This is a genomic window from Virgisporangium aliadipatigenens (assembly GCF_016863615.1).
In the GTDB taxonomy this organism is placed as follows: domain Bacteria; phylum Actinomycetota; class Actinomycetes; order Mycobacteriales; family Micromonosporaceae; genus Virgisporangium; species Virgisporangium aliadipatigenens.
The window spans coordinates 112046-169032 of record NZ_BOPF01000004.1 but is presented as its reverse complement, the minus strand read 5'-3'; the positions used below and the strand labels follow the sequence as shown (position 1 = coordinate 169032).

The window sequence follows — 56987 nt, the reverse complement described above, 5'->3', positions numbered from 1 at the left end:
CGCCGCTTCGGGTGCGGTTCGTAGGACTCGGGGTGCACCCGCGCGGCGTGCACGGCGTCCGGCCCCACGAGCAGGCCGCCGGTGTCGTTGAGGCAGACGGCCGAGGGCAGCGTCGGCGAACCGTCGAACACCAGCGGGTGCACCTGTCCGCCCGGTCCGGTGTAGACCGCGACGGTGTTGGAGGTGCCGAAGTCGATGCCGATCCGATACGCGTCATCGTTCACGGGAGACAACATACGAGTCGGGGGCTTGTTAGCTCGCATGCGCGTTTGGTAACGGGAAAGATAGGGCACACTGGTCCTATCCGGCAAAAGGGGTCAGCGTGTGCGGCGCGGACAACGAGTTACCAGCGGTAGGGACGGAGACCATCGTGCTGCGTCGTCCCGGGCGACTTGCTGCGGTGGAACGCGCGCGCCTGCTCTTCACCGCGACCGGCCTGCCGCTTGAGCGGATGGCCCGCCTCACCGCGACCGCCGCCGGTGTCCCGTACGCCGCGATCTCCCTGCTCGACGCCGACAGTGAGCGGTTCCTGGCCGTGCACGGGGCCGAGGCGCCGGCCGAGGTGCCCGTCGACGAGTCCATGTGCCAGTTCGTCATCGCGAAGGACGCGCTCGTCGTCGTCGACGCCCCGCAGCTCAGCGCCCGGGCGCGGGCCGCCGGGCTGCACGCCTACGCGGGCTACCCGATCCGGCTCGACGGCGCGGCCGTGGGGGCGTTCTGCGTGGCCGACGTGGCGTCCCGGGAGTGGAGCGCCGAGCAGTTGGACGTGGTGCGCGACGCCGCCGACCTGTTCACCAACCTGCTGGCGAACGACCAGTCGGCCAGCCGGAGCACCCTCGCGGCCGCGCAGGTGGACACCGTTCTCGCGGCCATGCGGGAGGCCTACGTCGCCGTCGACCACGGCGGGCGGATCCTGCAGTGGAGCGGCGGCGCCGAGTCGATGTTCGGGTGGGAGCCGGCGGAGGCGGTCGGCCGGCCGTTCGACGACCTGGTCGCCGCCGAGCAGTCCCGCGCCGCGGCGCGCACCGCCCGCGCCCTCGCCGGCCACCGGACGGATCAGCCCGCCCGGCCGCTGATCTGGGCGCGGCACCGCGACGGGCACGAGTTCGCGGTGGAGATGGCGCTGAGCACGACGCCGGGACCGGACGGCCCGGTGGTGCACGCGTTCCTGCACGACGCCACCGAACGCATGGACGGCCAGCGGGAGGCGGCCCGGCACCGGGCGTTCCTGGAGGCGCTGCTGGAGTCGATCGACACGGCCGTCGCGGCGTGCGACGCCCAGGGCCGGCCGGTGCTGCTCAACCACGCGATGCGCCGCATCTTCGAGGTTCCCGAGGAACTCGGCGAGAGCTGGGACGGCCGGTACGAACTGCGCGAGGCGGACGGGACCCCGATCCCGAAGGAGCGGATCCCGCTGTTGCGCGCCCTCGCCGGTGAGGAGGTGCGCGACCTGCCGTACAGCGTGCACCTGCCGGGATGTTCCCCCCGGTACTTCCGGGCGAACGGCCACCGCATGTACGGCGCGGACGGCGAGACGCTCGGCGCCGTGCTGGCCGTCATGGAGACCACCGACCAGGTGCGCACGGATCGCTTCAAGGACTGCGAGGTGGCGGTCGCCCGGATCCTCGAGCGCAACGACGACCCGGCCGGCATCGGCGAGGAACTCCTCAGCGCCGTCACCGACGCCCTCGAATGGGCCGGTGGCGCGCTCTGGCTGGTCGACGAGGAGGCGGGGCTGCTGCGGCTCACCGCGACGTGCGACCGCGACGGTGCCGCGCACCTGGCGATCACCCCGCAGAGCCTCGCCCGCGGGGAGGGCTTCGCCGGCGTCGCCTGGGAACGCGCGCGCACGGTCTGGGTGCGCGACTTCACCACCGTCGACATGATCTCGGCCGAGACGATGGCCCGCACGGGGCTGCGCGCCGGGGTGGCCCTGCCGATCCGCAGCGCGGAGCACACGCTCGGCGTGCTGTCGTTCTTCTCCACGCACGTCGAGGAGCCGCAGCGGGTGCTCGCCGCGCTGCTGGCCGGCGTCGCCGCGCACGTCGGCCAGCACCTCGAACGCCGTCGCGCCGCCGGCCTCGCCGCCGAACTGGCCCGCAGCAAGGACGAGTACATCGGCCTCGTCGGCCACGAACTGCGCACCCCGTTGACGTCGATCTCCTCCTACACCGACCTGGTGCTCGACGACCCGGAGCTGACCGAGGAGCAGCGCGAACTGCTGACGGTCGTGGCGCGCAACGCGGAGACGCTGCGCGGCATCATCGCGAGCCTGCTCGATCTCGCCGCGCTGGACTCCGGCGACGCGACGGTCCGCCCGCAACGGGCCGACCTGGCGAGCCTGCTGCGCGAGGCGCTCGCCGAGGCGGAGCCGGAGATCGCGCAGCGCGGGCACAGCACGATCGTCGACGTGCCGCCGTCGTTGATGGCGCAGGCCGACGTGCCGCGGATCCGCCAGGTGATCGACACGTTGCTGCGCAACGCCGCCCGGTACACGCCGCGCGGCGGCCGGATCACCGTGCGGCTGGCGGACGACGGGCCGGAGTTCGTGGCGTTGACCGTCTCCGACACCGGCATGGGCATCCCGGAGGCGGACCGGTCGAAGCTGTTCAACCGGTTCTTCCGGGGCGCGGGCGCCAAGGAGGCGGGCATCCCGGGCAGCGGGCTGGGGTTGGCGATCTCCCGCGTCGTGGTCGAGCGGCACGGCGGATCCCTGTCGCTCGGCGAGCACTCCGGCCCGGGATGTACGTTCGTCGTCCGGCTCCCCAAGGCGTAGGCGGTCGCACTCACACGGGTGTGAGTTGAGTGCGGACGTGTGTGAGTTCAGGGAGATCATCCGGCTAGTTGATATCCGTGAGCTCACACACGTTCGGCGGCGGCTTGCTCGTGCAGGGCCCGCAGGGTGCGCGCGTTGTCCACGGCCGCGCCGCCGGGGTCGTTGTTGAAGTAGACGTAGGTCGGGATGTCCCGCGGGATTCTGTGCAGCCAGGTTCGCAGGGCGGCTCTGCCGTAGTTGGGCCAGGGTTTGGCGCGGCCCTCGTGCAGGCGGAGGTAGGCCCAGTCGGCGGTCGTCCACAGTGGAGTGATCGGGCGGCTGTGGCGGTCGGCCCAGCACAGCGCCGCGTTGTGTCGCGTCAGGAGTGCGCGCGTCTCGTCGTTCCACCAAGTCTTGTGTCTCGGCTCGACGGCGACCCGCACCTCGCGCGGGAAGAGCGTGAGGACGGCGTCGAGGAGCTCGGGGGCGGCCTGGAGGGTCGGCGGCAGCTGGAGCAGGACGGGGCCGAGCTTGTCGCCGAGCGCGGTGGCGCGGGAGAGGAAGCGCTCGACCGGCTCGGCCGGCTCCCGCAGCCGCTTGATGTGGGTCAGGTAGCGGCTCATCTTGACGGCGAAGCAGAAACCGTCCGGGGTGCGTTCCCGCCAGCCGGCGAAGGTGTCCCGCTCGGGCAGCCGGTAGAACGCGTTGTTGACCTCGACGGTGTCGAACTGCGTGGCGTAGTGCTCCAGCCACCGGGACTGCGGCAGCCGCTGCGGGTACAGCCGGCCGCGCCAGTCCTTGTACTGCCATCCGGAGGTGCCGAGCAGGATCACGGCTGGTAGATACCCTACGGTTGCCGCATGGAACAGCGCATTCTCGGCCGCACCGGTACGCCGGTCGGCGTGATCGGACTCGGCGCCTGGCAGCTCGGCGCCGACTGGGGCGAGGTGGACGAGGATTCGGCGTTCGCCACGCTGCAGGCGGCCGTCGACTCCGGGGTCACCTTCTTCGACACCGCCGACGTGTACGGCGACGGCCGCAGCGAGAAGTTCATCGGCCGCTTCCTGCGGCAGACGGGAGCCAACGTCTTCGTCGCCACGAAGATGGGCCGCCGCGTGCCCCAGGAGCCGGCCAACTACACCCTGGCGGCGTTCCGCGAGTGGAACGACCGCTCCCGGGAGAACCTCCAGGTCGACACGCTCGACCTCGTGCAGCTGCACTGCCCGCCGGACGCGGTGTTCGCCAGCGACGAGGTGTTCGACGCCCTCGACACCCTGGTCCAGGAGAAGCGCATCGCGGCCTACGGCGTGAGCGTCGAGACCTGTGCGCAGGCCCTGACGGCGATCGCCCGCCCGGGTGTGGCGACGGTGCAGATCATCCTGAACGTCCTGCGCCTCAAGCCGGTCACCGAGGTGCTGCCGGTCGCGGCGGAGGCGGGGGTCGGCGTCATCGCCCGGGTGCCGCTGGCCAGTGGACTGCTGTCCGGCCGGTACGACGAGCAGACCACGTTCGCCGAGAACGACCACCGCAACTTCAACCGGCACGGTGCCGCGTTCGACGTCGGCGAGACGTTCTCCGGGGTGGACTACGAGACCGGGCTGCAGGCGGTGCGCGCCCTGCGGGAGTACGTCCCGTCGGGCGTGTCGACGGCGCAGTGGGCGTTGCGGTGGGTCATCGACCAGCCGGGCGTCTCGGTGGTGATCCCCGGTGCGCGCAATCCCGAGCAGGCGCGGTCGAACGCCGCCGTCGCCGGCCAGGAGCCGCTGACGGATCGGGCCCGCCGCGCGGTCGGCCGGGTGTACGACGAGCTCATCCGCCCGCAGATCCACCATCGTTGGTAGCGGCGGTTCGAAAGCACCCCCGCACCGGGGCAGCCCGATGCGGGGGTGCTTTCACCACCACCCCCAAGAAAGCCTTGATGCACCCAGGGTAGTGGTCGGCGATCACGCAGTCGTCGGCGGGGATGCCTCAGGTGCCTCGAACACGCAGAAGTCGTTGCCATCCGGGTCTTTGAACACCGACCAGTGCAAATCTCCGCCGCGTGGGCGGATCAGCCGCGCCCCCGCGGCCTGCACGGCGGCCACGGTCGCCCCGCCGGTGAGCGTGACGTCCCAGTGCCACCGGTTGGGTGCGACCCGCGGGTCGGCCACCCGGTCGAAACACCAGGTGCGCCACGGGAACCCGGCCGCGCCCGTGAGGTCGGCGCCGTAGGGCTGCTCCCGCACGGTGCCGCCGAGGATCCCGGCCCACCAGTGCGCGAGCGGCACCGGGTCGGCGGAGGCGGTCACCAGCTCGTCGACGCCACTCGCGTAGCCCTCGCGCGGTGGGAACGCGCAGAACTCGCTGCCCTCCGGGTCGGCCAGCACCCACCAGCCGATGTCGCCGCCAGGCTCGCGCCGCACCTGCGCGCCCGCGGCGACCAACGCGGCCGGGTCGGCGGTCGGCAGCCGCAGGTCGAGATGCACGCGGGTCTGCCCCGGATGCGGCTCCGGCACGGGATCGACCCACACCCGGAAGCCGTCGGCGTCGAGCCGGGCCGACGCATCGCCGAGATCGGTCGACTCGGCGCCGAGAATCCTTCCCCAGAACGCCGCCAGGGCGAGCGCGTCCCCGGCCTTCACGATCAGATCCTTGAACGAGGCGAGTGTCACGCGCGAACGCTAGCGCCGGGGTCCGACACTTTGTCCCCACGTCCGACCCCCACCTGCCGTAAAGTCCGAAATCACGAGAAAACCGGAAAAATAACTCAGGGTTGCGGTTAGCTATGCCTGACGCACCGCTGTGGCCTCCGCGCCCGGCGGACACACACGGGGAAAGGCATCATCGTGAAGAAGAAGGTCCTCCGGCTCGCCGCCATTTCCGCCCTGACCGTCGGTGGCGCACTGATGTTCAGCGCCCCGGCCTCGGCCGGCTGGCACAGCAGCCACAACTACGGCTTCGGCAACGGCAACCAGTCGAGCTTCGTGTTCCAGGCGCCGATCAACGTCTGCGGCAACGCGATCTCGGTCATCGGCTTCTCGTCGGCCAGCTGCCGCGGCGGCGCGTACGCCTACAACTGGAACTGAGCAGCACCACCCTCTCTCGCCCGGGGGCCGTCGACCGCGAGGTCGCCGGCCCCCGGCGCGTTCACCCGCTACACCGCCCGCTGGTAGGCCCGGAACGTCCGGGTCGACAGCCACACCGCCAGCCCGGCGAGGAGCAGGAGCGCCCCGCCGTTGGCGCACACCCGCCCCCAATCGGGACTGTCGGTGAGCGCGCCACGGCCGGCCGCCAGCGCCCAGTCGACCGGATTGGCGCCGGTGAGCGCCCGCATCCACCCCGGCATCAGCTCCTTCGCCATGAACGCCGTCGACAGGAACGTCAACGGCAGCAACAGCAGCGTGTTGAGCCCGATGATGGTTTCCCGCTGGCGCACGAGCATGCCGACGGCGTTCGACATGGCGCTGAACACCGTGCCGAGCAACACCGCCGCGACGAGCAGCACGAGCACGCCGACGATGCCGCCGGGGTAGTGCGCGCCGGGGTAGTGCGCGCCGGCCGCCCACCCGAGCAGCACGATCGCCACCGACTGGAACGTCGTCGTGAGCGCCTGCTCGATGACGTTCGCGTTGATGATGGCGCCGCGCCGGACGGGCGTGACGAGGAAGCGGTTGAGCGTGCCGCGTTCGATCTCCTCGAGGGTGCCCATGCCGGCCCACATGTTCGAGGACATGGCGCTCATGACGACGACGCCCGGCACCAGGTAGGTCAGGTACGAGCCGCCGCCGAAGCCCGGCAGTTCGACGATCCGCCGGAACAGGTTCCCGAAGAGGAACAGCCAGATGATCGGCTGGACCAGCGCGAAGAAGAGGAACCACGGCTGTTTGGCCAGCGCCTTGAGCCGCCGCTGGGTCATGAAGAGCGTGTCGCTCATGCCCTGGCCTCCGCTTCCGCGCCCGCTCCGACTTCCGCCTGGGCGAAGGTGCGGCCGGTGTGCCGCAGGTACACGTCGTCCAGCGACGGCCGGGCGACGGTGACGGTGGCGACCGCCAGGCCGGCCCGGTCCAGACCGGCCAGCGCGTCGGGCACCGCCGCCGCGCCGTCGTCGGCCCGCGCCGAGAGTCGCCGCCCGTCGAGGGTCACGTCCCGCAGGCCCGGGACCCGCGCGATAGCCGCCCGCGCCACCGGTTCCGCGGTGTGGTCCCGCAGTTCTATGTGAACGGCGTCGCCGCGCAGCTCCGCCTTGAGCGTCTCCGGGGTGCCCCGGACGACGACCCGCCCACTGTCCACGATGGACAGTCGTGCGGCCAACCGGTCGGCCTCCTCGAGATAGTGCGTGGTCAGCAGGACGGCCAGCTCCTCGTCGGCGGACAGCCGCGCGATCTCCGCCCACATGGCCGAACGCGCCTGCGGGTCGAGCCCCGTGGTCGGCTCGTCGAGGAACAGCACCCGCGGCCGGTTCACCAGCCCGAGCGCCACGTCGAGCCGGCGCCGCATGCCGCCGGAGTAGGTGCTCACCGCCCGGTCGGCCGCTCCGCCGAGGTCGAACCGGTCGAGCAGTTCGCCGACCCGCCGGCGCAGGTCGGTGCCGCGCAGCCCGTACAGCCGGCCCTGGAGCACGAGGTTCTCCCGCCCGGTGGCGACGGGATCCGCCCCCGAACGCTGCGACACCACGCCGATCAGCCGCCGCACCCGTTCGGGCCGGCGCAGTGCGTCGTGCCCGGCGACGGTGACGGTGCCCGAGTCGGGACGGGCCAGCGTGGTCAGGATCTTGATGGTCGTGGACTTACCGGCACCGTTCGGCCCCAGCAGGGCAAAGACCTCGCCCTGCCGAACGTCGACGGAAAGCCCGTCGAGCGCGCGGATGCCCTTCGGATACGTCTTGACGAGTTGATGTGCCGTGACGACGTCGTCGCTCACGGGCTCCTCCTTCACGGATCGCGGGAACGATCCGCCGGGGAGGGCACCCGGCTATCCTTGCGGTTGCAGCCCTGTGGCCGGGTTCCGTCCCTGACGGACGTGGTTTCGGGGTCGACGGCCCCGCCGCGGTGTTGCCGCACCGCCCGGGGCCGTCGCTCTGTCAGTGCTCGGCTTTCGGCGCCTCCCTGTCGCGGTGGTACGCGTGCCAGCCCTCGATCCCGGAGATGCTGCCCTCCGTGATCTCCTTGAGCAGGGCGCGCACGTAGTCGGCCTCCGCCCGGATCATCGTGAGCCGGTACTCCGCCTCGATGAGGAACACCCGGGGAAAATTGAACTCCTCGACCATCTGCCGCAGGCTGCGCGTGATGTTGTCGACGTCGGCGTCGAGCGTCCACAACCGCTGCCGCAGCAGCTCGATCGCCCGGTCCGGCGTCAGGTGCCCGACCAGTGACAGCGCGGCCTCGAAGCTGTTGTGCTCGTGCTGCGGCCGCTCGACCAGCTCGCTGAGCCAGTCGACCAGCTCCGCCCGGCCGGCCTCGGTGATCGTGTAGACCGTGCGCTCCGGACGGCCACCCTGCCGCGTGGTCTCGGTGGCGCGCACGAACTCGTGCTTCTCCAGGTTCTGCACCACGGTGTAGAGCGAACCCCACTGGATCTTCATGCTGGTGTCCTTGGCGCGCTCGCGCAGCACCGACGCCATCTCGTACGGGTGCATCGGCCGCTCGGACAGCACACCCAGGAGGGCGAGCGCGAGGAGGTTGCGCACCTTCCGCTTGGCCACGCCCTCACCCCCCGATGATTATTCGTAGGCGAGTATACGCACGCGGGCAAGGTTATCCACAGCGGGAAAGTGGTTCTTCCGGGTCCGGTGACGGCGGCCCTAGCGTGACTGTCCAGCGAAGGATGCCGATAGGGAGGCGGGGCATGGACGGGGTGGGTGCGTACGACGACTGGCAGGACACCGTCTCGGAGCTGCGGCGGTGGTTCGAGCAGCAGCAGGAGGAAGCCGCGCGGGCAAAGGCCGAGGCACTCGCGGAGCTGACCGCGTATGCCCGTACGGCCGGAGCACCTCCGGAGTTGCGCGAGGCGCAGGAGCGCATCGACCTCGGGCTGCTTTCGTGGGACGCGGTGCTCGCCGGCGAGGGCGGCGCCGCCAGCCGGCTCATCGACGCGCGGCTGGCCGAGCTGGCGCCGCTCGCAGAGGCCATTCGCGACGGCGCCACGCCCGAAGAGGCCGCCGCCGAGCTCGCCAAGGAGGCCCGGCGATGACCGAGCCCATCTACGCCCACCCCTGGGCCCTGCGGTCCTACGCCAAGCAGCTCACGGTCGACATCGACGACATCACCGACCTGCGTTCATACTGCGACAAGCACTGCGCCGACACCGACGGCCTCACCGGCGTCATGTGGGCCGATGCCAAGATCGTCGCCGAGCTGCTGCAGGACATCCAGCACAAGGTCACCGACGCATTCGGCAAAAACCTCGAGACGACCGCAAGCATGGTCGACGCGAGCGCGGCGGCCTACGAACGCACCGATCAAGCGGCGGCCGAGCAGATCTGGGCAAGCGTCGACGTGCACCGCGCCGAGGGCCAGTCCGTCTCCGACACCAGCCACCAGGGCCACTTCGAAAACCCGGTCGCGATCGGGCCCCCGCCGCCCGAGTACAAGGACGAGATGGGCAAGAAGCTCGACAAGCTCATGAGCAGCGTGAAGCTGGTCGACAGCATCCTCGAGAAGATCGTCAAGATCAGCATCATGAACGAACTGGTTCCCCTGTTCGTCGGCGACTGGGGCAAGGTGCGCCAGCTGGCGCGCGGCTACCAGCAGCTCGGCGGCGACCTCGGCGTCTGGGGCATCGACCGCAACGTCCAGTTCGGGATGGATTCACTGGCGCCCCTGTGGGACGGTCCCGCCGCCCAGACGTTCGAGAGCTTCGTGCGCAACTACTGGCACAACGACTTCTCCAATTGGAAAAACATCTGCGACCGCAGCGCCACCGTGCTGAACCTCATCGCCGAAGCCGCGGAGCAGCTCTTCACCGAGATCGACGTCTTCATCAGTGGAGTCGTCGTCGCCGGGATCGGCAAGATCGCGAAGATCGCCACGACGTTGGTGGTCGGCACCTCCGCACCCACCGCGGCAGCCGTCATCAACGAGCTGATCAACTTCGTGGTCGAGATCATCCACGTCATCAAGAAGCTCTTCAAGGCCTACTGGGGCCGGGTCAAGCTGGCGGCCTCGACTGTGGAGGCGATCTGGGACCTCCTCGTCATGCTGGTCAAACGGCTGTCGAATCCCGGCGTCGCGAGCGCGACCTGAGGAGGCGGACATGGGTAAGCGGGCGCGTCCACGCAAGCCGCCACGACTCATCCCGGAGCGGTACTGGAAGGATCTGGCGTTCTGGACCGGCGGATGGGCGACCCCGGCGCTCCTCTTTCACGCCGGCTGGCGACTCGGCGACGACAGCCAGATCCAACTCAGCGCCTACTACGTCGTCGCGATCCTGATCGGCACCGGACCACCGTTCGACGTCTTCGGCTACTGGGACCACACGCCGTTCCCGCTCCCCGTCCGGCTCGCGATCCTTGCCGCGGTGTGGGTGCTCGGGGTGGTGCATGCCGGGTGGGCGGCGCCGATCCTGCACCGCCGGGTCGCGGCGATCAACGCCGTCGCCGCGCTGCGGGGTATAGAGGTAGAGATGCCGACCGCGCCGGATGCGCCGGCGGCTCCCGCGCTCGACGCGACGACCGCCGCCGCGATTCCGGCGACGGCCTTCCCGGCGGTCCACTGGCAGCGCGATCCCGCGCCGGCTCGCGAGACTGCACACCGCGTCCCCGCGCCGCACCAGCCGACGGCGCCCGCCGTGCCGACCCCGGCGGTGCGGGTGCCGCTCGCGCCCTATGTGCCGCCGACATCGCCCATCCCTCCGGCGCTGGGCGCAGCGCCGACTTCAGGTGCCGCGCCGGTGCCTGGTCGGCCGTCGGGGCCGACCCCGCCGCACGGCACACCCGTGCCGTACCTGGTACCCGCGCTGGCGGTGGCGCGCGGTGTGGCGGTCCCGCGGATGGCCACGCACGACTGGTTGGTCTTCTCCTCGGGGATGAGCGCGGCGCGGCCGACGTCCGGCATCGCCGTCGCCGAGGCCCGCGCACGGCTGCGCCGCCGCAAGAAGGCCCGCCAGATCCTGGCCCGGGAGCCGGATCTGGCGTTCGAGTTGAGGATCGGGCGGCCCGACCTTCCGCGCGACTACGACGACGGCGGCCTGATCGACATCAACCATGTACCTGCGGAGGTTCTCGTGCGGGAGCTGGAAATCCCTGCCGAGGATGCGCACCGTCTCATAGCGCAACGAGAAGCACACGGAGGGTTCAGCCATCCGGAGGAATTGGTCTTTTATTGCGATCTGACTCCGGAGCGGCTGACCGTCATCAGCGGCCGGCTGGTGTTCGTTCCGGCGTGAGCGGGGCCCTTGACCCAACCGATACTCCGGATGGTGGATCTCTTGAATGTCCGGCGATAGGATCCGTTCACGCCGCACGAATGAGGGCCGCTGACCGAAAGTCGAATACGGGCAACCGATCGTTCGGCGGGACGAATTCATCGCGCGACAGGCCGAAAATGCGGACTCTCAGTTTCTCCGCAATTACATTCTGAATATCAGGACCGAGAGTGATCTTGAGCCTGCGCAGAGCGAACCTTAAGTGTCCCATGATGTGGGACACGCCGCGCGCCAGGTCAGGCCGGTTCCCGACACTAGGGGTAGGGCCGCCCTCACGCTCAGATCCATAGACGGGGCAAGGGCTCTCGACGTTCCGTGCTCATTGTGCAACATTCCGTCATGAGCACGATGGTCCTTTTAGGACAGTCGGGACGAAGAAGCTTTTACGCCCCAACGGATCGACCGCCGTCACCCTCGAAGAACCCGCCTGATCTGCGGTGCCGAGGATGGATCTTCCCGATTTGCTGCTTTGAGCCGAAGGCGAGCAGGCTGACTAGTTTTAGTTGTCATTAACTCGACCTTTAGTGTTCAATACGCGAGACGCACTGGCGTAAAGCCGCTCGATTGGACAGCCTTCTGCCGTGGTGCTTCCGCCGCGCGTTCCCTCATGGGATCCACCGCATACGATGCGCACGAGAAAAACCATGGTCGGCATAGCTGATGGAGGCGGGCGTGCACTCGGTCGAGATGAAACCGACCATTGACACCACCGCAGTCGAGCCGGTAAAGCGATACCCGTCCCACCCGACGCCACACACCCTCGGCGCCGGCCGCAACGGCTGGCGCCTGCGTTATGTGGCCACGCTCGCGGGAGTCGACTCGCTGGTCGGTCTCGCGTCCGCATTCGCGGCACTGCAAATTCGATTCGGACCGACCTCGGGGACACCCTCCACGCGCACATACCTGTGGGTGACGCTCGCATTACCGTTCGCCTGGCTCGCCGCGCTCGCTCTCAACCGCACGTACGAGCATCGGCACCTCTTCGTGGGAAACGAGGAATACGCCAGAGTTTTTCGCTCGGGTCTCGGACTCACGGCGGCACTCGCATTCGTTGCCTATGTGGCCAATTTTCCATTAGCCCGTGGATACGTCATCATCGCGATGCCGTTGATGACTTTTGCCGGAGTCGCGTGGCGTTATGCCGCACGGCAACGGTTGCACCGTTCATGGGCGCGTGGTGAGCGTTTGCACCGGGTCATCCTGGTCGGACACGACCTGGCGGTGGGAGAGATGACGCGCCGGCTCAGCCGTGAGCGCTACCACGGGCTCGGCGTCATCGGTGCCTGCCTGCCCGAACGCCAGATCGGCCCGGCCGAGCGCCGCACCGCGGGCAACCTGCCGCCGGTGCTGGGGACGTTCGACGACGTCGCCGCGGCGGTGGCGTACGCCGGCGCCGACACGGTCGTGGTGCTCTCGTGTGCCGAGATCGACGGCGCGGCGCTGCGGCGCATGGCGTGGCGCCTCGAACGCGACGAGATCGACCTCATCGTCGCCAGCACCCTGGTCGACGTCGCCGGCGACCGCACCACGATCCGCCCCGTCGACGGGCTGCCGATGCTGCACGTGGAGCACCCGCGACTCAAGGGCGGCCGGCGCTTCGTCAAGACCGTGTTCGACCGGGCCCTGGCGCTGCAGCTGCTGTTCATGTCGGCGCCGCTGCTGGTGGCCATCGCCGCGCTGGTGCGCTTCGCGCCGGGCGGTGCGGGCGGGCCGGCGATCTTCCGTCAGGAACGCGTCGGCAAGAACGGCCAGCCGTTCATGATGTACAAGTTCCGCTCGATGTACCTCGACGCCGAGGCGCGGCTCTCCGACCTGTTCGACCTGAACGAGACCGACGGCGAGCTGTTCAAGATGCGCGACGACCCCCGGGTCACGCCGCTCGGCAAGTGGCTGCGCCGGCTCTCCCTCGACGAGATCCCGCAGCTGCTCAACGTGCTCAAGGGCGACATGTCCCTGGTGGGTCCGCGCCCGCCGCTGGCGCGCGAGGTGGCGGGCTACCCCGCGGACATGCGCCGCCGGCTGGTGGTCAAGCCCGGGCTCACCGGCCTGTGGCAGGTCTCCGGCCGTTCCGACCTCTCCTGGGAGGAGTCCATCCGGCTCGACCTGACCTACGTGGAGAACTGGTCACTCACCATGGACCTGGCGATCCTGGCCCGCACCCTCAGCGCCGTTCTGCGCCGCTCCGGGGCCTACTGAGAGTGCCCCGGAGCAGCCGTGCGGTCACTTCTCAGCGAGCACACCGTCCGTCTCGACGTACCGCGCACCCGTCTTCGGGCAGACGAAGTCGCCGTCGCCGTCCGGTTCGAGGGGGACGCCGGCGCGACCCACCCAGCGGACCCGACGCGCCGGAACGCCCACGACCAGGGCAAAGTCGGGCACGTCCGTCGTTACGACAGCACCGGCGGCGACCAGGGCCCAGCGCCCGATGCGCACCGGGGCCACGCACACGGCGCGCGCCCCGATCGAGGCGCCGTCCCCGATCACCACCCCGACCGCGGTCCAGTCTTCACCCGTCTTCAGCACGCCGTCGGGAGTGACCGCCCGGGGGAACTCGTCGTTCGTGAGCACCGCCGCCGGTCCGATGAACACCCCATCGCCCAATTCGGCCGGTTCGTAGACCAACGCGTAATTCTGCAGCTTCGAATTGTCCCCGATCCGGACACCGGGCCCCACATAGGCACCTCTCCCGATATTGCACCGCGTACCGACCACGGCGTTTTCGCGCACCTGCGCCAGGTGCCAAACAGTTGTCCCGTCGCCGATCCGGGCCTTTTCGTCGATATCCGCACCCGGCATCACCCGAACGGCCGATCCCGCACTCCCCTGGTCCATTCCCTCGTCCTTCCGTCGGCCTCGTCCACTAGCCGGGGTACCGAATCGCGCACAAACGGCCAACACCTTACTGCCAATTCCTGACTTCGGACATGAGCACTGCACATGTACCGTTCGCCAAGCCAGAAACCGTTTCTTGGGGGTAATCCGTTGATGACGTGGCCGCTGCGCGCCGAACTGGACGGCGACAACACGCGACTTGTCGATCGGCTCTGCACCGTCGCACTTGAGGGACTTCCCCGGATGTACCGTCCGGATTCCGACGAGTTCGCGTTCACCCGCGCGCGGTCGACATCCGGCGAACTTGAATTACGCGGCACCAGCACACGTTATGCCGCAATCGTGGCGCTCGGGGCACAATGGTTGCCCGAGGAGAAGCAGCGGGCCGTGCTCGGCGGAATGAACGTCGAGGAGTTCGTGGCGCTCCTCGTGAGCCGCCTCGACCGGACCACCAATCTCGGCGACGCCGGCCTGATCGCATGGGCCGCCGCCCAGAGTGCGCACCCGTTGCTGCCCAAGGCGTTGGAACGCCTCCGCGAGCTGGACGACCCGAACAAGCCCCAGTACGTGGTCGAGGCATCGTGGGTCGTGGCGGCTCTGGCCAGTTCCATCGGACAGGCGGAGGTGAAGGACCACCTGGCGGCCGCCCGCGAACGTCTGCTGGTCTCCCGCCACGGAAACAGTCCGCTCTTCCCGCACGGCACGGGACCGGGCCTGCTGCCCTGGTACCGCTCGCACGTCGCCTGCTACGCCGACCAGGTCTACCCGATCCAGGCGCTCGCCATCCTGCACCGGATGCGCGGCGACGAGGAGGCGAAGACCGCGGCGGTCCGCGCGGCCGACCGGATCTGCGAACTCCAGGGCCCCGGCGGCCAGTGGTGGTGGCACTACGACGCCCGCACCGGCGGCCTGGTCGAGGGCTACCCGGTCTACACCGTGCACCAGGCGTCGATGGGCCCGATGGCGCTGCTCGACCTGACCGACGCGGGCGGCCCCAGCTACCGGGAGGCGATCGAACGCGGGCTGCGCTGGATCACCGATCCGGCCGAGCACCGGGGGCACGAGACCGAGCCGATCGTGCACGACGCCGACGGCGTGACCTGGCGCAAGATCTACCGCGGCGACCCGAAGAAGGTCGTTCGCGCGGTGCAGGGGCTCACCACGAAGGCGGTCCCCGGGCTGCACATGCCGGGGATCGACGCGGCGTACAAGCCGTTCGCGCTGGACCGCGAGTGCCGGCCGTACGAGTTCGGCTGGCTCCTCTACGCCTGGCTAGCCCGATGAGCGCGCGGCGGGGCGGCGCGGTGCCGCCTGGACTGAGGAGCGCAGCGACGAGGGAAGGCGGCGCCTCGGGCGCCGCCACGACGCTGCGCGGGGGGCACCGATGAGTGGGCGGCACCGGCCGGACGGCAAGCGCAAGCTCTTCGGCATCGACGTGGACGCGCTCACCCTCGACGAGACCGTGGAGCGCTGCCTGGACGCGGTGAAGGACAACCGGCTGCTCGAGGTCGGCGTCATCAACGCGGCGAAGGTCGTCAAGATGCGCCGCGATCCCGAACTGCACCGGGCGGTCTCCGGCTGCGACGTGATCGTCGCCGACGGCCAGTCCGTGGTGTGGGCGAGCCGCCTGCTGCGGGCCCGGCTGCCGGAGCGGGTCGCCGGGATCGACCTGTTCCAGCGGCTGCTCGCCGAGGCCGAGCGCAGGGGCCTGTCGGTGTACTTCCTCGGCGCCAAGGCCGACGTGCTCGCCGAGATGGAACGCCGCGTCGCCACCTGGTACCCGAAGCTGCGCGTCGCGGGCAGCCGGGACGGCTACTTCGCCGACAGCGAGGCGCAGGAGGTCGCCGAGGGCATCGCGCGCAGCGGGGCCGACCTGCTGTTCCTCGGGATGACCTCGCCCAAGAAGGAGAAGTTCGTCGCCGACTTCGGCAAGCACAGCGGCGCGAAGGTGGTGCACGGCGTCGGGGGGTCGTTCGACGTGCTCGCCGGTGTGGTCCGCCGTGCGCCGCGGTCCTGGCAACGGGTCGGCATGGAGTGGGCCTACCGCGCGCTCCAGGAGCCCCGCCGGCTCGGCAAGCGCTACGTCACCACCAACGCGGCGTTCGTCGCGCTGGTCGCCCGCGAGATGGTGCGACCGACGCGTCAGGCCGCGACGGAACCCGTTCGATAGAAGGAGAAACACGGTGCGGGTTGTCATCGCCGGTCAGGGCTACGTCGGACTTCCGCTCGCGGTCCGGGCCGCCGAGCAGGGTCACCAGGTCATCGGCTACGACATCGACGAGGCCCGGATCGGCCGCCTCGCCTCCGGACAGTCCTATGTGGAGGACATTTCGAGTGAACGTCTCGCGGCGGTCGTAGCCACCGGACGCTACAAGGCGACCTCGTCGGCCCGGGAGTGCGGCGGCTTCGACATCGGCATCATCACGGTGCCGACGCCGTTGCGCGACGGCGCCCCGGATCTGTCCTATGTGGAGGCTTCGGCGCGGATGCTCGCGCGGTTCCTCCAGCCGGGCGCGACGGTGGTGCTGGAGTCGACGACCTACCCGGGCACCACGGAGGAACTCGTCGGGCCGATCCTGGAGGAGGGCTCCGGGCTCATCGCCGGCCGCGACTTCCACCTCGGGTTCAGCCCCGAACGGATCGACCCGGGCAACGAGACGTGGGACATCGTCACCACGCCGAAGATCGTCGCCGGCATCGACGAGGTCTCGCTCAAGGTGGTGCAGGAGTTCTACGACACGATCGTGGACACGACGGTGCCGGTCTCCTCGCCGCGGGAGGCCGAGATGGCCAAGCTCATCGAGAACACGTTCCGGCACGTGAACATCGCACTGATCAACGAGATGGCGATGGTGGCGCACGACCTCAACATCGACATCTGGCAGGCGATCGACGCGGCGGCGAGCAAGCCGTTCGGGTTCATGAAGTTCACGCCGGGGCCGGGTGTGGGCGGGCACTGCCTGCCGATCGACCCGTCGTACCTGTCGTGGCGGGTGCAGCGCACGCTCGGCCGCAACGTGCGCTTCGTCGAGCTGGCGAACGACATCAACAACCACATGCCCGACTACGTGGTGCGCCGGCTGGTGGCGGCGTTCAACACCCGCCAGCGGGCCGTCAGCGGCTCGAAGGTGCTGCTGCTGGGGCTGGCCTACAAGAAGAACACCGGCGATGCCCGGGAGTCGCCGGCCACCCGCGTGGCGGAGCTGCTCCTGGAGATGGGCGCCGAACTGAGCGCCGCCGACCCGCACGTGGTGGAGGCCGTTCCGGCGCTGGCGAAGGTGCGCCGGTGCGAGCTGACGGCGGAGGAGGTGGCCGCCGCGGACGCGGTGATCCTGCTGACCGACCACGACGAGTTCGACCTGGAGCTGGTGCGCGCCAACGCGAGGTACGTGATGGACACGCGCCGGCGCATGAGCGGCGAGAACGTCGAGGTGATCTGAGGCGATGCGCCCCACCGTTCTGTGCGTGGCCGGTGCCCGGCCCAACTTCATCAAGATCAAGCCGGTGCTCGACGCGCTCGAACGGCGGGGCGCCGACGCCCGCCTGGTGCACACCGGGCAGCACTACGACGAGTCGATGAACGACGTGTTCTTCCGCGACCTCGGGCTGCGCGCACCGGATCACCACCTGGGTGCGGGCTCCGGCTCGCACGCCGAGCAGACGGCGCGGGTGATGACGGCGTTCGAGAAGCTCGTCGACGAGGTGCGGCCGGACGCCGTGGTGGTCGTCGGCGACGTGAACTCCACGCTGGCGTGCGCGCTCGTCGGGGCCAAGGCGGAGGCCGTCGTGGCGCACGTCGAGGCGGGCCTGCGTTCCCGGGACTGGGGCATGCCCGAGGAGGTCAACCGCATGGTGGCCGACCGGGTCTCGGACCTGCTCTTCGCGCCGTCGCCGGACGCGGTGGAGAACCTGCGCGCCGAGGGCTACCACGAGGACCAGATCGTGCTCGCCGGCAACGTCATGATCGACACCCTGTACGCCAACCTGGACCGCGCGCTCGGCAGCGGCATGCTGCACCGGCACGGGCTCACCCCGGGCGGCTACGGCGTGGTGACGCTGCACCGGCCGTCCAATGTGGACGACCCGGCGCACCTGGCCCGGCTGCTGGACGCGCTGGGACAGGTGGAACTGCCGCTGATCTGGCCGGTGCACCCGCGCACCGCCGCGAAGCTGGAGTCCGTCGGCCTGCCGGCCAACCTGACGGCCGTGGCGCCGGCCGGGTATCTGGACTTCGTCGCGCTGCAGGCGTCGGCGCGGCTGGTGCTCACCGACTCGGGCGGGGTGCAGGAGGAGACGACGGCGTTGGGCGTTCCGTGCCTGACGCTGCGGGAGAACACCGAGCGCCCGATCACGGTCTCCGAGGGGACCAACCTCGTCATCGGCACGGATCCGCGGCGCATCGTAACCGCGGCCGGCCTGGTGCTGGCGGACCCGCCCGCGAAGCGGACGCCGGTGCTGTGGGACGGGCACGCCGGCGCGCGCATCGCCGACGCGCTCATGGCTCACCTGGGTAGCGAAGTCCGGCACCGGCCGACCGATTTGCGCCCTGCCGTCACCCCCGCCTCATAACCGAGAGTAACAACCGCCGCCGGGCTTCCGAGGGCCCGGCGGCCTACCCGAAAGAACCATCAGCACCTTGTACAACCGCACCTTGTCGGGACTTCTGGTGATCACTAGAGTCCCCTCCGCGTCCTGGGGCCCGCTGCACACACAACTGGAGAACGAGCATGGGTTTCAGTACGCTGCGTAATCAACGTAAGCGGTTAGCCGCTTGGCAGGCGGCCGCCGCGCTCTTAGTCGCCTCAGCGGGGATCGCCGTCCTTCCCGGGTCCGCCACCGCGGCGTCCGACCCGTGCGCCGCCCCGGTGAACGTGATCGCCTGCGAGAACTCCAAGACCGGCACCGACCCGTCGGTGTGGGACATCAGCGGGGCCGGCGACGAGGGGATCCAGGGCTTCGCCACCGACATGAGCGTGAACGTCGGCGGTCAGATCAGGTTCAAGATCAAGACCACCGCGTCGGCGTACACGATCGACATCTACCGCCTCGGCTACTACGGCGGTAAGGGCGCGCGGAAGATCACCAGTGTCACGCCGTCGGCCACTCTCCCGCAGATCCAGCCGGGCTGCGTCACCGACCCGGCCACCGAGATCTACGACTGCGGCAGCTGGGGCGTCTCCGCCTCCTGGGTCGTGCCGTCCAACCAGGTCTCCGGCGTCTACATCGCCAAGCTGACCGTCCCGAGCAACGGCGACACCAGCCACATCCCGTTCGTGGTCCGCAACGACGCCAGCACCTCGAAGATCTTCTTCAAGACCTCCGACGCGACGTGGCAGGCGTACAACAACTACGGCGGCTCGGAGTTCTACCACGGCGGTCCGAACGGCCGCGCGTTCAAGGTGAGCTACAACCGCCCGTTCGCCACCCGTGGCGTGGTCGACGGCCGGGACTACCTGTTCAGCAACGAGTACCCGATGATCCGCTTCCTGGAGCAGAACGGGTACGACGTCAGCTACACCACCGACGTCGACGGCGACCGCAACGGCGCCCTCGTCGCCAACCACGACATCTTCCTGAGCGTGGGGCACGACGAGTACTGGTCCGGCCCGCAGCGCGCGGCGGTCGAGGCGGCCCGCGACACCGGCACCAACCTCGCGTTCTTCAGCGGCAACTCGGTCTACTGGCGCACCCGGTGGGAGACCAGCAAGGACGGCGCGAACACGCCGCACCGCACGCTGGTCTGCTACAAGGAGACCTGGAACAACACCGACCAGCTCGACCCGACCACGGAGTTCACCGGCACCTGGCGCGACCCGCGCTTCCCCAACTCCACCGGCGGCGGCAAGCCGGAGAACGCCCTCATGGGCACGATGTTCAAGAGCAACAGCGTGGACCTGGCCCTCGCCGTGCCGGCCGACCAGGGGAAGTACCGCCTGTGGCGCAACTCCCCGGTGGCCACCCGCGCGGCCAGCAACCTGGGCACCACGCTCGCCCCGCACACGCTCGGCTACGAGGCCGACGAGGACGTCGACAACGGGTTCCGGCCCGAGGGGTTGATCCGCGTGTCGACCGCGACCGGGCCGGTGTCGGAGTACCTGACGGACTTCGGCAACACCGTGATCACCGACGCCACCACCACGCACAACCTGACTCTGTACCGGGCGCCCAGCGGCGCGCTGGTGTTCGGCGCCGGGACCGTGCAGTGGGCGTGGGGGCTGGACCAGAACCACGACGGCTTCCTCAGTGAGCCGCAGGCGCCGGACCAGAGCATCCAGCAGGCGACGATCAACCTCTTCGCCGACATGGGTGTGCAGCCGACGACCCTGATGGCGGGCATGCAGCCGGCCGGGCAGTCGACCGACGTCACCCCGCCGACCGTCACGATCAGCAGCCCCGGCACCAACACCACGCTGGCCAACGGCACGCAGGTGACGGTCTCCGGCACCGCCGCCGACACCGGTGGCCGCGTCGCCGGCGTCGAGGTCTCCACCGACGGCGCCACCTGGCACCCCGCCACCGGCACCACGTCGTGGAGCTACACGTACAACGCCGTCGGGGACGGTTCGCACACGGTGCGGGTGCGCGCCATCGACGACAGCGCCAACATCGGCAACACCGCCACGCGGGCGGTGGGCCTGACCGGAGCCACGTCGATCTTCGGCAACAAGGTGCCGGCCACGCCGTCGGTCACCGACACCAGCGCGGTCGAACTGGGTACCAAGTTCACCTCGACGACCGACGGCTACGTGCAGGGTGTGCGCTTCTACAAGGGCAGCGGCAACACCGGCACGCACAACGCCAAGCTGTGGAGCGCCAACGGCTCCCTGTTGGCGAGCGGCGTCTTCTCGAACGAGACGGCGACCGGCTGGCAGACGATGTCGTTCGCGCAGCCGGTGCAGATCCAGGCCGGCAACACGTACGTCGTGTCGTACACCGCGCCGAACGGGCGCTACGCGGCCGACCGCTGGTTCACGATCTACAAGGGCTACGAGTCGCCGCCGTTGAGCATGCTCAGCAACAAGGACGCCGGGGGCAACGGCGTGTACGGCAACCCGGGCACCTTCCCGACCGGCTCGTACCAGGCCGCGAACTACTACGTCGACGTGCTGTTCACCTCCTCGGGGGCCACCCCGCCGGTGGTCAACGGCCAGGTGCCGGCGAACAACGCCAAGTACGTGCAGCCGACGATCCAGCCGCAGGCGACGTTCAGCAAGGCGATCAACACGGCGACGCTGACGTTCACGCTCAAGAACGCCGGCAACGTCAACGTGCCGGGCACGACGACGTACAACGCCACGACCCGCACGGCGACGTTCACGCCGTCGAGCGCGCTCGCGGCCGGCCAGACGTACACGGCCACCGTGAACGCCACGGACGCCACCGGGCTGCCGATGGCGACACCGAAGGTGTGGTCGTTCTCGACCGACCCCGGCAACACCACGGTCGTGAAGATGTTCGCCGACGACGCGGTGCCCGCGACCGCCGAGGCGAACGACTCCAGCTCCGTCACGCTCGGCATGAAGTGGTCGCCGACCGAGAACGGCACCGTGATCGGCGTGCGCTTCTACAAGGGCGGCACCGGCAACGGCGGCGTGCACACCGGCAGCCTGTGGAACTCCGACGGCACGCAGCGCCTCGCGACGGCGACGTTCGCGGCGGAGTCGGCGTCCGGGTGGCAGACCGTGTACTTCGACTCGCCGGTCACGGTGACCGCGGGCCAGACGTACGTGGCCACCTACTTCGCCCCGATCGGCCGGTACTCCGTCAACGGCAACTACTTCACCAGCACACAGGTGAACGGCCCGCTGACGGCGACGAGCGTCAACAACGGCGTGTACCTGTACGGCTCGGACGGCTTCCCGACGGCCAGCTGGAACCGCAGCAACTACTGGGTGGATCCGCTGTTCGTCGCCGACCCGCCGCCTCCGCCGCCGACCTTCCCGGCCGGTGCGGTGACGGTGTGGCCGGACACCACGGTCCCGGCGAACGCCAACTGGAACGACAACGCGGCCATCGAGGTCGGCGTCAAGTTCACCACCAACACGGCCGGCAAGGCGTACGGCGTGCGCTTCTACAAGGGCCCGACGAACACGGGCGCACACACCGGCACGCTGTGGGACACCGCCGGCAACCCCATCGCCAGCGGGAACTTCGTCGGGGAGTCGGCATCCGGCTGGCAGCTGATGCTCTTCGCGGCGCCGGTGACCCTGACACCGGGCACCACGTACATCGTGTCGTACTCGACGACGGTGGGCCGGTACGCGGTCAACGTCAACGGGTTCCAGTCGGCGGGGGTCACCAGCGGGCCGCTGTCGATCCCGCAGGGCGGCGCGGTGTACAAGTACGGCGTCGGCTTCCCGAACAACACCAGCAACCACAACTTCTGGGTCGATCCGGTGTTCAAGCCAGGAGCCTGATGTCTGTTGTGAATGACGAGGTCCGGGCCGAGAGTTCGCTCTCGGCCCGGGCCGGTCGTGCCCTCGGGTGGTCCTTTCTCAGCACCGCCGTCAGCAAGCTCAGCACGCTCGCCATCGGCGTGGTGCTGGCGCGACTGCTCGGGCCGGCCGAGTTCGGCACGTTCGCCGTGGCCACCGTGGCGCTGCTGGCCGTGCTCAGCTTCAACGAACTGGGCGTGAGCCTCGCGATCGTGCGCTGGCCGGACGACCCCCGGCGGATCATCCCCACCGTCACGACCATCTCGGTGGCGGCCAGCGCGCTCATCGCCGTCGCGGGATTCCTTGCGGCGCCGTGGTTCTGCGCCGTGATGGGCGCGCCCGACGCCGTGCCGGTGGTGCGGGTGCTCGGGATCAGCGTCGTCGTCTCCGGGCTCGTCGCCGGGCCGGTGGCGATGCTGCAACGGGAGTTCCATCAGAAGAAGAAGATGGTGGCCGACCAGGCGGCGGCGTGGACGACCGCCCTGACCTCGATGGCCTGCGCCGTCGGCGGGCTCGGCGCGATGAGCCTCGCGGTCGGGCAGCTCGCCGGGTCGGTCCTCGGCGCGATCCTGTTCATCCGCTTCGCGCCCGGCACGGTCCGCTTCGGCTACGACCGGGAGATCGCCGGGCGGCTGCTGCGCTTCGGCCTGCCGCTCGCCGGCTCCAGCATCGTCGTCTTCGCCGTGACCCAGATCGACAAGGTGGTCGTCGGCGCGGCGTTGGGTCCCGTCCCCCTCGGTTTCTACGTCCTCGCCACCAATCTGTCGAACTGGCCGGCGAGCATGTTCGCGCTTCCCGTGCGATCCGTGGCGCCGGCGCTGCTCGCCCGGCTGCAGGGGGATCCGCCGGCGATGCGGCGCACGTTCCTGTCCACGGCCGGGCTGCTCGCGGCGATCACGCTGCCGGCGTGTGTGCTGCTCGCGGCCGGCGCCGGCCCGATCGTCGGCCTGGTGTACGGCGCCGAGTGGCAGCCGGCCGCGGCGGTGCTGCTGTGGGTGGGGCTGCTGGCCGCGCTGAAGATCATGTTCGAGCTGGTCTACGACTACTTCGTGGTGCTGGCCAACACCCGCGTCGTCTTCGTCGTGCAGGTGGTGTGGCTGGTCGCGCTGCTGCCGGCGCTGTACCTCGGTGCGCGGCACTGGGGTCCGGCCGGGGCCGGGGCCGCCTCGCTGCTGGTCGCTCTTCTCGTGGTGGCACCGATCTACCTGTGGGAGCTGCGGCGCACCGGCATCGGCGTGCTGCCGCTGGGCCGCCGGCTCGGCCTGCCGCTGCTGGCCGGCCTGGTGGTCGGCGTCGGGTGTGCGGTGGCGGCGCGGTTCGTGCACGTCGACCTGCTTGCGGCGCTGGCGTCGGGCTTCTTCACGGCGGCCGTGCTCGCGGCGTTGCTGTGGCGGATGCGCGACTCGCTCCGCGCGTTACGCGCCACCTAGCCGCTACGCGGACACCCCTACGTTCACGACACCGGTTTCCGACAGCAGGTCATCAAGAACGCCGACGAGCCTGCGCGCCGCTCGTTCGTCGAACCGGTAGGACTCGACGCTGGTGTGATCCGTACGGGTCAGCAGCAGTTCGACCGACACCGGCGCCTCGGGGAGCGGATCGTCCGCGTTGCAGCTGAGCTGAGCCGCTACGGTGACGTCACCGAGCCGCTCCGCCTCGATCCGACGAGGCGTGCTGCGGTGCAGGCTCAGCAACTGTCCGGCTGTGCACAACGACAGATCGCACCAGCGAGGGTGCTTGACTTCGGTCATGACCACCATGGCCTCCCGGTTGCGCGGATGGTGTGGCCGGCCGGTGCGCCGGGCGCTGTTCCGTGCACCGACCGGCCTTTGCGCTTCCGCCGTCGCGGCCATGGAGCAGCACGACAACGCAAGCTCGCAACGACGCTAGGAATCGGAGCCCCACGCAATCAACGAACTTCTACGAAGTTGCATCGCAGCTACGGCAGGGCGGCTTCCATCAGTACGCGGGCAGCAGCGCCGTACAGTGCCAGCGCCGCCAGCTCGCCGAACGCCTGGACGTACATTTCGACCTCGCGTGGCTGTGTGATGGTCAGGTAGCCGGACACCAGTTCAACGTTGACCTGTGCGGCATCGAAGAGCCAGAACCCTTCGACGGGCCACCGGCTTCGGTCCGGACGCATGGGAACCACCCCGACACTGACGTTCGGCAACGTGGCGATCGTGATCAGGTGGTGGAGCTGAGCCGCCATCACCGCAGCGCCGCCGATACCGGATCGCAGGACGGATTCCTCGATCAGGAAGGCGAAGCGATGGTCGCCCTCATACAGCATCCGCTGGCGCGCGATACGGGCGGCGACGGCCTGTTCGACGTCATCGACAAGGCCGCGACGCCGTTGCACCGCGCGCAACGCCGCCTCGGTGTAGCCCGGAGTCTGGATCATGCCGGGTACCAGCCAGGAGGAGTACGAACGGAAATTGCGCGTGCGCTCGTACAGGGGCAACCGGGCCTCCTGAGCTCGGCGCAGGCCGGTCCGCTCCATCCGGCGCCACTCGATCCACATGCCCTCGACCGTTCGCAATGAGGCCACCAGGTCGGGAATCTGGTCATCCGCTCCGCAGTTGGCGGCCCACAGCTGTATGTCGTCCTCCGACGGCGGGGTCACCGCATGCTCGATCCGCGAAATTTTCGAGGCGTGCCACCCGCACCGGGCCGCCAGCGCCCGGCCGGTCAGCCCGGCGTCGCGACGCAGCTCGGCCAACCTTGTGCCGAGTACCTGTCGGGCCTGCTGAACGCTCGACGACGCTGCGGGCATGGCAAGGAGTCACACTGGCCGATAGTGCTCGTGCGGGACGGCCCGCTCCCAAACGGCTTCGAACGCGGCGGCGCACCGCTTGATCACGTCAGAGTCTCGACACAGCTCCATGCCGGGATCGGCCCATTGCCCGTCACCGGTGAAGTGATTGAAGATCACCAGATCATTGTCGAAGATCCAGAGGTCGACGCCGGGTACCAGTAGGTCGACGGTCCGGCGGCGGGGCAGCCACCGGACCTGCTCACCGGCCGAGACGTTGGTGAAGGTCCCGTCGTACTCGTAACGGACGTAGTCGCTGATCGGCTCGGAGACGATCCGGGCACGACGCATCGCCACGCCCCTAGCGGTTGCGGCGACCACGACATCGAGCCAAGGGCGCCACCACGAGGTCCGATCGACCGGGTCCAACCGGTGCCCCTGCTGCCACGCCAGGAATGCCGGATCGTCGCGCATGTAGCTGTCGCGCATCTCGAGGTGGACGGCGGAACTCCTCGCCGACGCCAGCGCATCACGAACCGGTGTTGTCACTGCGAACCTCGCCGTCGGGCCGCGGAATGAACTGCAGCATGTTCGCCGGAAGCCGAACCACCGTCTCATGGTCGGGAACGTCGGTCGAGTGGCCGGGAACGGAACCGACCTCGCGGCACTGCCGCATCGTCGCCTCGTCGGCGCGGTAGGACTGGATCACCAGATCACCCGTGTCCTCGTCGAGCCAGATCGTCGGTGAGCCGTCATCAGGTGTGTTCGGATAGATCCCGAGAAACTTTAGTCGCATCACAGCCCTCCAGGCGCCGTCGTGTGCGGACCGCACGACCCTACGGCTGCGCAAAAGATCGAGATTGCCGAATTTCCGCCTCAGGTCACCCGATCGAGTAAGAAGACGCTGAGCGCTTACCGGGCGCTATCCGAGGTTGAGGGTGGCCATCGTCACCGGGTTCGCGTACTCGGTCATGCGCCTCACCAGACCCTCGTCGGTCAGCTCGAACTTGAACACGACGACGTTGCGGTACGGCGTGCCGCCGGACAGGACCATGTCGCTGGTCCCCTGCACGAAGACGACCCGGCCGTCGTCGCTGACCGTCCACACCGGATCCGTGATGCCCACGTGCGAGAAGTGGGTGACGAGCAGGTTGACGAAACCCGCCACCTGCTCGGTGCCGGTGAAGACCAGCTGTGGGTCGGTCGAACCGTCGATGTTCATCGGATAGACGACGGTCGGCTCGGGTGCGAAGAACCGCATGACGATGTCGGGGTCGCGGCTGCCGAACGCGGCGAGGAGTTCCTGGACGATGTGCAGTGAATCGCTCATGGCGCCGACGCTAGGAGCGGCCCCGCGGACCTCCGTGGTACCGCCGGTCCCACCCTGTTCCACCGGCTGCGGGGAGACTGGCGGCATGAACGAGTTCGGAGCGCTCCTGCGTACCGCGCGCGACCGGGTCCGACCCCGCGACCTGGGGCTCCCGGCGGGAGGCACGCGCAAGGTGCCCGGCCTGCGCCGCGAGGAACTCGCCGCGTTCGCCGGCCTGTCGGTCGACTACGTCATGCGCCTCGAACAGGGCCGCGCGGACAACCCGTCCCGGCAGGTCGTCGCCGCGCTCGGCCGTGCCCTGCAACTGTCCCGCGCCGAACTCGACCACTTCTACCGCATCGCCGGCCACCTTCCGCCGACCGATCTCATGGTGCCCACGCACATCGGCCCCGGCGTGCTGCGGCTGCTGACGCGGCTGTCCGACACCCCGGTCGCCGTGTACGACGCGGCGTGGACGCTGCTGTCGCACAACGTCGTGTGGGGCGCGGTGCTCGGGCCGACGCCGGTCGGCCGGGCGGCCAACGTGGCGTGGGCGGCGTTCACGAACGACCCGTCGACGGTGTCGGCCGGCGGGCCGGAGGCGTTGACCGCCCTGCGGCGCGCGTTCGTGAGCGACCTGCGCCGCACGTCGGCCCGCTACCCGCACGACCCGTTCCTGCGTCAGCTCATCGCGGACCTGCGGGAGACCGAGCCGGTGTTCGCGCGACTGTGGGCCGAGGGCGGCGACGCGTCGACGTACGTGGCCGAGGGCAAGACCGTGACGCACCCGGCGGTGGGCACGCTCACGCTCGACTGCGACGTGCTCACCTCGGTCGACCACGACCTGCGGATCCTCGCCTACACGGCCGAGCCCGGCTCAGACTCCGAGCGGAAGCTGCGGAGCCTGGCCGGGCAGTTGAGCGGGCTCAGCTCGCCTTGACGGTCACCGTGACCGTGTTGTTGTCCTCCTTGCTGTCCCGCGCCACGTTGTCGTACACCCGGATCTCGGCCTGACCGGCCGGGTTCGCCGTGGTCGTGAGCACCAGGTCGACCGTTGTCGACGCGCCGGCCTCCACCGCCGGCAGCGAGCACTGCGCGGGGCCGTTCAGCAGAGCGCAGTCGAGCGAAGCCGTCATGATGCCGGCGGGCAGCCGCACGTACAGGATCGGATTCGCCCGCAGCTGTCCCGCGTTGCGGACCGTCACCCGCAGGGTGCCGCGCCACTGCCCGTCGGGCTGCCGCACCATCGTGAGCTCGCCGGCGGTCGGGCTGAGTTCGACCCGGTTCAGGTTCGGCGGGAACGTCCACGGGCCGCCGATCTGCACGAAACCGGTGCCGTTCCAGCCGTAGGTGCGCCACTGGTGCTGGGACAGGTTCGGGTCGCCTCCGCAGCAGACCTCGTAGTCGCCGACGTCGATGCGGATCTGCCCGTTGTCGGTCACCTGAATTTCCCAGATCTTCGCCGGCTCCTTGCCGTCGTCCTTGGCCCAGACCGTGGTGAGCACCGTGCCGACGTTCCTGATCCCGCCGTCGGCCGTGCGGTCGAAGACCACCACCCTGGAGTAGCCGGTCTGCGCCATCCGGCAGTACAGATGCACCACCGACTCCTTGCCGCCGTCGCCGTCGATGTCCACCTGGAGCGGCTGGCCCTCCATCCACAGGTACTCGTCACTGCCGGCCTTGCCGTCGGTGAACTTCACCTGTCCGGTCTCGCAACGCGTCGGGGTGGACGGGTACGTCGGCCACGCGGCGATCGGCAGCGTTCCGTTACGCAGTTCCGACGCGGGAATGGCCGGGGCGTCGGAGGACGCCGGGGGGCCGGACGGCCCCGGGGAGCCCTGCGGAGGAACGTCCACCATGGACGGTGACGTCGAGGTCCCGGTGCCCACGGTCGGGCTCGGGTTCGGACCGTTGTTCGCCAGCGCGAGGCCGGTGAGCGGGGCGATGATCAGCGCCGCCGCCAGGACTCCACCGGCCACCGTGCGCTGCCGGCGCCGCCGCCGGACGGTCCGCACCGCGGCCTGCGCGCCGAGCGGCCGGATGTGCCCGGACACCTCGCGGCTCACGTCGGTCAGGACGGCACCGACCAGGTCGTCGCGTTCGAACTCAGACATCGTTCCCCTCCTTGACCTCCGCGCCGATGTGGGTGGCGAGCGCGGCGCGCCCGCGATGCAGCCACGACTTGACCGTGCCGATCGCGACCCCTTCCTGCGTCGCGATGTCCGCCACGCTCAGGTCGCCCAGGTAGTGCAGCACCACGGCGCGCCGCTGCGCGTCGGGCAACTTCGCCAGCGCCGCGACGGCGGTGACCCGGTCCGGGCTCGGCCCCTCGACGTGCTCGACCCGCTGCTTGAGCAGGTACTGCACGGCGGTCTTGGCGCGCCGCCAGCGGCTGTTGGCCAGGTTGAACGCGACCCGCCGCACCCAGGCGGTGGGGTCGTCGTACTCGACCAGCTTGGACCAGCGGCTCAGTGCCCGGCAGAACGCCTCCTGAACCAGGTCGTGCGCCAGGTCCAGATCCCCCGTGTAGACGTACAGCTGCGTCGCCAGCCCCCTGAACGACGCCGCGTAGAACTCCTCGAAACCGACCGTGTCGGTTGCCCGTTCCAGCCGGGCCGGTGCCCATCCGGACACGGCCGGCCGGACGTCACCGACCTCACCGTTCATGAGCACGACCGCTCCCCTCGACCCTTCGCACGGGAACACCACCCCGTGGGGGGTCGATAGGTTGCAGCCTATTTTCCGATGGCGTTGAAGTCGTCGCGGGCCCGCGTGCCGCGCAACCCTTCGTAGCGGCGGCGCAGCTTGTGGGAGAAGACCCCCACCGCGGAGCGGGCGGCTTCTCCCGTGTCCCGGCCGCGGGAGCGCGGACGGGCCAGCGCATCCCGGTAGATCTTCTCTTGAACGGTGGCCGCACGCTGCAGGCTGAACCGTTCGACGGCCAGGGTGCGGCCGTACTCGCCGAGTGAGCGGCGCCGGTCGGGGTCGCGCAGCAGTCCACTGAGGATCGCGGTCAGCCGCTCCTCGCCACCGGTGCCGTCGCCCAGCCCGTACCAGCCCTGCTTCAGGAAGGTGTCCACTGTGGACGGGGTGAGCAACTCCCAGAAGCCGCGTTCGCCCTGCACCACCAGCGGCTTGCCGAACGCCAGCGCGCGCAACGCCGATCCGCCCATGCCGAGCATGACGTCGGCGGCGGCGTAGGCCGGCCGGGGGTCGAAGAGCGCACCCGTGAGCACGACCGCGCGGCGGCCGGCGCGGGCGTTAGCCTTGGCGGCGCGTTCCTCCACTGTGGAGCGTGCGTCGCCGTCGCCGACGACGATGAGGCGGACCGGGGTCTCGGCGCCGAGCGCACCGACGACGTCGATCGCGGTCAGGATCCCCTCGAGCTTCAGCTCGGGCACGAGGCGGCACACCACGACCAGGTCGACCGGCCCCGGCTCCAGGTCGTGCGCGGCGCGGAAGTCCTCGACGGGGTGGCCGGGCGCGTTCGCGTCGACGTCGACGGGCGGCTCGATGAGGTACGTGGGGCCGCGCCGGCCGGCCGCCGCGCGTTCCCTGATCTCCTCCGTGCCGACCACCAGCGGCAGCGACCCGGGCAGGAACGGCGCCACCGACATCGACATCACCGTGCACACCGCGGCGGCGCGCGGGTTGCCGAGCACGGCCGCGTTGGCCTCGATGCCCGGCGGCCACTCGTAACCGTGCACGATGTCGACGCCCCGCTCGGCGACCAGCCGCCGCAGATACCGGCTCACGGTGCCCGAGGGCCGCCGCCGATCGGCCGGAACGCCCAACCGGGGCAGCCCCAGCTCGGCGACCCGCCGCAGCAGCGGCCCGTCCTCGCTGACGATCGTGACCTCGTGGCCCAGGTCGCGCACGGCGGCGGCGAGTTCGATCGCGTTGAGCTGGCTGCCGCCCAACTCCATCGCGTGCGGATAAACCAGGATGTTGAGCCGCTGCGCGTCCATTCCGCCGATCCTAGTGAGCGAATTGAGCAAACACGTCCCTCATCGCGCCGATCGCACATCCCCTCTCCCGGTGGACCGCGCCGCCGATCAGTCGTCGATTCCGGCACCGAAGATCGAAGGGCGGAAAAAGCCGGAACGTGGACATTCATCGACAGTTTCAGGGCTAATTCACCACGGTGCCTTCCGTTATCCTCGGGCGCGTGCTTCGTTTAGCTCGATTCACGCGTCGGCAGCTTGTCATCGGGGCCGTGGTGCTCGTGTTCGTGCTCGCGGCCGGCGGGGCCGTCGCGTGGTACGCGGCGAGCGACCCGTGCGGTGGCGACGGGTGCCGTCCCGTCGACGCGGCCGCCTCGGCGGGGCCCGGCTCCGGCGAGGGCAGCGCCGCCGACCCCGGGGCGAGCGTGGACCCGTCGGCCTCCGCCTCCGCGAGCGCGTCGGCGAGCGCCTCCGCCAAGCCGAGCGCCAGCCGGACGGCCGGCCCGGCGACGGTGGCCGGCGGCTTCCCCAACGCGGGCAACACCGGCGTTCCGTCGGGCAAGCAGCTCAAGGCGAGCGGCGGCATCCGGGTGCAGAAGGCCGGCACGGTGATCGACGGGATGGAGTTCAGCGGCGACATCAGCGTCGAGGCCGACAACGTGACGATCCAGAACGTCCGGGTCACCACCACCGGCCAGTGGGGCATCATCCAGCGGCAGGGCGTGAGCGGGCTGGTCGTCAAGGACTCGGAGATCAAGGGCAACGGCCGGGAGCAGCTCCAGTTCGGCGTGATCAACCAGGGCGGGATGATCACCATCCAGCGCAACGAGTTCGCCGTGCTCTCCGATCACATTTCCACGAACGTCGGTCTGATCGTCGACAACTACATTCACTCGCCCAAGTTCTACCCCGGTGACCATATTGACGGCATTCAGTCGAACGCCGGCCCGGGAAACGGACAGACGCTCATCATCCGGCACAACACGATCATCATCGACTACGACCAGACGGCGGCGATCGCGCTTTTCCAGGATTTCGGCCTGCAGCACAGCGCCCTGATCGAGAACAACCTTCTGGCCGGCGGCGGTTACACCGTTTACGGCGGTGCCGGAAAGTACGGGAAGTCCCACAACATCCGGGTCGTCAACAACGTGTTCAGCCGCCAGGTCTATCCGAAGGGCGGTAACTTCGGCCCCGTGGCGTACTGGGACAACGACGGCAACGGCAACGAGTGGTCCGGCAACGTCTGGCAGGACACCAAGGAGCCCGTCACACCATGACCCGGTGGAACGTTGCGCGTCGGGACCTGATCGTCTACTTCGCCAACAGCACCTGGTACGGGCCGGCCGGCACCGACCGGCACATCACCCGCGCGCTCAGCGCCCACGCGCCGGTGCTGTACGTCGAGCCGCCGGTGTCGATGCTGACGGCGTTGCGCAATCCGGCATACGCGCGTTCGCTCGCGCAGGCGCCACCCGTCGAGGTCCTCGACGAGCGCATGGCGCGCGCCGTCACCACCGTGGCGCCCGGCATGACGAAGCGAGGGCTGCACCACCTGACCGCGCCGATGGTGCGCCGCGCGGTGCGGGGCATCGTGGACGGGTTGATCGGCCCGGGCCGGGAGCCCGTGGCGGCGCTCGTCTCCTGCCGCGCCAAGCCGCTGTGGGGTGCGCTTCCCGCGCGGCGCAGGCTCTTCTACGCCACCGACGACCTGCCCGCGGGCGCCGCGCTGCTCGGTGAGCCGCGGGAGCGGCTGCTCCGCGACGAGGCCCGCACGCTGCGGGGCGCGGACGTCGTCGCGGTGGTCTCCCCCGGGCTGCGGGAGCGCTACGCCGCCGGCGGTCACGACGCGGTCGTGGTGCCCAACGGCTGCCTGCCGGCCGCCTACGACGGCGTGGACACCGCTGCCCTGCCGGACGACGTCGACCTGCCCGGCCCGATCGCCGGCTTCGTCGGCTATCTCAACCACCGCATCGACGTCTCGCTGCTCTCCGCCGTCGCGCGGACCGGGGTGTCGCTGCTCATCGTCGGGCCGGTGGTGCCCGGCTACGACATCTCCGGCCTGGTGTCCCGGCCCAACGTGCGCTGGGTGGGCGCGAAGGACTTCGACGAACTGCCGTCCTACCTGCGGCTGATCGACGTCGGGCTGACGCCCTATGCCGACACGGAGTTCAACCGGGCGAGCTTTCCGCTCAAGACGTTGGAGTACCTGGCCGCCGGGCGCCGGGTGGTGGCCACCCCGCTGCCTGCCAACGATTGGCTCGGCACCGACCTGATCGCCGTGGCGAGCGGGCCGGCGGAGTTCGCCGCCCGCGTGGAGCGGGAAGTCGCCGCCCCGCGCGATTCCGCGCCACGGCGGGCGTTCGCCCAGGAACACACCTGGGAGCGGCGGGCCGCCGTGCTGGCCGGGCTGCTCGGGATCAACCGTCCCGCAGGAACCGGTCCGGGATCGAGGTCCGCACCGCGCGCCGCGGATGGGTGAAGCGCCACACGGCCCCGCACAACCCGATCGTCACCGCCATCGTGATGGCGTAGGTGTCGAACCAGAGCGAGTCGAACGTCGCCGACACGAACATCGCGATGATCTGGGTGCCGATCAGGGCGGCACACAGGTGCTTGTCCTCCGCGCTCGTCGCCCGGCGCAACGCGATGATCGCGAGCACCATCGCGGTGAGGAACAGCCCGGCGAGCAACGCACACCCGAGCAGCCCCTGGCACAGGGCGGTCGACAGCCACTGGTTGTCCAGGTAGATGTACTGCGGCACCACCCACGAACCGGTCCCGCGCCCCAGCCACGGCCGCTGCGCGAAGTAGTAGCCCACCAGTTCGTAGTCCTCGGTGCGCGAGGTGATGCTCGGATCCTCCGAGATGTTGGTGAACATCTCCACGATCGTCATGGCGAACGACGGCTTCACCGCGCCCAGCGCCCCGAACACGCCCGCGCACATGACCAGCACGTTGTAGCGCATCCGCCACGTCCACAGCGGCACCAGGCAGGCCATCGAGATGCCGATCGCGACGATGCCGGTGCGCGAGATGGTCGCCGGGATGCCGGCGCCGATCAGCACCGCGGCGATCAGGTAGCGGCGGCGTTCCTCCTTGGTCGGGCCGAAGCGCGCCAGGTGGATGGCGAACGGCAGCGCCGTCGCGAGCACCGCGCTCAGCTCGATGTAGTGCGACGTGGTGCTGGCCACGCGCAGACTCCCGCCGCGCACCTGCAACTCGGGCGCGGCCCGGATCTCCTCCAGGCCCGGCAGCACCAGGTATCCCGACAGCGGCTGGGACAGGGCCGCCTCGGCGAGGCCCACGAGCGACATGAACGCGCTCGCCCACACCATCGCCTTGAGGAACGTGCGCAGCCGGTCCCAGTTGGACAGCCCGTCGGAGAGCCCGAGCACCACCCCGGAGAACGCCGCCATGCCGAGCAGCCACCGGTCGGCGGAGTTGGCCTCCATGCCCGTGTAGCCGCGCTGGAACCCGACCGCGTACGACAGCAGCAGCGAGAACCACCACGCGACGAGCGCCCAGCGGATCGGCTGCGGGCCGGTGAGCGTGAGGCCGGGGCTCATCCGCGCGATGACCCACCAGCAGAACATGCCGAGCGCGACCACCAGCGCGGGCCGGCCGATGTCGGTGGTGCCCGGCAGGATCAGCCGGGCCGGGATGACGGTCAGGAGCGTGAACATCAGCCCCAGCACCATCGCCGCGTCGAAGCGCAGTATCCGGCGGCGGGTGATGTAGGTGCGCAGCTTCACCCGGGACGGTTCGAGGTCGCCGGGGTGGATCGAGGAGGCCGTCAACGCGGCGTACTCCCGCTCCCGTTCTGCCGTTCGACCGTGGCGTTGCGGGGCAGGATGATCGTCACCTCGCTGGAGGAGACGTCGGTCTCCCGCCGGCCGCCGCTGCGCCGCCGACGCATCGCGGCCACCTCGACGTCCTGCTGCGCGTCGAACGCGGGCTTGATGGAGGTGCCGTTGGAACTGAGGATGCGCGGCACGATCGGCGCCCGGGCCTCGACCGTCGCGGCGGTGGGGATGATCGCCGTCGCCGTCGGGTCGCCACCGGGATCGTGGGGATCCGGCGTCGGCTCGGACTTGACCGCCGCGCTCTGCTTGCGCCGGGTCCGGGTCCGCATCCAGGCGTCGAAGCCGATGGTGAGGCCGGCCGTCGCGAGCAGCCCCGCGCCGAGAACGGCGATGAGCGCGCGCTTGACCTTGCCGCCGGTCTCCTCCAGGTTTTGCCCGTTGTCCAGGCGCCGGCTGGAGATGAGGCCGATGTCCGTGACGCCCTGGTCCGTCTGGAGCACCTTGACGGTCTCCTGGAACCGCTGCATGACCGCGTCCATCGTCGCCATGACCTGGCCCTCGCTGGTCCCGATGACGGTGACCGTGAGCGTCGGCGCCGGGTAGCCCATGTCCAGGACGACGTTTTCGCTCAGGCCCCGCTGGCCCAGTTCCTTGAGGAACGACTTGTCGATCGTCGCGTAGTTGGCCGCCTGGAGCAGGGACTGCAGGCCGGTGTCGAGCCACACGTTGCGCAGCTCGGTGTTCTTGGTGTTGGTGGCGGCCTGCGGCGGGATCAGCTGCACATAGCCGACGCCCTTGTAGTCAGGCTTGACCGTCGTGTAAGCCCATCCGCTCAGCAGAACGGTGATCACGACGAGAGGCAGCGCGACGTACCACCGTCGGAACACCAGTCTCGTGAGATCCCAAAAGTCCACGGACTTCTCTCTTTCCCGACGGGGTTGCACCAGACCTGCAACGAACAGGGTACGGCCATCAACCAGGGGGTCGGAGACATCCGAAAGGGCCTCATTTATCGTCCTGTCAGAATTTGGACCCGGCTCGCCAGAGGGTATTGGCGCCCGGTGTGCGACGACTAGCTTGCTGAACGTGGGGCGATTTCGCGCCCGGCTCGCTTCGAAGGGATCATCCGCATGGCGTCGCAGTCGATTCGGGAGCGTGTCGTCGGGGACGGCGACTCGTGGGCCAGCCGCCGCCGGGCCGAACGGTGGGCTTGGCTGCTGCGGGCGTTCCCCCGTCTGGACGAGATGACGGTCCTCGACCTCGGGGGCTACCCGTCGACCTGGATCCAGGGCGACACCCGGCCCGCCCACGTGCACGTGGTCAACATCGAGGACCTGGACGCCAACGTCCCGGACTGGATCGCGGTGGACCGCGGCGACGCCTGCGCGCTGCCGGCCGAGATCGCCTCGCGCCGGTACGACCTCGTCTTCTCCAACTCGGTCCTGGAGCACGTCGGCGGGCACGAGCGGCGCATGCGCTTCGCCGAGAACGTCCACAAACTCGCCCCCGCGCACTGGGTGCAGACGCCCTACCGGTACTTCCCCGTGGAGCCGCACTGGATCGCGCCGGGGATGCAGTTCATGCCGGTGCGCGCGCGTGCGGCAATGGCGCGCCGATGGCCGCTCGCACACGTCAGATCCGCCAATCTTCGGGATGCGCTTGACGGCGTCCTCTGGACCGAACTGGTCGACAAGACCCAGATGCGTTATTACTTTCCCGATTCCGTCATCCGGAGCGAACGGGTACTCGGACTGACGAAATCACTGATCGCGGTAAAGCCGTAATCTTCGCGCTTTTCCCGCCGATGACGCGGGGGTGAGCGTTCGGCCCGCCGTTCCGCCCCGCCCCTCCTCCGCCGGCCGGCGGATCGGGGGGCGTCGCGGCGTGCTCGCGGGTCTGGTGGCCGGTGTCGCCGCGCTCGCCGCGCTCGGCGGGTGCAGCCTGGTCCCCGGCCTCGGCGGCTCCGGCGGCGGCGCGGGCAGTTCGGGTACCGACGGGGCCGGCGGGGCCACCTGGCACTACTACGACCAGGGCCAACGCGTGGAGTCGACCACGCCCGAGGTGATCTGGCCGGCGAAGACGTCCCGCAGCCCGCTGAGCCTCCCGTCGTACGACCCCAACCTGCCGAGTTCGAGTCCGGGGCCGGTGTGCGTGGACTGGCTGGAGCAGGGGCAGATCAACGGGCTCACGGTCGACGTCGGCACCACGCCGGGGCAGGTGACCGTTCGCTGGCCGAACACGGTCGACCCGCGGCTGATCTCGTACCGGCTGGCGACCACGCCGCAGCAGCTGCCCGGCGGCTCCCATCCGCCGTACGACTGGCGCGACGTGGAGCCGGCCCCGGACTGCCAGGAGATGACCGCCACGATCACCGGGCTGACCAGCGGGCTGCGCTACGTGTTCTGGCTGGACGCGGTGGTGACGACGGCGTACCGCGGGGTGCGCGAGCCGATGATCGCCCGTTCGGAGGCGATCACCGCGCCGTAGGCATTCAGCTCGCGGCGCCGACGACCGCGGGCGACCAGGCGTCGGGGATCAGGACCCTGGGCCGGCCGGTGCCGTCCGCCGGTACCGCCCAGACGTCGCTCGTCGCCGCGCCGGTGTCGCCGGTGCGGGCCAGCCCGTAGGCGACCGTGGTGTTGTCGATCCACTCGGCCTGGTCGTCGAACGAGCGTTCCTCGGCGAGCAGGGTCTCGGCACCGGTGCGCAGGTCGTAGACGGCCAGCCGCCACTTGCCCGCCGCCAGCGTCCCGTGCTTCTTGAACGCGATCCGCGTGCCGTCGGGCGACAGCGACGGGCACTCGACGTCCTCCCGCACCGACACCATCGAACGGCCCGAGATGCTGCCGCGCACCAGCCACGTCTTCCCGCCGGAGGACGCCGTCGCGTAGAAGGCGTCGTTGTCGTCGGTGAACGTCACGCCCCAGAAGTTCCGGTCGGCGGCGGTGATCTGCTTGCCGTTCACGGTCAGCGTGAAGTTCTCCAGCTCCCCGATCTCCCCGCCGCCGGCCTTCGTCAGCACCGTTCGGGTGGAGAACTGGCCCGGGTTGGCGTAGGAGTCGCCGTACACGAACGTCGTCGTCGCGATGAGCGAACCGTCGCGCGAGATGCGGGCCCGCGACGGCAGGCCGGCCAGCGGCGCGCTCTGCCGGGGCTGCCAGTCGGCGCCGAGCAGGTCCACCCGGTACGTGGTGACGAGTCCGCGTTCGGCCATCAGGCACAGGGTCTCGCCGGGGCGCGCGTAGATGCGGTCGCACGCCGCGGGTGCGAAGGCCCGCGCCCCCGCGGGGTCCGTCAACGGCACGAGCGCCACCCGCCCGTACCCCTCGCCGAGCGCGGTGCTGCGGAACACCAGGTGCGGCACGGCCTGCACCGCGCCGAGCCGGTCCGACGTGGGCACCTGTGCCGGCCCGGCCTCCGGGGGCCGGTGCTCGGCGCGGGCGCGCAGCACGTAGAACGTTCCCCCGGAAACGGCGAGGACCACGACGGCGACGAGCGCGACGATCTTCCACCTGGCGCTCATGCGGCGGCCTCGGTGTTTCGCAGCAGCCACCAGGCCACCGGCAGGACGACGGTCAGCAGCCCGGCGACGAGCAGCAGCGCCGACGACGGCCCCATGGCCAGCCACAGCGCCCCGAACCCGACCGACGACCCGAACCGCGCGACGGCCACGACGGTCTGCGCCGCCGCGATCCCGCTGCCCCGCGCGCCATCGGGCACGAGCCGGCTCACGAACGCCGCCAGCACCCCGTCCGTCGCCGCGTAGAACGCCCCGACGAGCAGCAGCGTCACCAGCGTCCACGCGGTGCCGACCGACGGCAGCGCGGCGGTCAGGTACACCGCCACGAGCACCACGTGCCCGCCCAGGAAGACCTTCGCCCGCCCGATCCGGTCGGCGAGGCGGCCCAGCGGGACGGCCAGCACCAGATAGGCGACGTTGCTGCCGACGTAGAGCAGCGGGAACCACCGGGCCGCGAAGTCGTCGCGGTGCTGCAGCGACAGGTACATGAACCCGTCCCCGACGGTCAGGATGCCCAACAGCCCGCAGGCGATAAGCGGCCGCCTCAGGAGCACCATCGTCCGCAGCAGGTCCCGCGGCGCGGGCTTGCCGCCGGAGGGAGCGGGCCGCCGGTCCGGGACCAGCAGGACGATCACCGCCACGCCCACGATCGCGAAGGCGAACGACACCACCCACACCGAGTCGTACCCGCCCGGCACCGCCCACAGCAGCGCGAACGCCACCAGCGGCCCGAGCGCCGCGCCGACCGTGTCGAGCGTGCGGTGCACCCCGAACGCCCGCCCCCGCACCTCCGGGTCGGAGGCGTCGGCGATGAGCGCGTCGCGCGGCGCGGTGCGCAGCCCCTTGCCGAGCCGGTCGGCCGTCACCACACCGGTGACCGCCACCCAGCCGGCCGCGGGCAACATGGCGATGCGGCTCACCGCCGAGATGCCGTAGCCGGCGGCCGCGACCCACTTGGGGCGTTCGTTGCGGTCGCCGAGGTAGCCGCCCGCGATCCGCACCAGCGCGCTGACGCCCTGGTAGATGCCGTCGATGAAGCCGTACGCCAGGACCGCCAGGCCGAGCGTCGCCGTGAGGTACAGCGGCAGGACGGCGTTGACCATCTCGGAGGAGACGTCGGTGAGCAGGCTGACGATGCCGAGCAGCACGACGGTGCCGGCGACCTTCTTCCGCCGCCCGGTGGGGGCGTCGGGCTGGTCGCCGGCGGGCCGGTCGCGGACGGAGACGTACATCAGGCGAGCGCGGCCTTGAGGCGTTCGACGACGAGTTCCTGCTGCGCCTCGGTGATCTGGGGGAAGAGGGGCAGCGACAGGATCTTCGTCGCGGCCGCCTCGGCGTGCGGGAAGGCGCCCTTCTTGAGGCCCAGTCCGTCGAACGCCTTCGTCAGGTGCACCGGCGTCGGGTAGTGGATGCCGGCGCCGATGCCGTCGGCGTTCAGCCGCGCGACGACGCCGTCCCGGTCGGCCGGCACCTGGATGACGTACAGGTGCCAGACGTGCTCGTTGCCCTCGAGCGTCACGGGGCGCACCACGTCCACGTCGGCCAGCAGGGCGTCGTAGCGTTGCGCCGCCGCGCGGCGGGCCGCGTTGCCCTTGGCGAGCCGGGCGAGCTTGGCGCGCAGCACGACCGCCTGGAGCGCGTCGAGGCGGCTGTTGCGGCCGATCAGGTCGTGCGCGTACTTCACCAGCCCGCCGTGGGCCGCGATGGTGCGCACGGTCGTCGCCAGGGTTTCGTCGGTGCTGACGACGGCGCCGGCGTCGCCGTAGGCGCCGAGGTTCTTGCCGGGGTAGAAGCTGGTGCCGGCGATGCCCCACGACCCGGCGCCGCGCCCGTGGCGAGTGGCGCCCTGGCACTGCGCGGCGTCCTCGATGATGATGGTTCCCTTGTCTGCCAGGCGTTCCACAGGTGCGAGCTGGCCGTACAGGTGCACCGGCATGATCGCCTTGGTCCTCTTGGTCACCGCTGCGAGCGCCGCGTCGGTGTCCATCAGGTACGTCGCCGGGTCCATGTCCACGGGAACGACCGTCGCGCCCGCGCAGGCGACCGCCTCGGCCGTGGCGATGAACGTGTTCGCCGGAATGATCACCTCGTCGCCGGGTCCGACGCCGACGGCGCGCAGTGCCAGTTCGAGCGCGTCGGTGCCGTTGGCGACGCCGACGCAGTACGGCACACCGGTGAACTCCGCGTACTCGCGCTCGAACGCCGCCACCTCGGCCCCGCCGACGAAGGCGGTGTTGGCGATGACGCGCTTGAACCCGAGTTCGACCTCCTCCGCGACCTCGGCGTGCGCGGCCTGCAGATCAACGAGCGGTACTCCCATGGGGCTGCGTCTCCTTCGTGACGGTGGAACGGAGGCGACGCGCGGGGTTGCCCACCCACACCTCGCCCGGTGGAACGTCGTGCAGCACGACCGAGCCCATGCCGATCAGCGCGCCTTCGCCGATCCGGACCCCCTGCCGGACAAGGGCACCGCTGCCCAGGTACGCGGCCGGTCCGATGCGCACATTCCCGCCCAGCCGAACGCCCGCGGCGATCGTGACGAAGTCCTCGACGACGTCGTCGTGCGTGAGCACCACGTGCGGCATGACCGCCACGTGGGCCCCGACGGTGACGTCGGCGGTGAGCACGGTGTGCGCCAGGAGCACCGTGCCGGGCCCGATCAGGCAGCCGCTGCCGACCTCGGCCGACGGGTGAACCAGCGTCGCGTAGCGCTCGGCCGGCAGGCCCAGCCTCGCCACGACCCGCTTGCGCACCCCCGGGTCGTTGGGATTGCCGATGCACACCACCACGCCCGCGGTCGCCTCCTGGGCATGCGCCAGCGGGCCGACGATCGGGACGCCGCCGCGCGAGGTGCCGTGCAGCGCCGGTTCGTCGTCCAGGAAGCCGAGCAGGTCCCAGGTGGGCCGCACCCGGTTGACCGCCGCGACGACGGCGGCGGTCTCCCGGGCGAGCCCTCCGGCTCCCGCGATGAGGAGCGGTTTCACAGCAGCTTCGTGAGGGTGTCCACCACGTGATCCTGATCGGTCTCGGTCAGCTCGTGGAACAGCGGCAGGATGAGTGAATCCCGGGTGATCCGTTCGGTGTTCGGCAGGTCGGCCGGCACCGCGTAGGCGGGCTCCGAGTGGGCCGCCATGATGCCGCGCCGCGCCGAGATCCCCGCCTCGGCCAGCCGCGCCAGCACGTCGTTGCGGTCGTAGCGCTGGTCCAGCAGCACCCAGAACGACTGGTAGTTGGTCGTCCCGTACGCCGGGTCCCGCACGGGCACGACGCCCTCCACGCCGTCGAGGCGTTCGTGGTACCGCGCGGCCAGCTCGCGCCGCCGGGCCACCATGGCATCCAGCTTCGCCAGCTGCACCAGCCCGATCGCGGCCTGCACGTCGGTCATCCGGTAGTTGAACCCGGTCTCCAGGTACTGCTCCAGCACGGGCTGCGCGCTCTTGTGCCGGTCGGCGGCGGAGACGCTCATGCCGTGTTCGCGCAGCCGGCGCAGCCGGACGGCGGCCTCGCCGTCGTCCAGGGTCAGCGCGCCGCCCTCACCGGTGGTGATCACCTTCCGCGGATGGAACGACCACGCCGCCACGGCCGCACCCGTGCCCGCCGGCTTACCGTCCACTGTGGACCCGGCCGCGCACGCGGCGTCCTCGACCAGCGCGACGCCCCACCCGGCACAAGCGGCCCGCAGGGCACCCGTGTCGAACGGCACCCCACCCTGGTGCACCGCGATCACGGCCCGGGTGCGCGACGTGCGCACCGCGTCGATCGTATCGACGGTCAGGTTGCCGGTCGCGAGCTCCACGTCGGCGAAGGCGGGGGTGGCTCCCACGTACCGGGCGGCATTGGCCGTCGCGATGAACGACAACGACGGCACGATCACCTCGTCCCCGGCCGACACGCCGGCGGCGACCAGCGCCAGGTGCAGCGCGGTGGTGCAGGAGCTGACGGCCACCCCGTGCGAGGCCCCCACGTAGGTCGCGAACTCCTGCTCGAACCGCGCCACCCGCGGCCCCTGCGCCACCCAGCCGGAACGCACCGCCTCGGCGGCGGCAAGCGCCTCTTCCTCACCCAGGAAGGGCCGCATGACCGGAATCAGTGCTTCCCGCGCAAGCGCGGGCCGGCGCCCGGAGGCACCGTCTTCCCTCGTCGCTTCGCTCCTCAGTCCAGACGGCGCCGCGCCGTCCCGCTGCGCGCTCATACGCTGTCCCTCTCCGACTGCCACCACGACACCAGATCGGCAAGTCCCTCGCGGAGTTGATACTCCGGCCGCCATCCGAGTTCCTTCTCGGCGCGGCCGATGTCGGCGAGCCGGCGCGTCACGCCGTTGACCGCGCGCGGCGGCCCGAACTCCGGATCCGGCTTGGCGCCCATCACCTCGGCGAGCATGCGGGCCAGCTCGACCAGGCTCGTCTCGACGCCGCACGCGATGTTGTACACGGTGTCCGTCACGTCGGCCTCGGCCGCCAGGACGTTCGCCCGCGCGATGTCCTTGACGTGCACGAAGTCCATCGTCTGGAGCCCGTCGCCGAAGATCAGCGGCGCCTTGCCGTCGACGATGCGTTCCATCCAGCGGATGAGCACCTCGGTGTAGAGCCCGTAGATGTCCATCCGGGGGCCGTAGACGTTGAAGTAGCGCAGGGCGACGTAGTCCAGCCCCTTCATCGCCTTGAACGACCGCAGCAGCATCTCGTTGTACGCCTTGGCGGCGCCGTAGATGGTGTCGTTGTCCCACGGGTGGTGCTTCTCGGTCGTGGGGAACTCCTCGGCTAGCCCGTACACCGACGCCGACGACGAGGCGATCACCTTGCGCACCCCGGCCTCGGCGGCGGCCTCCACGACGTTGAACGTCCCGTCGACCAGCACCTCGTTGGCGAGCCGCGGCTCCTCGGCGCACTGCGTGATGCGGATCGCCGCCAGGTGGAACACGAGGTCCCGGCCGGCGGTCAGCTCGGTGACGAGCGCGCGGTCGCGGATGTCTCCCTCGACCAGCCGCACCTTTCCGGAGGACAGCGCGGCGGCGAGGTTGGCGTGCCGCCCGCGCACCAGGTTGTCCAGGACGACGACCTCGCGGGCACCGCCCTCCACCAGCAGGTCCACCACGTGCGAGCCGATCGTCCCGGCCCCGCCGGTGACGAGCACCCGGGAATCGCGGATCACGCCTTCACCTCCACGGGAGTACCGGCATTGCGCAGGCTTTCGGAGGCCGCTTCGAGCAGGCCCAGCACCCGCAGCCCGGAACGCCCGTCGGTCAGCGCCGGCCGCCCGCCCCGGATCGCCTCGCCGAACTCCGTCACCATCGCCCGCAGCGCCTCGCGTTCGGCCAGCGCGGGGGCCACCATCTCGCCCGAGCGGTACGAGATGAGCAGGTCCCGCCGCTCCTCCGAACCGAGCGCCTCGGCCCCGGCCAGGTCCACGCCCCGGTCGTAGACCGCGACCCGCTGGCTCGGGTTCATGTCGTCCCACACCAGCGTCCGCTTCGAACCGCCGACGATCATCGTGCGCACCTTCACCGGCGAGAGCCAGTTGACGTGGATGTGCACGATGCCGCCGGTCGACAGCCGCACGGTCAGGTAGGCCACGCAGGAGTTGCCGGCGCCGATCGGGTCCGCCCCGACCGCCGACACCGACACCGGGCTGACGTTGTCCGGCAGGATGAAGTCCAGGATCGACAGGTCGTGCGGCGCCAGGTCCCACAGCACGTCGATGTCGCGCTGCACCAGGCCGAGGTTGATCCGCACGGAGTCGATGTAGTGCAGCTCGCCCAGTTCGCCGCCGCGCAGCAGCTCGCGGATGCGCAGCACCGCCGGGGTGTAGCAGAAGGTGTGGTCGCACATCAGCGTGAGACCGCGCCGTTCCGCCTCGTCGACCAGGCGTCTCCCCTCGTCGAACGTTGCCGCGAGCGGCTTCTCCAGCAGCACGTGCTTGCCGGCCGAGAGCGCCGCCATGGCCACCTCGAGATGGGTGCCGGCGGGCGTCGCAATGGCTACCGCGCCCACTGCGGGATCGGCGAGTACCGATGCGAGATCGTCAGTCGGACGCACGGTCGAGTAGCGCCCTAATACCCGCTCCGCGCGGGTCTTGTCCAGATCTACGAGCCAGCGGAGATGAAATTCCGGACAGGCTTGAAAATTGCGGACGAGGTTGGGCCCCCAGTAACCGGCCCCGACGACTGCGACGCCGATCGGCTCTTCGGCATCTGCCGCAGCAAGCGACATGTTCGTCTAATCCTTCTCTCGACGGACGTGGAAGGCGAATTCGGACACCGTTCCCCGGTGGCGTCTTATCTCGCCTGATCGCGCAGGTCGGGCGTACCCTGGCTGGAGCGAAGCTACTGGCACCGAATGCATTTCCGACACCCTTGGGACGGATTCCTGGCGAAGAGGTTTCGCATCTCGGGACGCTCGGATTACATGGCCGCCGGACGGTCAGCCAGAGCTGACCATGATCTGACTTGACCCTCCTGCGTGGAGTTGGTGGACTCGGCGCGTGATCAGCGTGGTCGTACCGGCCCACAACGAATCCGCCGTATTGGGCCGGCTGCTGTCCGGTCTGCTGCGCGACGCCCTTCCCGACGAGTTCGACGTGATCGTGGTGGCCAACGGCTGCACCGACGACACCGCCGACGTCGCCCGGGGCTACGGCGTGACCGTCCTGGAGTCGCCGGTCCCGTCCAAGTTCGCGGCGCTGCGCCTCGGCGACGAGCACGCCAAGGGCTTCCCGCGGCTGTACGTCGACGCCGACGTCGAACTGCGCACCGACGACGCGCGGGCCCTCGCCGACGCGCTCGCCGAGCCGGGCGTTCTGGCCGTGGCGCCGGCGCGCGACGTCGCCCTCGACCGCCGGCCGCTCTCCGTGCGCTGGTACTACCAGTTCTGGGAACGCCTTCCCGTGGTGCGCGAGGGCCTGTTCGGCCGGGGCGTCATCGGCGTCAACGCCGCCGGCAAGGAACGCCTCGGCGCCATCCCGGACGTGCTCGGCGACGACCTGGCCGCGTCGGTGGCGTTCGAGCCGGCGGCCCGCCGCGTCGTGCCGCGCGCACGGGTCACGGTGCACGCGCCACGCACCCGCGCGGATCTGGTGAAGCGGCGGGTCCGTTCCGTCACGGCCACCACGCAGCTCGCCGCGCGCACCGCCGCGACGGACTCCGCCCGCACCACCCGCGGCGACCTGCTCGGCGTCCTGCGCCGCGAACCGGCAATGGCGTTGCGGCTGCCCGTCTTCCTCGGCATCACCGCGATCAGCCGCCGGAGGGCGCGGCAGCATATCGTTGCCGGTGATTACACGACCTGGCACCGCGACGAGAGCAGCCGCACATGAGTATCGCCCTGGTGGTGGTGACCTGGAACAGCGCGAACGCGTTGCCGGGTCTCCTCGAATCGATCCCCGCGGGGCTCGGCGAGTTGCCCTACGAGCTGATCGTCGTCGACAACGACTCCGCCGACGACACGGTCGAGGTGGCGCGGCGCCTCGCGCCGGAGTGCGTCGTGGTGCAGACCGGCCGCAACGCCGGCTACGCGGCGGGCATCAACGCCGGGCTGGCCGAGGCGAAGCCGCACCGGGCCACGATGGTGCTCAACCCCGACATCCGGCTGGCGCCGGGCAGCGTCGAGACGCTCTTCTCCCAGCTGGGCGGGCGCACCGGCATCACCGTGCCGATGATCCGCCACGACGACGGCTCCCTCGCGCACTCCCTGCGCCGCGAACCGACCGTCGCGCGGGCGTTCGGCGAGGCGCTGCTGGGCCAGCGGGCCGGGAAGTACCGGGCGTTCGGCGAGACGGTCGTGGACGAGGCGGCGTACCGGCGGACCGGGCCGGCCGACTGGGCCACGGGCGCGGCGATGCTGATCTCGGCCGAGTGCGAGGCGGCCTGCGGGCCCTGGGACGAGTCGTTCTTCCTGTACTCCGAGGAGACCGACTACGCGCTGCGCGCCCGGGACCACGGCTTCCAGACGAAGTACGTCCCGTCCGCGTCGGTCACCCACCTCGGCGGCGAGTCCCGGGTATCACCCGCGCTGTGGAGCCTGCTCACGGTCAACAAGGTGAAGCTGTACCGCAAGCGGCACTCCGCGCCGAAGACCGCCCTGTTCTGGTCGGCCGTCATGCTGCGCGAGGCGAGCCGCGCGGCGATCGGCCACAAGCGTTCCCGTAGCGCGGCGGCGGCCCTGCTCGGTCGCCGCCGCGCCATGAACAACTAGGGAAGGACCCGCCGGTCGGCCCTGAGCTTCTCCGGCAGCCGGATCTCGATGTACTCGTTGTTGTCGGGCTTCCCCGCGGTGCGGCCGGTGGAGAACGGGAAGTTGTTGTCGTTCAGCACCGCGACCGTGCGGTCGTCGAGGATCACCACGTCCTCGATCGTCTGGAACGGGAAGCGGAACACCGGCCCGAAGCCGCCGAGGTTCTTCGGGTCGGCGAGGTTCAGCAGGTCGGCGGCGAGCGTCTTGTCCAGGTAGCCGTCCCGGTCCCGGTCGCGCTTGTCGGCGATGAAGAGCTTCTTCGTGAACGCCGTGTCGCCCTGGCCGCCGTCGCGTTCGATGATGAGCAGGCGGTCGTTGTCGATCGAGATCGCGTCGCCGATGGCGTTCGCGGGCGCGTCGAGCCGGTACTTCCAGCGGCGCTCGGTGTAGCGCCCCGCCCGCAGGTCGAACTCGTTGAGCCGCAGCACACCCGCCTCGTCACCGGCGACGGTTCCCTCGAGCAGCGGGTACAGCTTCTGCTTGTCCGGCGCGAGCGCCATCCCCTCGAACCCCTTGCTGCTGGGCAGGTTCGGGTTGCCGGCCGCGTTCTCCGGGGCGCGCACGTCCGGCAGCGGCACCGGCGCCGACAGCAGCCGGCCGCCCCGGTCGAAGTGCAGCAGCCACGGCCCGAACTCGTCGCCGATCCAGTAGGTGCCGTCGCCGGCGCGCACGATCGACTCGACGTCGAAGTCGGCGCCGGTCAGCACCCGGTCCGGCCGGGTCAGCGGGAACGGCACGTACCTCTTCGGGTCGGTCAGGTGGATGCCGCCGACGACGTCGACGGCGCCGGTGCGGGTGTCCGGCGCGATGCGCTGGATGCGCAGCAGGAAGTCGGCGCTGTTGGCCTTGTTGCCGTACCCGTTGTCGGAGAGCACGTCGTAGGTGCCGTCGCCGTTGCGCAGCACGCCGCTGAAACCCTGCACCGGCTGGTCCGCGAACGGCGGCGTGATCCCGTTGACGGGAGCGGTGCCGAGCAGCGCGCCGGAGGGTTCACTCCCCGGCAGGAACGTCTCGGCGGGCAGCGCGGCGAAGCCGGTGAGCGTGGCGGGTCCCGCGGGGCGTCCCGCGGACGCGGCGGAGGCCGGCAGTGCGGCGAGCCCGGCGGCAAGAGCGAGCGCCAGCAGGCCTGAGCCGAGCCGGCGACGCGTGGAGTCGGTCATGAACGGCAAACTACGAGCGGCGGCTTAATGGATGCTTGCCGCCACGTAACGGACTCACCCGTGCCGGTGAATGCGCAGCGTCGCCCAGACCACCTTGCCGTCGGAGATCTCGGACGTGCCCCAGCCGGAGGCGACCGCGTCGACCAGCAGGAGCCCGCGACCACCCTCACCCGTCTCCGGGTCGGGAAGAACCCGCTTGGGCTTGACCGGGCTCCCGTCGCGCACAGCGAGGTGCAGGAACCGCTCCCGGGCGCTGACCATCAGCTCCATCGTGCCGCCCACGTGGCGGATCACGTTGCCGACCAGCTCGGTGACGATCAGCTCGGCGTCGTCGGCGAGGGCCGGCAGGCCGGCGTCGGTGCAGGCGCGGCGCACCACGTCGCGCGCGGTGGCCGTGGCCGCCGGGGTGGCGGCGATCATCGAACGAAACCGGCGCGGTGTCCGCAGGTCGCCGAGCGCCGCCTCCGCCTCGGCGCGGTCGTCGTACAGCGGAACGACCCGGTTGATACCCATCCGCTCGAGATCACGCCGCACAGTACGGGACGAGCCACTGATCACGACGGGGCAGCCCGGCCACTCCGCGGCCACCCGCCCGAACGTGCTCAGCACCGTCAGCGCGATGTCCTCATCGACCGTGAGCCCGTCGACATCGACCAGAACCGCTGTCGGGTGGGCCGCCAACGCCTTGTGCAGGACCGAACGCGCATCGACGGAGCTGGACATGCTGAGCGCACCCGAGAGGCTGACCACGGCGATCGGCGCCGATGCGTCGATTGCGCAGCTGAGCACGTCGTCACCGTCCAGCGCGTGGGACCGAACCCGGTTGATTCTCGGTAGCGTTCCACTGTACGCGGACTTTCGACGCACTAAGGTTAGACCGTGGTCCTGTGGGGCACGACCGAGGTTATGACCTTCCCCTCGTTCATGTTGCGGGTCCACCGCTGGGATTCCCTGGCGGTGGTCGATGTGGACGGGGTGGTGGACCTCGCCACCGTTCCGCTCCTGCGCGCCGCGCTCCACGAATTGACCCCGCATTTCACCTCGGTAGTGATCGACCTCGCCGATGTGCCCCTGCTGGACGGGCACAGCGTCGGTGTCCTGGTATCTACCCACCGGCGGGCGCGCAAACACGGGCACGATGTCCGGTTGCGTTCCGCGCAGGGCCGCGTCCTGCGCGTTCTCGAGATCTCCGGCGCCGACAAGCTGTGCGACGACGACACCCCCGTGCCGCACACCGACGGCGAGGACTGCACCTCCGACACGCTGCTGCGGGCCCGGGCGCGCGCCGACGAGCAGTACCGCGACACGCTGCGCGAGATGGCGGTCGCCGCGTCGTACGAGCTGGCGTCGGCGCTCGCGCGCTCCTACCGCGGCCGCGGCGAGTCCGTCGACGACCTGATCCAGGTGGCGATGGTCGGCCTGCTCAAGGCGGTCAACGGCTTCGACCCCGAGCACGGCTCCGGGTTCCGGGCGTACGCGGTGCCGACGATCGTGGGCGAGATCAAGCGACACTTCCGCGACAAGGGCTGGATGCTGCGGGTGCCGCGCCGCATGCAGGAGATCGGGATGGAGCTGGCCGGCGCCCGGGACGTCCTGGCGCAGCGGCTCGGTCGGGCCCCGACGATCAGCGAGATCGCCGAGCAGCTGCGGCTGACCCGCGAGGAGGTCGCCGCCGCGCTCGACGCCGCCCAGGTGTACCGGCCGGGTTCGCTGTCGGCGCCGGTGGGTGGCGAGGGCGACGGGGAGCTGGTGCTCGGTGACCTCGTAGGCGGCATCGACGACGGGTTCGAGCTGGTGGAAAACCGGGAGAGCCTGCGCGGGCTGCTCGGCCGGCTACCCAGCCGCGAGCAGCGGATCCTCGCGCTGCGCTTCTACGGCAACCGCACCCAGGCGCAGATCGCCGAGGAGGTGGGCATCTCCCAGATGCACGTGTCCCGGCTGCTCACCGGTGCTCTTCGGCGGCTTCGCGATGGTCTGACGGGCTGCTGACCGGTCCGTTCGCGCCGTCCTCGCCGATCGCGTCCATCACCAGGATCACCCCGGTCACCATGCCGCCCTCGCCGGCCAGCGGCGTGCAGACCACCTGCACCTCGATGGCGCGGCCGCGCCGGTTCACGGCGTTGAGGCGCTGCTCCTGCGGGCCGTCGGTGCCGGAGAACACGCCGCGGATCAGCGGGCGGAGCCGGTCCGTCGGCAGGCCGATGTCCAGGTTGAGGAAGTGCTGGCCGACGGCCTCCTCCTGGCGCAGGCCCCACAGGTCCTCGGCGCGGCGGTTCCAGACGCGCACCTGCATGTCGTGGTTGATCACGGCCACCCCGGCGCGCAGGCTGGTGAGGATCGCCTCCAGGAACGCGTTCGCGTCGTCGAGGTCGCTGGTGCGCTCGCGCAGTTCGTCGTTGATCGACTGGAGCTCGTCGTTGGTGGACTGGAGCTCCTCGTTCATCGTCTCCAGTTCCTCGTTGGTGGACTGCAGCTCCTCGTTGGTGGTCTCCAGCTCCTCCACGGTCGACTGGAGCTCCTCGTGGTGGTCTCCAGTTCCTCGTTGGTGGACTGCAGCTCCTCGTAGGCGGTCTCCAGCTGGCGGTTGGCGTGCTCCAGCTCCTCGTGCAGGTGCTGGGCAGCCGTCACGTCCAGGAAGATCAGCGAGACGCCGAGCAGCCGCGCGTCGGTGTCCACGAGCGGGTTGATCTGCACCTCGAGGTGCACCTTGTCGCCGGGCGAACGCTGGTACTCCACGTCCGGCACGCGGATCATTCGCCGTTCGACCTGGGCCTGCTCGATCAGACCGCGCAGCTCGACCGGCCGGTAGGACATGTCGAGGTCGCGGAACGGCCGACCCACCTCGCGCGGCGACACCCCGAACAGCGTTTCGGCCTGCCGGTTGGAAAGCGCGACCAGCCCGTCGGCGGTGACCACCACCTGCGCGACCGGGCTGGCGGAGAACGCCTCGGTGCGCAGCCGGTCGAGGCCGACGACCTGGTTGCGTGGCGCGGGCTGCGGCATTTCCGTGAACTGGGTCCCGTTACCGACGTGCGACGGCGCGACCTTGCGGAACAGCCGCCGCTTGAGATCGATGGGCGTGAACAGGTTGGCGTGACTGAGTAGCATCTCGGCCTTGCCGAGGAAAAGTATGCCGCCGCCGGCGAGGGCGAAGTGGAACCGGGTCAGGATGCGGGACTGCGTCTCGGCGTTGAAATACATCAACGCGTTGCGGCACACCAGCAGGTCTATCCGCGATATCGGCGCGTCCTGGACCAGGTCGTTGCGGCCGAAGATGACCGACCGGCGCAGGTCCTTGCGGAACGTGTACCGGTTGCCGCCCGGCTCGAAGTAGCGCTCCAACAGCTCCGGCGGCAGCCCCTGGACCTCGCGATCGTCGTAGGAGGCGTGCCGGGCCTGGGTCAGCCCCTCGTCGTCGACGTCCGTCGCGTAGATCTTCACCCGGGTGCGGAACTGGTCCGGGCCGAGCGCCTCCGCCAACAGGATCGCGAGGCTGTAGGCCTCCTCGCCCGAGGCGCAGCCGGCGCTCCACACCCGCAGCGGCGCGTCCGGCCCCTTGCCGGCCAGCATCGACGGCAGCACGTCCGTGCGCAGATGATCCCAGGCCTCCGCGTCCCGGAAGAAGCCGGTCACATTGATCAGGATGGTGTTGAAGAGCGCCGTGAACTCCTCCGGGTGAACCTGCAGGTAATCCAGGTACTCGGCGTAGTCCGGCACGTGGATCTGGCTCATCCGGCGACCGACGCGCCGCATCAGGCTGGAGCGCTTGTACCCGGTGAAGTCGAAACCGCGCTCCTCCTTCAGATAGACAAGGAGCGCCTCGAACTGCGGGTCAGGCTGCGTCACGCTGAGAAAACCTACCGTCCCGCGGTCGGGTTACCGCGTTCCCTCCCCGGCCGGGGCATCCATTCGTCGAATCAATTCCCTGATCAAGGCGCCGGCGTTCTCGGCGTCCTCGCCCTTTTCGACATAGCGGGCGGCCGCACCCGTGAAGCCGCGTTCCTTCGCGTTGTCGCTCATGCGGCGGGCCAGCGCGGCCTTCTCCTCCAGGCTGCGCAGGGCCATCCACAGCGCGCCCTCGAACGCGGCGCCCAGCTCGTCCAGCAGGCTCTGCGGCGACCAGGCGTGCCCCACCCAGCAGCGGTACCGCGGCGACGGCTCCCCGGCCAGTTCGAACAGCCCGCCGTGACAGGTCGGACAGGCGAACCCGGCCGGGGTACCCGGCAGCTCGGCACTGGTCATGTCCTGGAGTTCGGCGATCGCGGTCTCCATCGCGAGCGCGTCGTCGGCCGGGAACGGATCGGCCTTCCCGGCGGCGAACTCCGCAGCGGCGCACCTCTTTGCGGCGAGCCGCACGGCCGAGACGACGGCCGAGGGCAGTTCCGCCGCGGTGTGCACCAGCGCGTCGGGAACGTGCCCGATCACGCTGCGGGGCATCGACGGGTGCAGCGCCTCCTCCGGGTCCTGCACGATCACGGTCCCGCCGGCCTCGGCCAGCACGACGGCGCCGGCCGTCCCGTCGTCCCGGGAGCCGGACAGCACCACCGCCACGGTGCCGGCCCCCCGGTCGAACGCCACCGAGCGGAACAGCGGGTCGACGGCGGGGCGGTGGCCGTTCTCGGCGGGGCCGCGGGTGAGCCGGGCGTGCCCCTCGACGGCGAGCAGGTGCCGGTCCGGCGGCGCCACGTAGATCCGGCCGGGGAGCAGCGGTTCGCCGTCGAGCGCATGCCGGGCCGGCAGCGGTCCGGAGCGGTTCAGGATGTGCGGCAACGCGCTCGGCCCCGAACGCGGCACGTGCAGCACCACCAGCACGGCCGCCGGGAGGTCGACGGGTAGGCCGGCCACCAGCGATTGGATTGCTTCGATGCCGCCGGCCGACGCGCCGACGACCACGAGGACGTCTGCGGCCATGTGCGGGGAGCTACCCCTGATCGCCCGTTCTCACACCTGGCCGGGGTAGAAGCCCAGCCGCGCCAACGGCTCCACCAGATTGCGCTCCTCGTAGGAGAGGTGGGACAGCAGCGTGTCCGTGAGCGTGTCGACGGCGCGCCGCAGCCCGGTGAGATCGCCCGGGTTGCGGACCAGCTCGACCAGCTGCCGGTCGACGTTCTCCACGACGTGGTGGATCACCACGTGCTCCTCCTCCAGCCGGTCGATCACCGGCGCGAGGCCGGGGTCGGCGCGCTTCAGGTGCGGGAAGATGCCGCTGTCCTCCAGGCTGTGGTGCTGGGTCAGCATCGTGCAGTAGGAGGCGCAGAAGGCGCCGAGCGTCCAGTTGTTCTGGCGCAGGGTCAGCTCCTGGAGCGCGCCGCGGGCCCGGCCGACGGACATGGTGCCCTGTTCGACCTGGCGGAGCACGTCGCGGACCTGCGCCAGTTCCTGGCGGAGATGGTCGTGCACGTCCACCAGGTGCTGGCCGACCGCCTTGGCGCGGGCCGGATAGGTGTGCCCCTCCGGGGCCGCGGGCGCCTGCGGGCGGGCCGCCTCGTCCCACAGCCCGTGATCGGTGAGCCGGGTGCCGTCGTCCGGGGTCGGGGTGACGCCGAGCCCTTTGGGCAGTTCGCGCGGGGCCTCCGGCGTGGGTGCCGGGACCGGGGCCGCGCTCCCGTTACGGGCCGCGTCCACGTTCTCCCGCACCTTCGGTGCAATTTCCTGGCCGAACCGGGTGATCGCGGCCGGATCGTCGCCGCTGAGGATGAACGCCGAGACGCCGTGCTCCAGGGCCAGCGCGGTGAGGCGCTCGACGGTGGCGTCGTCGGGGCCGATGTTCAGCAGGCGGCGCACGGCACGCGGCTCCCGGCCGGCCTGCGTGGCGGCCTCGTCGATGACGGCGTTCAGCTCGGCCAGTTCCTCGCCGCCCTTGGGCAGGTACGACAGGCTGGGCAGCCACCCGTCGGCGACCCGGCCGACGAGGTGCAGCATCCGCGGCTTGTACGCGCCGAGCCAGATCGCCACGGGATGCGCCGGTGCCGGGCCGCGCTTCGCGCCGTTCACCCTGTAGAACGTGCCGGGCACGCGCACGCCGCCGCGGGTCTCCACGGTCCAGACGTCGCGGATGATCCGGATCGCCTCCTCCAGCGCGTCGACGGACTCCCCCGGGCTGAGCCGCCGGCCGCCGTTGGCCTCGATCGCGTCCCAGAACGACCCGGCGCCCAGGCCCAGTTCGATCCGGCCGCCGCTGAGCAGGTCGAGGCTGGCCACGCTGCGGGCGATCACGATCGGCTGCCGCAGCGGCAGGTTGAGCACGTTCGTGCTGAGGCGGATGTCGGTCGTCGCGGCCGCCACGAAGGAGAGCAGCGTCCAGGTGTCGAGGAATCCGGCCTGGTAGGGGTGATCCTGGAAGGTCACGAGGTCGAGACCGGCGCGTTCGGAGTGCTGGGCGAGCGCGACAACCCGCTCGTGATCGCCCGCTACGGGTGTGACAAAGGTCCCGAAGAGCAGGTCGTGGCCGTAGTCGTTCACCGCCCAAGACTTCCACGCGAAGGTCCCGTATCCGCGAACAGGCCTCACGAAGGCGGAAATGTCCGGAAGATTGAGCGGATGGCGGGAACCAGTAACCGAGTCGGCTTCTCCCCCATGCTGCGCGCGTCCGGGGTGGACCCGACCGAGGCGATCCAGTACGGGGAGGCGTCGCGCTACCGCACGTTCGGCGCGCTCGTCCTCTTCACCACCGCCATGTCCGCCGCCGCCGTGCTCTGGGCCGTGCACATCGCGACGAACGCGCCCACCGAGGTGGCCGTCGGCGTGGCGCTGCTCTGGGGCTTCGGCATCTTCCACATCGACCGCTGGCTGGTCTCCACCCCGATCTCCCGACCGGGGCCGGGACACCGGCTGCTGTTGCTGCTGCCCCGGATGGCGATCGCGGTGCCGTTGGGGCTGCTGGTGGCGTGGTTCGCCATGCTCGGCGTCGCCGGCAAGGAGATCGACCAGCAGCTGGACCTGGACCGGGTGGCCGCCACGTCGGAGCTGTCGGCACAGGTGCGCAACCAGTCCGACCTGGCCCGCCAGCGCGAGGAACTGGTCGCCGAACGCGACGGGCTGGTGAGCCGCTACGAGGCGGCCGTCGCGCGGATCGACCCGCTGCAGAAGTCGTTCGACGAGGAATGCTCCGGAATGGGCGGTTCCCTCTCGAAGGGCTGCGGCCCGGTCGCGGCGCGCAAGGGGGCCGAACTGGACGCGGCCCGCAACGCCCGCGACCTCGCCCTCGCCGCCGTCAACCAGCGGGTGCCCGACATCGACGCCCAGATCGCGCGGATCGACGAGCAGCTCGCCAACCGGGTCGCGAACGTCACCGAGTCCAGCGAGCGCAACGACGGCATCTTCGCCCGCCGGGCGGCCCTGTCCAAGGTGCTGGACCGCGACGGCGAGGCCCGACAGCTGTACCACCTGCTGGAGATCGTGCTGATCATGGTGGACCTGATCCCGGCGATCGCCAAGGTGGTCTCCCCGGTCAGCATGCTCGACGTCGCCAAGGGCATCCGGCGCCAGCGCATGCGCGAGGAACTCCAGTCGACCGCCGCCGCCGAACGCGCCTCGCCGGACATCGCCGACGCGCTGATCTACGCGGCTACCCAGCGTGCCGAGACCCTCCGCGAACAGGCCGACCTCCAGCGTGCACTGACCCGCAGCGGAGGCTGAGTCTCACGTTTACCTTTTGCCTCCCTTAAGCGTGTGACCCACACCCCAACCGATCCGTACCCCCCGATGCATCGTCATCGGTTGGGGAGGAATCCGAATGCGTTGGAAGCGGACCGCGCCGTGGTTGGCGGTGGTGACAGCGGGCGTGGCGGCGGTAGCCATCCTGCCCGGACTGTCGTGGGGTTCCGAACAGCCGCCCGGCGGCGCGGACGGATTCGCGGCGGATGACGCGGCGGCGGCCAACACGCCGCTGGTCGGCGCCGTCGCCAAGGACCTGCGCATCGACGCGGGCCAGGCCGGCAACCGGCTGCGCAAGGACAACTGGGCCGGCCGCACCGAGGCCCAGCTGCGCCGGGAACTCGGTGCCGAGTTCGGCGGCGCGTGGATCTCGGCCAACGGCGGCACGCTCAACATCGGCGTCACCACCGACGCCGCCGCCGCGAGGGTGACCGCCGCCGGCGCCACGCCGAAGAAGGTCGCCCGCAGCGAGCAGACCCTCGCCGGCATCAAGTCCAAGCTCGACGCCACGAGCGCGGACAAGTCGGTGACCGGCTGGTACGTCGAGGACTCCACGAACACCGTGGTCATCACCGCCAAGTCCAGCGGCCAGGCGAAGGCCCGCGCACTGGTCGCCGCCAGTGGCGTTCCGGCCGACGCGGTCAAGGTCGTCACGAACGACTCCACCCCGCGGCCGCTCGCCGACATCCGCGGCGGCGACGCGTACTTCATCGAACAGCAGTTCCGCTGCTCGGTCGGCTTCGCCGTGCAGGGCGGGTTCGTCACCGCGGGCCACTGCGGCCAGCCGGGCGACACCACCGCCGGCGCCGGGAACGTCCCGCAGGGCACCGTGCGCCAGTCGACGTTCCCGGGCAACGGCGACTTCGGCTTCGTGCAGACGAACGCCACGTTCACGCCGACGCCGTTCGTGAACACGACGTCGAACACGCAGGCCGTGCAGACCGTGCCGGTGGCCGGCTCGCAGGAGGCCCCGGTCGGCGCGGCCATCTGCCGCAGCGGTTCCACCACGGGCACGCGCTGCGGCACGGTGCTCGCCAAGAACCAGACGGTCAACTACCCCGAGGGTGCCGTCACCGGCCTCACCCGCACCAACGTGTGCGCCGAGGGCGGCGACTCCGGCGGTTCATGGCTGTCGGGCAACCAGGCGCAGGGCGTGACCTCCGGCGGTTCCGGGGACTGCACGCGGGGCGGGGAGACGTTCTTCCAGCCGCTCGCCGAGATCCTGCAGGTCAACAACCTGACGCTGGTGACCACCGCCGGCAACGGCGGCGGCGGTGGCGGCAACGACCCGTCGCCCGCTCCGTCCCCGTCCGCTTCCGCGTCGAACCCGCCGGGTGGCGGCGGTGGCGGCGGCCAGCAGGGTTGCGCCGGCATGGACGCCTCGGCCAGCGGTTCGATGAACCGGGCCGGTGCCCAGCAGATCGTGCCGAACGGCCGCTTCTACCGGGCCCGCGGCGGTCAGCAGCAGGGGTGCCTCAGCGGCCCCGAGGACGCCAACTTCGACCTCGAACTCCAGCGGTGGACCGGCCGGCGTTGGCAGACCGTGGCGCGCTCCACCGGCCCGACCGCGCAGGAGTCGCTGACGTTCAACGGCCAGGGCGGCTTCTTCCGGTACGTGGTGACGGCGCGCTCGGGTTCCGGCATCTTCGTGCTCGGCGCCAACCTGCCGTAGCGAGCAGCTGACGCAGGACGACCTCCGTTCGACCGCCCCGGCCCTCCCGCCGGGGCGGTCGTTCGTTTGCGCCCGAAGTGGGAGTGGTCCTACCGACGGGTACATAATGCGAAGGATCGACGGAGGTGCCGGAATGACCAACGAGAAGCCCACCGATGGCCTGACCGAGGAGCCCCTCAAGGTCACGCCGCCGAAGGAGTGGTCCGCCGGCATACCCGGCGTGACCAAGTCGCTCGAGTACTCCTACGCGCAGATGGGCGCCGGTCGTTCGCTGAAGGTGCTGCGCAAGCTGAACCAGAAGGACGGGTTCGACTGTCCCGGCTGCGCCTGGCCCGACGGCGAGCACCGCAAGATGGCGGAGTTCTGCGAGAACGGCGCCAAGGCCGTCGCCGAGGAGGCCACCGTCCGGCGGGTCACCCCCGAGTTCTTCGCCCGGCATCCCGTCAGCGAACTGGCGGAGCGCACCGACTACTGGCTGGGCCAGCAGGGCCGCCTCACCGAGCCGATGTTCAAGC

General features: G+C 70.4%; 54 protein-coding genes (2 of these 54 running past the window's edge). 24 read left to right on the top strand and 30 right to left on the bottom strand.

The annotated features are described in order from the left end of the window. Nucleotides 1-224 carry the beginning of an Hsp70 family protein gene (locus Val02_RS48150; protein ID WP_203898156.1) on the bottom strand. 2095 nt of this gene lie to the left of the window's left edge, so only the first 224 of its 2319 coding nucleotides appear in the window; it begins with the start codon at nt 222-224; the stop codon falls past the left edge of the window. 146 nt (nt 225-370) lie between these two features. Here Val02_RS48150 and Val02_RS07350 point away from each other — a divergent pair, with 146 nt between their 5' ends. Next, complete coding sequence (locus Val02_RS07350; protein ID WP_203898155.1) at nt 371-2776, top strand: PAS domain-containing sensor histidine kinase; 2406 nt, start codon at nt 371-373, stop codon at nt 2774-2776. Nucleotides 2777-2859: 83 nt separating this feature from the next. On the opposite strand, the gene Val02_RS07345 is transcribed toward Val02_RS07350, so the two are convergent. Then, nucleotides 2860-3588, bottom strand: a complete 729-nt coding sequence (locus Val02_RS07345; protein ID WP_203898154.1) for a DUF72 domain-containing protein — start codon at nt 3586-3588, stop codon at nt 2860-2862. Between the two features lie 27 nt (nt 3589-3615). Between Val02_RS07345 and Val02_RS07340 the strand changes: the two genes are divergently transcribed. Beyond that, nucleotides 3616-4596 carry an aldo/keto reductase gene (locus Val02_RS07340; protein ID WP_203898153.1) on the top strand — a complete coding sequence of 327 codons (981 nt, stop codon included), beginning with the start codon at nt 3616-3618 and terminating at the stop codon, nt 4594-4596. 102 nt (nt 4597-4698) lie between these two features. Here Val02_RS07340 and Val02_RS07335 read toward each other — a convergent pair whose 3' ends face one another. Next, nucleotides 4699-5406 (bottom strand): VOC family protein, encoded by a 708-nt coding sequence (locus tag Val02_RS07335; protein WP_203898152.1) that lies wholly within the window; start codon nt 5404-5406, stop codon nt 4699-4701. Nucleotides 5407-5580: 174 nt separating this feature from the next. On the opposite strand from Val02_RS07335, the gene Val02_RS07330 reads away from it, so the two are divergent. Beyond that, nucleotides 5581-5820 carry a chaplin family protein gene (locus tag Val02_RS07330; RefSeq protein ID WP_203898151.1) on the top strand — a complete coding sequence of 80 codons (240 nt, stop codon included), beginning with the start codon at nt 5581-5583 and terminating at the stop codon, nt 5818-5820. 68 nt (nt 5821-5888) lie between these two features. Here Val02_RS07330 and Val02_RS07325 read toward each other — a convergent pair whose 3' ends face one another. From Val02_RS07325 to Val02_RS07315, 3 genes are all read right to left on the bottom strand, one after another. After that, nucleotides 5889-6668, bottom strand: a complete 780-nt coding sequence (locus tag Val02_RS07325; RefSeq protein WP_203898150.1) for an ABC transporter permease — start codon at nt 6666-6668, stop codon at nt 5889-5891. After that, nucleotides 6665-7654: an ATP-binding cassette domain-containing protein gene (locus tag Val02_RS07320; protein ID WP_203898149.1), complete on the bottom strand. Its 990-nt coding sequence runs from the start codon at nt 7652-7654 to the stop codon at nt 6665-6667. Before Val02_RS07320 ends, Val02_RS07325 begins: the two co-directional genes overlap by 4 nt. Nucleotides 7655-7814: 160 nt before the next feature. Further along, complete coding sequence (locus Val02_RS07315) at nt 7815-8435, bottom strand: PadR family transcriptional regulator (RefSeq protein ID WP_239152514.1); 621 nt, start codon at nt 8433-8435, stop codon at nt 7815-7817. 143 nt (nt 8436-8578) lie between these two features. On the opposite strand from Val02_RS07315, the gene Val02_RS07310 reads away from it, so the two are divergent. From Val02_RS07310 to Val02_RS07295, 4 genes are all read left to right on the top strand, one after another. Beyond that, entirely contained in the window at nt 8579-8923 is a 345-nt protein-coding gene (locus Val02_RS07310) for a hypothetical protein (protein WP_203898148.1), read from the top strand. Beyond that, on the top strand, nt 8920-9975 hold the full coding sequence (locus tag Val02_RS07305) for a hypothetical protein (protein WP_203898147.1): 1056 nt from the start codon (nt 8920-8922) through the stop codon (nt 9973-9975). The genes Val02_RS07310 and Val02_RS07305 overlap by 4 nt, the downstream gene beginning before the upstream one ends. Nucleotides 9976-9985: 10 nt before the next feature. Beyond that, nucleotides 9986-11116: a ComEA family DNA-binding protein gene (locus Val02_RS07300; RefSeq protein ID WP_203898146.1), complete on the top strand. Its 1131-nt coding sequence runs from the start codon at nt 9986-9988 to the stop codon at nt 11114-11116. Between the two features lie 699 nt (nt 11117-11815). Then, the gene (locus Val02_RS07295; RefSeq protein ID WP_308439984.1) at nt 11816-13351 is read left to right on the top strand and encodes a sugar transferase; all 1536 of its coding nucleotides are present in this window, start codon (nt 11816-11818) and stop codon (nt 13349-13351) included. 24 nt (nt 13352-13375) lie between these two features. On the opposite strand, the gene Val02_RS07290 is transcribed toward Val02_RS07295, so the two are convergent. Then, complete coding sequence (locus Val02_RS07290; RefSeq protein WP_203898406.1) at nt 13376-13951, bottom strand: acyltransferase; 576 nt, start codon at nt 13949-13951, stop codon at nt 13376-13378. Between the two features lie 189 nt (nt 13952-14140). On the opposite strand from Val02_RS07290, the gene Val02_RS07285 reads away from it, so the two are divergent. The 6 genes from Val02_RS07285 to Val02_RS07260 all read left to right on the top strand — a co-directional run bounded on the left by Val02_RS07285 (nt 14141) and on the right by Val02_RS07260 (nt 23852). Beyond that, on the top strand, nt 14141-15271 hold the full coding sequence (locus Val02_RS07285; RefSeq protein ID WP_203898144.1) for a hypothetical protein: 1131 nt from the start codon (nt 14141-14143) through the stop codon (nt 15269-15271). Nucleotides 15272-15371: 100 nt separating this feature from the next. Continuing rightward, nucleotides 15372-16157: a WecB/TagA/CpsF family glycosyltransferase gene (locus Val02_RS07280; RefSeq protein ID WP_203898143.1), complete on the top strand. Its 786-nt coding sequence runs from the start codon at nt 15372-15374 to the stop codon at nt 16155-16157. 13 nt (nt 16158-16170) lie between these two features. Then, nucleotides 16171-17427, top strand: coding sequence for a nucleotide sugar dehydrogenase (locus tag Val02_RS07275; protein ID WP_203898142.1), 1257 nt, complete (start codon nt 16171-16173; stop codon nt 17425-17427). A gap of 4 nt (nt 17428-17431) precedes the next feature. Beyond that, on the top strand, nt 17432-18556 hold the full coding sequence (wecB, locus tag Val02_RS07270) for a non-hydrolyzing UDP-N-acetylglucosamine 2-epimerase (protein WP_203898141.1): 1125 nt from the start codon (nt 17432-17434) through the stop codon (nt 18554-18556). A gap of 296 nt (nt 18557-18852) precedes the next feature. After that, nucleotides 18853-22404: a DUF4082 domain-containing protein gene (locus Val02_RS07265; RefSeq protein ID WP_203898140.1), complete on the top strand. Its 3552-nt coding sequence runs from the start codon at nt 18853-18855 to the stop codon at nt 22402-22404. Then, a complete protein-coding gene (locus Val02_RS07260) occupies nt 22404-23852 on the top strand; it encodes a lipopolysaccharide biosynthesis protein (RefSeq protein ID WP_203898139.1) in 1449 nt (482 codons plus the stop codon). The genes Val02_RS07265 and Val02_RS07260 overlap by 1 nt, the downstream gene beginning before the upstream one ends. Before the next feature lie 3 nt (nt 23853-23855). Here Val02_RS07260 and Val02_RS07255 read toward each other — a convergent pair whose 3' ends face one another. The 5 genes from Val02_RS07255 to Val02_RS07235 all read right to left on the bottom strand — a co-directional run bounded on the left by Val02_RS07255 (nt 23856) and on the right by Val02_RS07235 (nt 26507). Continuing rightward, complete coding sequence (locus Val02_RS07255) at nt 23856-24275, bottom strand: hypothetical protein (protein WP_203898138.1); 420 nt, start codon at nt 24273-24275, stop codon at nt 23856-23858. Between the two features lie 86 nt (nt 24276-24361). After that, on the bottom strand, nt 24362-25144 hold the full coding sequence (locus tag Val02_RS07250; RefSeq protein ID WP_239152512.1) for a helix-turn-helix domain-containing protein: 783 nt from the start codon (nt 25142-25144) through the stop codon (nt 24362-24364). Between the two features lie 63 nt (nt 25145-25207). After that, nucleotides 25208-25795 (bottom strand): DUF6879 family protein, encoded by a 588-nt coding sequence (locus Val02_RS07245; RefSeq protein WP_373317865.1) that lies wholly within the window; start codon nt 25793-25795, stop codon nt 25208-25210. Then, nucleotides 25707-26009 (bottom strand): hypothetical protein, encoded by a 303-nt coding sequence (locus Val02_RS07240; RefSeq protein ID WP_239152509.1) that lies wholly within the window; start codon nt 26007-26009, stop codon nt 25707-25709. Before Val02_RS07240 ends, Val02_RS07245 begins: the two co-directional genes overlap by 89 nt. Before the next feature lie 90 nt (nt 26010-26099). Beyond that, a complete protein-coding gene (locus tag Val02_RS07235) occupies nt 26100-26507 on the bottom strand; it encodes a nuclear transport factor 2 family protein (RefSeq protein ID WP_203898136.1) in 408 nt (135 codons plus the stop codon). A gap of 85 nt (nt 26508-26592) precedes the next feature. Here Val02_RS07235 and Val02_RS07230 point away from each other — a divergent pair, with 85 nt between their 5' ends. Then, nucleotides 26593-27426, top strand: coding sequence for a helix-turn-helix transcriptional regulator (locus tag Val02_RS07230; RefSeq protein ID WP_203898135.1), 834 nt, complete (start codon nt 26593-26595; stop codon nt 27424-27426). On the opposite strand, the gene Val02_RS07225 is transcribed toward Val02_RS07230, so the two are convergent. The 3 genes from Val02_RS07225 to Val02_RS07215 all read right to left on the bottom strand — a co-directional run bounded on the left by Val02_RS07225 (nt 27413) and on the right by Val02_RS07215 (nt 30454). After that, the gene (locus Val02_RS07225; RefSeq protein WP_203898134.1) at nt 27413-28600 is read right to left on the bottom strand and encodes a hypothetical protein; all 1188 of its coding nucleotides are present in this window, start codon (nt 28598-28600) and stop codon (nt 27413-27415) included. The genes Val02_RS07230 and Val02_RS07225 overlap by 14 nt on opposite strands. Next, complete coding sequence (locus Val02_RS07220) at nt 28593-29153, bottom strand: RNA polymerase sigma factor (protein WP_203898403.1); 561 nt, start codon at nt 29151-29153, stop codon at nt 28593-28595. The genes Val02_RS07225 and Val02_RS07220 overlap by 8 nt, the downstream gene beginning before the upstream one ends. Nucleotides 29154-29221: 68 nt before the next feature. Next, nucleotides 29222-30454 (bottom strand): glycosyltransferase family 4 protein, encoded by a 1233-nt coding sequence (locus Val02_RS07215; protein ID WP_203898133.1) that lies wholly within the window; start codon nt 30452-30454, stop codon nt 29222-29224. A gap of 248 nt (nt 30455-30702) precedes the next feature. On the opposite strand from Val02_RS07215, the gene Val02_RS07210 reads away from it, so the two are divergent. Together Val02_RS07210 and Val02_RS07205 are read left to right on the top strand one after the other, a co-directional pair. After that, a complete protein-coding gene (locus Val02_RS07210) occupies nt 30703-31710 on the top strand; it encodes a right-handed parallel beta-helix repeat-containing protein (RefSeq protein ID WP_203898132.1) in 1008 nt (335 codons plus the stop codon). Beyond that, nucleotides 31707-32912 carry a glycosyltransferase gene (locus Val02_RS07205; RefSeq protein WP_203898131.1) on the top strand — a complete coding sequence of 402 codons (1206 nt, stop codon included), beginning with the start codon at nt 31707-31709 and terminating at the stop codon, nt 32910-32912. Before Val02_RS07210 ends, Val02_RS07205 begins: the two co-directional genes overlap by 4 nt. Here the strand turns inward: Val02_RS07205 and Val02_RS07200 are convergent. Continuing rightward, on the bottom strand, nt 32851-34230 hold the full coding sequence (locus Val02_RS07200) for an O-antigen ligase family protein (RefSeq protein ID WP_203898130.1): 1380 nt from the start codon (nt 34228-34230) through the stop codon (nt 32851-32853). The two genes, Val02_RS07205 and Val02_RS07200, sit on opposite strands and share 62 nt — an antisense overlap. Continuing rightward, nucleotides 34227-35123, bottom strand: a complete 897-nt coding sequence (locus Val02_RS07195; protein WP_203898129.1) for a hypothetical protein — start codon at nt 35121-35123, stop codon at nt 34227-34229. Before Val02_RS07195 ends, Val02_RS07200 begins: the two co-directional genes overlap by 4 nt. A gap of 243 nt (nt 35124-35366) precedes the next feature. Between Val02_RS07195 and Val02_RS07190 the strand changes: the two genes are divergently transcribed. After that, nucleotides 35367-36020 (top strand): class I SAM-dependent methyltransferase, encoded by a 654-nt coding sequence (locus Val02_RS07190; RefSeq protein WP_203898128.1) that lies wholly within the window; start codon nt 35367-35369, stop codon nt 36018-36020. A gap of 31 nt (nt 36021-36051) precedes the next feature. Continuing rightward, nucleotides 36052-36723 carry a hypothetical protein gene (locus Val02_RS07185; protein ID WP_203898127.1) on the top strand — a complete coding sequence of 224 codons (672 nt, stop codon included), beginning with the start codon at nt 36052-36054 and terminating at the stop codon, nt 36721-36723. A 4-nt stretch (nt 36724-36727) separates the two neighbouring features. On the opposite strand, the gene Val02_RS07180 is transcribed toward Val02_RS07185, so the two are convergent. The 7 genes from Val02_RS07180 to Val02_RS07150 all read right to left on the bottom strand — a co-directional run bounded on the left by Val02_RS07180 (nt 36728) and on the right by Val02_RS07150 (nt 43965). After that, nucleotides 36728-37759 (bottom strand): TolB family protein, encoded by a 1032-nt coding sequence (locus Val02_RS07180; RefSeq protein ID WP_203898126.1) that lies wholly within the window; start codon nt 37757-37759, stop codon nt 36728-36730. Then, nucleotides 37756-38988 carry an MFS transporter gene (locus tag Val02_RS07175; RefSeq protein WP_203898125.1) on the bottom strand — a complete coding sequence of 411 codons (1233 nt, stop codon included), beginning with the start codon at nt 38986-38988 and terminating at the stop codon, nt 37756-37758. The genes Val02_RS07180 and Val02_RS07175 overlap by 4 nt, the downstream gene beginning before the upstream one ends. Continuing rightward, nucleotides 38988-40076, bottom strand: coding sequence for a DegT/DnrJ/EryC1/StrS family aminotransferase (locus Val02_RS07170; RefSeq protein WP_203898124.1), 1089 nt, complete (start codon nt 40074-40076; stop codon nt 38988-38990). Before Val02_RS07170 ends, Val02_RS07175 begins: the two co-directional genes overlap by 1 nt. Continuing rightward, the gene (locus tag Val02_RS07165; protein ID WP_203898123.1) at nt 40057-40740 is read right to left on the bottom strand and encodes an acetyltransferase; all 684 of its coding nucleotides are present in this window, start codon (nt 40738-40740) and stop codon (nt 40057-40059) included. The genes Val02_RS07170 and Val02_RS07165 overlap by 20 nt, the downstream gene beginning before the upstream one ends. Then, the gene (locus Val02_RS07160; RefSeq protein WP_203898122.1) at nt 40737-41834 is read right to left on the bottom strand and encodes a DegT/DnrJ/EryC1/StrS family aminotransferase; all 1098 of its coding nucleotides are present in this window, start codon (nt 41832-41834) and stop codon (nt 40737-40739) included. The genes Val02_RS07165 and Val02_RS07160 overlap by 4 nt, the downstream gene beginning before the upstream one ends. A 110-nt stretch (nt 41835-41944) precedes the next feature. After that, complete coding sequence (locus Val02_RS07155; protein ID WP_203898121.1) at nt 41945-42907, bottom strand: NAD-dependent epimerase/dehydratase family protein; 963 nt, start codon at nt 42905-42907, stop codon at nt 41945-41947. Further along, nucleotides 42904-43965, bottom strand: a complete 1062-nt coding sequence (locus tag Val02_RS07150; protein ID WP_203898120.1) for a Gfo/Idh/MocA family protein — start codon at nt 43963-43965, stop codon at nt 42904-42906. The genes Val02_RS07155 and Val02_RS07150 overlap by 4 nt, the downstream gene beginning before the upstream one ends. A 271-nt stretch (nt 43966-44236) precedes the next feature. Between Val02_RS07150 and Val02_RS07145 the strand changes: the two genes are divergently transcribed. Then, complete coding sequence (locus Val02_RS07145) at nt 44237-45067, top strand: glycosyltransferase family 2 protein (protein ID WP_203898119.1); 831 nt, start codon at nt 44237-44239, stop codon at nt 45065-45067. Then, the gene (locus Val02_RS07140) at nt 45064-45945 is read left to right on the top strand and encodes a glycosyltransferase family 2 protein (protein WP_203898118.1); all 882 of its coding nucleotides are present in this window, start codon (nt 45064-45066) and stop codon (nt 45943-45945) included. Before Val02_RS07145 ends, Val02_RS07140 begins: the two co-directional genes overlap by 4 nt. Here Val02_RS07140 and Val02_RS07135 read toward each other — a convergent pair. Continuing rightward, nucleotides 45942-47144: an esterase-like activity of phytase family protein gene (locus Val02_RS07135; RefSeq protein WP_203898117.1), complete on the bottom strand. Its 1203-nt coding sequence runs from the start codon at nt 47142-47144 to the stop codon at nt 45942-45944. The genes Val02_RS07140 and Val02_RS07135 overlap by 4 nt on opposite strands. A gap of 54 nt (nt 47145-47198) precedes the next feature. Beyond that, nucleotides 47199-47933: an ATP-binding protein gene (locus Val02_RS07130; protein ID WP_203898116.1), complete on the bottom strand. Its 735-nt coding sequence runs from the start codon at nt 47931-47933 to the stop codon at nt 47199-47201. Between the two features lie 117 nt (nt 47934-48050). On the opposite strand from Val02_RS07130, the gene Val02_RS07125 reads away from it, so the two are divergent. Further along, entirely contained in the window at nt 48051-49133 is a 1083-nt protein-coding gene (locus tag Val02_RS07125; RefSeq protein WP_203898115.1) for a SigB/SigF/SigG family RNA polymerase sigma factor, read from the top strand. On the opposite strand, the gene Val02_RS47165 is transcribed toward Val02_RS07125, so the two are convergent. From Val02_RS47165 to Val02_RS07110, 4 genes are read right to left on the bottom strand one after another with little or no spacing between them, the layout of a single operon-like run. Beyond that, nucleotides 49087-49647, bottom strand: a complete 561-nt coding sequence (locus Val02_RS47165; protein WP_239152507.1) for a PAS domain-containing protein — start codon at nt 49645-49647, stop codon at nt 49087-49089. The two genes, Val02_RS07125 and Val02_RS47165, sit on opposite strands and share 47 nt — an antisense overlap. Next, on the bottom strand, nt 49584-50990 hold the full coding sequence (locus tag Val02_RS07120) for a CheR family methyltransferase (protein ID WP_239152505.1): 1407 nt from the start codon (nt 50988-50990) through the stop codon (nt 49584-49586). The genes Val02_RS47165 and Val02_RS07120 overlap by 64 nt, the downstream gene beginning before the upstream one ends. 30 nt (nt 50991-51020) lie before the next feature. Further along, nucleotides 51021-52055 carry a chemotaxis protein CheB gene (locus Val02_RS07115; protein ID WP_203898114.1) on the bottom strand — a complete coding sequence of 345 codons (1035 nt, stop codon included), beginning with the start codon at nt 52053-52055 and terminating at the stop codon, nt 51021-51023. Between the two features lie 30 nt (nt 52056-52085). Beyond that, on the bottom strand, nt 52086-53606 hold the full coding sequence (locus Val02_RS07110) for an LLM class flavin-dependent oxidoreductase (RefSeq protein ID WP_203898113.1): 1521 nt from the start codon (nt 53604-53606) through the stop codon (nt 52086-52088). Nucleotides 53607-53684: 78 nt separating this feature from the next. Between Val02_RS07110 and Val02_RS07105 the strand changes: the two genes are divergently transcribed. The 3 genes from Val02_RS07105 to Val02_RS07095 form a co-directional block, all read left to right on the top strand. Beyond that, entirely contained in the window at nt 53685-54782 is a 1098-nt protein-coding gene (locus tag Val02_RS07105) for a DUF4407 domain-containing protein (protein WP_203898112.1), read from the top strand. A gap of 97 nt (nt 54783-54879) precedes the next feature. Next, complete coding sequence (locus Val02_RS07100; protein WP_203898111.1) at nt 54880-56472, top strand: S1 family peptidase; 1593 nt, start codon at nt 54880-54882, stop codon at nt 56470-56472. Between the two features lie 133 nt (nt 56473-56605). After that, a protein-coding gene (locus Val02_RS07095) for an FdhF/YdeP family oxidoreductase (protein ID WP_203898110.1) crosses the window boundary here: on the top strand, nt 56606-56987 show its 5' end (the start). Its footprint extends 1892 nt past the window's final position; the window shows 382 of its 2274 coding nt (coding positions 1-382); its start codon is at nt 56606-56608; its stop codon lies off the right edge, out of view.

Coding starts and splice junctions, on each gene's coding strand:
- Val02_RS07245 (WP_373317865.1), bottom strand. CDS start 25,795: ATGAGACGGTGGTTCGGCTTCCGGCGAACATGCTGCAGTTCATTCCGC.
- Val02_RS07220 (WP_203898403.1), bottom strand. CDS start 29,153: ATGAACGGTGAGGTCGGTGACGTCCGGCCGGCCGTGTCCGGATGGGCA.
- Val02_RS07285 (WP_203898144.1), top strand. CDS start 14,141: ATGACGTGGCCGCTGCGCGCCGAACTGGACGGCGACAACACGCGACTT.
- Val02_RS07260 (WP_203898139.1), top strand. CDS start 22,404: ATGTCTGTTGTGAATGACGAGGTCCGGGCCGAGAGTTCGCTCTCGGCC.
- Val02_RS07175 (WP_203898125.1), bottom strand. CDS start 38,988: ATGTACGTCTCCGTCCGCGACCGGCCCGCCGGCGACCAGCCCGACGCC.
- Val02_RS07125 (WP_203898115.1), top strand. CDS start 48,051: ATGACCTTCCCCTCGTTCATGTTGCGGGTCCACCGCTGGGATTCCCTG.
- Val02_RS07280 (WP_203898143.1), top strand. CDS start 15,372: ATGAGTGGGCGGCACCGGCCGGACGGCAAGCGCAAGCTCTTCGGCATC.
- Val02_RS07180 (WP_203898126.1), bottom strand. CDS start 37,759: ATGAGCGCCAGGTGGAAGATCGTCGCGCTCGTCGCCGTCGTGGTCCTC.
- Val02_RS07135 (WP_203898117.1), bottom strand. CDS start 47,144: ATGACCGACTCCACGCGTCGCCGGCTCGGCTCAGGCCTGCTGGCGCTC.
- Val02_RS07100 (WP_203898111.1), top strand. CDS start 54,880: ATGCGTTGGAAGCGGACCGCGCCGTGGTTGGCGGTGGTGACAGCGGGC.
- Val02_RS07140 (WP_203898118.1), top strand. CDS start 45,064: ATGAGTATCGCCCTGGTGGTGGTGACCTGGAACAGCGCGAACGCGTTG.
- Val02_RS07305 (WP_203898147.1), top strand. CDS start 8,920: ATGACCGAGCCCATCTACGCCCACCCCTGGGCCCTGCGGTCCTACGCC.
- Val02_RS07215 (WP_203898133.1), bottom strand. CDS start 30,454: ATGGACGCGCAGCGGCTCAACATCCTGGTTTATCCGCACGCGATGGAG.
- Val02_RS07340 (WP_203898153.1), top strand. CDS start 3,616: ATGGAACAGCGCATTCTCGGCCGCACCGGTACGCCGGTCGGCGTGATC.
- Val02_RS07295 (WP_308439984.1), top strand. CDS start 11,816: ATGGAGGCGGGCGTGCACTCGGTCGAGATGAAACCGACCATTGACACC.
- Val02_RS07225 (WP_203898134.1), bottom strand. CDS start 28,600: ATGTCTGAGTTCGAACGCGACGACCTGGTCGGTGCCGTCCTGACCGAC.
- Val02_RS07190 (WP_203898128.1), top strand. CDS start 35,367: ATGGCGTCGCAGTCGATTCGGGAGCGTGTCGTCGGGGACGGCGACTCG.
- Val02_RS07290 (WP_203898406.1), bottom strand. CDS start 13,951: ATGCCGGGTGCGGATATCGACGAAAAGGCCCGGATCGGCGACGGGACA.
- Val02_RS07150 (WP_203898120.1), bottom strand. CDS start 43,965: ATGTCGCTTGCTGCGGCAGATGCCGAAGAGCCGATCGGCGTCGCAGTC.
- Val02_RS07300 (WP_203898146.1), top strand. CDS start 9,986: ATGGGTAAGCGGGCGCGTCCACGCAAGCCGCCACGACTCATCCCGGAG.
- Val02_RS07230 (WP_203898135.1), top strand. CDS start 26,593: ATGAACGAGTTCGGAGCGCTCCTGCGTACCGCGCGCGACCGGGTCCGA.
- Val02_RS07255 (WP_203898138.1), bottom strand. CDS start 24,275: ATGGCCGCGACGGCGGAAGCGCAAAGGCCGGTCGGTGCACGGAACAGC.
- Val02_RS07115 (WP_203898114.1), bottom strand. CDS start 52,055: ATGGCCGCAGACGTCCTCGTGGTCGTCGGCGCGTCGGCCGGCGGCATC.
- Val02_RS07105 (WP_203898112.1), top strand. CDS start 53,685: ATGGCGGGAACCAGTAACCGAGTCGGCTTCTCCCCCATGCTGCGCGCG.
- Val02_RS07235 (WP_203898136.1), bottom strand. CDS start 26,507: ATGAGCGATTCACTGCACATCGTCCAGGAACTCCTCGCCGCGTTCGGC.
- Val02_RS07160 (WP_203898122.1), bottom strand. CDS start 41,834: ATGCGGCCCTTCCTGGGTGAGGAAGAGGCGCTTGCCGCCGCCGAGGCG.
- Val02_RS07310 (WP_203898148.1), top strand. CDS start 8,579: ATGGACGGGGTGGGTGCGTACGACGACTGGCAGGACACCGTCTCGGAG.
- Val02_RS07325 (WP_203898150.1), bottom strand. CDS start 6,668: ATGAGCGACACGCTCTTCATGACCCAGCGGCGGCTCAAGGCGCTGGCC.
- wecB (WP_203898141.1), top strand. CDS start 17,432: ATGCGCCCCACCGTTCTGTGCGTGGCCGGTGCCCGGCCCAACTTCATC.
- Val02_RS07170 (WP_203898124.1), bottom strand. CDS start 40,076: ATGGGAGTACCGCTCGTTGATCTGCAGGCCGCGCACGCCGAGGTCGCG.
- Val02_RS07205 (WP_203898131.1), top strand. CDS start 31,707: ATGACCCGGTGGAACGTTGCGCGTCGGGACCTGATCGTCTACTTCGCC.